At 41.8% G+C, this 57,671-nt stretch carries 54 protein-coding genes and 2 pseudogenes (1 of these 56 running past the window's edge); 25 read left to right on the forward strand and 31 right to left on the reverse strand.

Going from position 1 to position 57,671, the window contains the following annotated elements:
* Window positions 1-460: 460 nt before the first annotated feature.
* Entirely contained in the window at window positions 461-1,384 is a 924-nt protein-coding gene (locus tag ACWIUO_RS06510; RefSeq protein ID WP_454177187.1) for a class II fructose-bisphosphate aldolase, read from the reverse strand.
* A 296-nt stretch (window positions 1,385-1,680) separates the two neighbouring features.
* On the opposite strand from ACWIUO_RS06510, the gene ACWIUO_RS06515 reads away from it, so the two are divergent.
* The 4 genes from ACWIUO_RS06515 (at window position 1,681) to ACWIUO_RS06530 (ending at window position 5,465) form a co-directional block, all read left to right on the forward strand.
* Window positions 1,681-2,439: a hypothetical protein gene (locus ACWIUO_RS06515; RefSeq protein WP_454177102.1), complete on the forward strand. Its 759-nt coding sequence runs from the start codon at window positions 1,681-1,683 to the stop codon at window positions 2,437-2,439.
* Between the two features lie 358 nt (window positions 2,440-2,797).
* Window positions 2,798-3,403, forward strand: coding sequence for an FAD-dependent oxidoreductase (locus ACWIUO_RS06520; protein WP_454177103.1), 606 nt, complete (start codon window positions 2,798-2,800; stop codon window positions 3,401-3,403).
* Window positions 3,404-3,735: 332 nt separating this feature from the next.
* A complete protein-coding gene (gene dapA, locus ACWIUO_RS06525) occupies window positions 3,736-4,617 on the forward strand; it encodes a 4-hydroxy-tetrahydrodipicolinate synthase (protein ID WP_454177104.1) in 882 nt (293 codons plus the stop codon).
* A 77-nt stretch (window positions 4,618-4,694) separates the two neighbouring features.
* Entirely contained in the window at window positions 4,695-5,465 is a 771-nt protein-coding gene (locus ACWIUO_RS06530; protein WP_454177188.1) for an enoyl-ACP reductase, read from the forward strand.
* Window positions 5,466-5,730: 265 nt separating this feature from the next.
* Here ACWIUO_RS06530 and ACWIUO_RS06535 read toward each other — a convergent pair whose 3' ends face one another.
* The gene (locus ACWIUO_RS06535) at window positions 5,731-6,273 is read right to left on the reverse strand and encodes a hypothetical protein (RefSeq protein WP_454177105.1); all 543 of its coding nucleotides are present in this window, start codon (window positions 6,271-6,273) and stop codon (window positions 5,731-5,733) included.
* A 182-nt stretch (window positions 6,274-6,455) separates the two neighbouring features.
* Between ACWIUO_RS06535 and ACWIUO_RS06540 the strand changes: the two genes are divergently transcribed.
* Both ACWIUO_RS06540 and ACWIUO_RS06545 read left to right on the forward strand, forming a co-directional pair.
* Entirely contained in the window at window positions 6,456-7,661 is a 1,206-nt protein-coding gene (locus ACWIUO_RS06540; RefSeq protein WP_454177106.1) for a sugar transporter, read from the forward strand.
* Between the two features lie 412 nt (window positions 7,662-8,073).
* On the forward strand, window positions 8,074-8,220 hold the full coding sequence (locus ACWIUO_RS06545) for a hypothetical protein (RefSeq protein WP_454177107.1): 147 nt from the start codon (window positions 8,074-8,076) through the stop codon (window positions 8,218-8,220).
* 18 nt (window positions 8,221-8,238) lie between these two features.
* Here the strand turns inward: ACWIUO_RS06545 and ACWIUO_RS06550 are convergent, their stop codons facing one another.
* Window positions 8,239-8,460 carry a hypothetical protein gene (locus ACWIUO_RS06550; protein WP_454177108.1) on the reverse strand — a complete coding sequence of 74 codons (222 nt, stop codon included), beginning with the start codon at window positions 8,458-8,460 and terminating at the stop codon, window positions 8,239-8,241.
* Between the two features lie 49 nt (window positions 8,461-8,509).
* Between ACWIUO_RS06550 and ACWIUO_RS06555 the strand changes: the two genes are divergently transcribed.
* The 3 genes from ACWIUO_RS06555 (at window position 8,510) to ACWIUO_RS06565 (ending at window position 13,292) form a co-directional block, all read left to right on the forward strand.
* On the forward strand, window positions 8,510-10,546 hold the full coding sequence (locus ACWIUO_RS06555; RefSeq protein WP_454177109.1) for a TonB-dependent receptor domain-containing protein: 2,037 nt from the start codon (window positions 8,510-8,512) through the stop codon (window positions 10,544-10,546).
* Window positions 10,547-10,806: 260 nt separating this feature from the next.
* Window positions 10,807-12,186, forward strand: coding sequence for an SLC13 family permease (locus ACWIUO_RS06560; RefSeq protein WP_454177110.1), 1,380 nt, complete (start codon window positions 10,807-10,809; stop codon window positions 12,184-12,186).
* Window positions 12,144-13,292, forward strand: a complete 1,149-nt coding sequence (locus ACWIUO_RS06565) for an EamA family transporter (protein ID WP_454177111.1) — start codon at window positions 12,144-12,146, stop codon at window positions 13,290-13,292. Before ACWIUO_RS06560 ends, ACWIUO_RS06565 begins: the two co-directional genes overlap by 43 nt.
* Before the next feature lie 165 nt (window positions 13,293-13,457).
* On the opposite strand, the gene gpmI is transcribed toward ACWIUO_RS06565, so the two are convergent.
* Window positions 13,458-15,737, reverse strand: a complete 2,280-nt coding sequence (gpmI, locus tag ACWIUO_RS06570; protein WP_454177112.1) for a 2,3-bisphosphoglycerate-independent phosphoglycerate mutase — start codon at window positions 15,735-15,737, stop codon at window positions 13,458-13,460.
* A gap of 241 nt (window positions 15,738-15,978) precedes the next feature.
* Here gpmI and thiD point away from each other — a divergent pair, with 241 nt between their 5' ends.
* On the forward strand, window positions 15,979-16,782 hold the full coding sequence (thiD, locus tag ACWIUO_RS06575; protein WP_454177189.1) for a bifunctional hydroxymethylpyrimidine kinase/phosphomethylpyrimidine kinase: 804 nt from the start codon (window positions 15,979-15,981) through the stop codon (window positions 16,780-16,782).
* A 9-nt stretch (window positions 16,783-16,791) separates the two neighbouring features.
* Window positions 16,792-16,941 (forward strand): hypothetical protein, encoded by a 150-nt coding sequence (locus ACWIUO_RS06580; protein WP_454177113.1) that lies wholly within the window; start codon window positions 16,792-16,794, stop codon window positions 16,939-16,941.
* Here ACWIUO_RS06580 and ACWIUO_RS06585 read toward each other — a convergent pair.
* The 7 genes from ACWIUO_RS06585 to ACWIUO_RS06615 all read right to left on the reverse strand — a co-directional run bounded on the left by ACWIUO_RS06585 (window position 16,938) and on the right by ACWIUO_RS06615 (window position 25,538).
* Entirely contained in the window at window positions 16,938-17,624 is a 687-nt protein-coding gene (locus ACWIUO_RS06585) for a HyaD/HybD family hydrogenase maturation endopeptidase (protein WP_454177114.1), read from the reverse strand. The genes ACWIUO_RS06580 and ACWIUO_RS06585 overlap by 4 nt on opposite strands.
* A 204-nt stretch (window positions 17,625-17,828) precedes the next feature.
* Window positions 17,829-18,530 carry a Ni/Fe-hydrogenase, b-type cytochrome subunit gene (cybH, locus tag ACWIUO_RS06590; protein ID WP_454177115.1) on the reverse strand — a complete coding sequence of 234 codons (702 nt, stop codon included), beginning with the start codon at window positions 18,528-18,530 and terminating at the stop codon, window positions 17,829-17,831.
* 136 nt (window positions 18,531-18,666) lie between these two features.
* Complete coding sequence (locus ACWIUO_RS06595) at window positions 18,667-20,406, reverse strand: nickel-dependent hydrogenase large subunit (protein WP_454177116.1); 1,740 nt, start codon at window positions 20,404-20,406, stop codon at window positions 18,667-18,669.
* Window positions 20,407-20,444: 38 nt separating this feature from the next.
* Window positions 20,445-21,578 (reverse strand): hydrogenase small subunit, encoded by a 1,134-nt coding sequence (locus ACWIUO_RS06600; protein ID WP_454177190.1) that lies wholly within the window; start codon window positions 21,576-21,578, stop codon window positions 20,445-20,447.
* Between the two features lie 702 nt (window positions 21,579-22,280).
* On the reverse strand, window positions 22,281-23,945 hold the full coding sequence (locus ACWIUO_RS06605) for a hypothetical protein (protein WP_454177117.1): 1,665 nt from the start codon (window positions 23,943-23,945) through the stop codon (window positions 22,281-22,283).
* 105 nt (window positions 23,946-24,050) lie between these two features.
* Window positions 24,051-25,064 carry a hypothetical protein gene (locus ACWIUO_RS06610; protein ID WP_454177118.1) on the reverse strand — a complete coding sequence of 338 codons (1,014 nt, stop codon included), beginning with the start codon at window positions 25,062-25,064 and terminating at the stop codon, window positions 24,051-24,053.
* 12 nt (window positions 25,065-25,076) lie between these two features.
* Entirely contained in the window at window positions 25,077-25,538 is a 462-nt protein-coding gene (locus tag ACWIUO_RS06615) for a YkgJ family cysteine cluster protein (RefSeq protein ID WP_454177119.1), read from the reverse strand.
* 283 nt (window positions 25,539-25,821) lie between these two features.
* Here ACWIUO_RS06615 and ACWIUO_RS06620 point away from each other — a divergent pair, with 283 nt between their 5' ends.
* Window positions 25,822-27,708, forward strand: coding sequence for an ATP-binding cassette domain-containing protein (locus tag ACWIUO_RS06620; protein ID WP_454177120.1), 1,887 nt, complete (start codon window positions 25,822-25,824; stop codon window positions 27,706-27,708).
* Between the two features lie 43 nt (window positions 27,709-27,751).
* Here the strand turns inward: ACWIUO_RS06620 and ACWIUO_RS06625 are convergent, their stop codons facing one another.
* Window positions 27,752-27,883, reverse strand: a complete 132-nt coding sequence (locus tag ACWIUO_RS06625; RefSeq protein WP_454177121.1) for a hypothetical protein — start codon at window positions 27,881-27,883, stop codon at window positions 27,752-27,754.
* A 23-nt stretch (window positions 27,884-27,906) separates the two neighbouring features.
* On the opposite strand from ACWIUO_RS06625, the gene ACWIUO_RS06630 reads away from it, so the two are divergent.
* Window positions 27,907-28,053 (forward strand): hypothetical protein, encoded by a 147-nt coding sequence (locus ACWIUO_RS06630; RefSeq protein ID WP_454177122.1) that lies wholly within the window; start codon window positions 27,907-27,909, stop codon window positions 28,051-28,053.
* Here the strand turns inward: ACWIUO_RS06630 and ACWIUO_RS06635 are convergent.
* The 5 genes from ACWIUO_RS06635 to ACWIUO_RS06655 all read right to left on the reverse strand — a co-directional run bounded on the left by ACWIUO_RS06635 (window position 28,027) and on the right by ACWIUO_RS06655 (window position 33,429).
* Window positions 28,027-29,748, reverse strand: a complete 1,722-nt coding sequence (locus tag ACWIUO_RS06635) for a cytochrome-c peroxidase (protein ID WP_454177123.1) — start codon at window positions 29,746-29,748, stop codon at window positions 28,027-28,029. The two genes, ACWIUO_RS06630 and ACWIUO_RS06635, sit on opposite strands and share 27 nt — an antisense overlap.
* A 74-nt stretch (window positions 29,749-29,822) precedes the next feature.
* Window positions 29,823-30,056, reverse strand: a complete 234-nt coding sequence (locus ACWIUO_RS06640) for a hypothetical protein (RefSeq protein WP_454177124.1) — start codon at window positions 30,054-30,056, stop codon at window positions 29,823-29,825.
* 174 nt (window positions 30,057-30,230) lie between these two features.
* Window positions 30,231-30,398, reverse strand: a complete 168-nt coding sequence (locus ACWIUO_RS06645; protein WP_454177125.1) for a hypothetical protein — start codon at window positions 30,396-30,398, stop codon at window positions 30,231-30,233.
* Window positions 30,399-30,577: 179 nt separating this feature from the next.
* Window positions 30,578-33,145 (reverse strand): TonB-dependent receptor plug domain-containing protein, encoded by a 2,568-nt coding sequence (locus ACWIUO_RS06650; protein ID WP_454177126.1) that lies wholly within the window; start codon window positions 33,143-33,145, stop codon window positions 30,578-30,580.
* Window positions 33,146-33,204: 59 nt separating this feature from the next.
* The gene (locus ACWIUO_RS06655; protein WP_454177127.1) at window positions 33,205-33,429 is read right to left on the reverse strand and encodes a hypothetical protein; all 225 of its coding nucleotides are present in this window, start codon (window positions 33,427-33,429) and stop codon (window positions 33,205-33,207) included.
* Window positions 33,430-33,587: 158 nt separating this feature from the next.
* On the opposite strand from ACWIUO_RS06655, the gene ACWIUO_RS06660 reads away from it, so the two are divergent.
* Window positions 33,588-33,878 (forward strand): hypothetical protein, encoded by a 291-nt coding sequence (locus tag ACWIUO_RS06660; RefSeq protein ID WP_454177128.1) that lies wholly within the window; start codon window positions 33,588-33,590, stop codon window positions 33,876-33,878.
* Here ACWIUO_RS06660 and ACWIUO_RS06665 read toward each other — a convergent pair.
* From ACWIUO_RS06665 to ACWIUO_RS06680, 4 genes are all read right to left on the reverse strand, one after another.
* Window positions 33,854-34,063 (reverse strand): hypothetical protein, encoded by a 210-nt coding sequence (locus tag ACWIUO_RS06665; RefSeq protein ID WP_454177129.1) that lies wholly within the window; start codon window positions 34,061-34,063, stop codon window positions 33,854-33,856. The two genes, ACWIUO_RS06660 and ACWIUO_RS06665, sit on opposite strands and share 25 nt — an antisense overlap.
* A 123-nt stretch (window positions 34,064-34,186) precedes the next feature.
* A complete protein-coding gene (locus ACWIUO_RS06670; protein ID WP_454177130.1) occupies window positions 34,187-34,354 on the reverse strand; it encodes a hypothetical protein in 168 nt (55 codons plus the stop codon).
* A 131-nt stretch (window positions 34,355-34,485) separates the two neighbouring features.
* A complete protein-coding gene (locus ACWIUO_RS06675) occupies window positions 34,486-34,641 on the reverse strand; it encodes a hypothetical protein (protein ID WP_454177131.1) in 156 nt (51 codons plus the stop codon).
* Window positions 34,642-34,982: 341 nt separating this feature from the next.
* The gene (locus ACWIUO_RS06680) at window positions 34,983-37,589 is read right to left on the reverse strand and encodes a TonB-dependent receptor (RefSeq protein ID WP_454177132.1); all 2,607 of its coding nucleotides are present in this window, start codon (window positions 37,587-37,589) and stop codon (window positions 34,983-34,985) included.
* A gap of 595 nt (window positions 37,590-38,184) precedes the next feature.
* On the opposite strand from ACWIUO_RS06680, the gene ACWIUO_RS06685 reads away from it, so the two are divergent.
* The gene (locus ACWIUO_RS06685) at window positions 38,185-39,891 is read left to right on the forward strand and encodes an ABC transporter substrate-binding protein (protein WP_454177133.1); all 1,707 of its coding nucleotides are present in this window, start codon (window positions 38,185-38,187) and stop codon (window positions 39,889-39,891) included.
* A gap of 15 nt (window positions 39,892-39,906) precedes the next feature.
* Window positions 39,907-40,080 (forward strand): hypothetical protein, encoded by a 174-nt coding sequence (locus tag ACWIUO_RS06690; protein ID WP_454177134.1) that lies wholly within the window; start codon window positions 39,907-39,909, stop codon window positions 40,078-40,080.
* Window positions 40,081-40,114: 34 nt separating this feature from the next.
* Here ACWIUO_RS06690 and ACWIUO_RS06695 read toward each other — a convergent pair whose 3' ends face one another.
* The 3 genes from ACWIUO_RS06695 to ACWIUO_RS06705 are packed head-to-tail and all read right to left on the reverse strand — an operon-like array spanning window position 40,115 to window position 40,749.
* Complete coding sequence (locus ACWIUO_RS06695; RefSeq protein WP_454177135.1) at window positions 40,115-40,390, reverse strand: type II toxin-antitoxin system YafQ family toxin; 276 nt, start codon at window positions 40,388-40,390, stop codon at window positions 40,115-40,117.
* A complete protein-coding gene (locus ACWIUO_RS06700) occupies window positions 40,387-40,590 on the reverse strand; it encodes a hypothetical protein (protein WP_454177136.1) in 204 nt (67 codons plus the stop codon). The genes ACWIUO_RS06695 and ACWIUO_RS06700 overlap by 4 nt, the downstream gene beginning before the upstream one ends.
* Window positions 40,591-40,593: 3 nt before the next feature.
* On the reverse strand, window positions 40,594-40,749 hold the full coding sequence (locus ACWIUO_RS06705) for a hypothetical protein (protein ID WP_454177137.1): 156 nt from the start codon (window positions 40,747-40,749) through the stop codon (window positions 40,594-40,596).
* Window positions 40,750-40,989: 240 nt separating this feature from the next.
* On the opposite strand from ACWIUO_RS06705, the gene ACWIUO_RS06710 reads away from it, so the two are divergent.
* From ACWIUO_RS06710 to ACWIUO_RS06735, 6 genes are all read left to right on the forward strand, one after another.
* Window positions 40,990-41,577 carry a hypothetical protein gene (locus tag ACWIUO_RS06710; RefSeq protein ID WP_454177138.1) on the forward strand — a complete coding sequence of 196 codons (588 nt, stop codon included), beginning with the start codon at window positions 40,990-40,992 and terminating at the stop codon, window positions 41,575-41,577.
* Window positions 41,578-41,579: 2 nt separating this feature from the next.
* On the forward strand, window positions 41,580-41,996 hold the full coding sequence (locus tag ACWIUO_RS06715; RefSeq protein WP_454177139.1) for a hypothetical protein: 417 nt from the start codon (window positions 41,580-41,582) through the stop codon (window positions 41,994-41,996).
* Window positions 41,997-42,005: 9 nt separating this feature from the next.
* Complete coding sequence (locus tag ACWIUO_RS06720; protein ID WP_454177140.1) at window positions 42,006-42,815, forward strand: hypothetical protein; 810 nt, start codon at window positions 42,006-42,008, stop codon at window positions 42,813-42,815.
* Window positions 42,816-43,142: 327 nt separating this feature from the next.
* Window positions 43,143-43,529 carry a DUF4492 domain-containing protein gene (locus ACWIUO_RS06725; protein ID WP_454177141.1) on the forward strand — a complete coding sequence of 129 codons (387 nt, stop codon included), beginning with the start codon at window positions 43,143-43,145 and terminating at the stop codon, window positions 43,527-43,529.
* A gap of 2 nt (window positions 43,530-43,531) precedes the next feature.
* Window positions 43,532-45,043, forward strand: coding sequence for a cytochrome ubiquinol oxidase subunit I (locus ACWIUO_RS06730; RefSeq protein ID WP_454177142.1), 1,512 nt, complete (start codon window positions 43,532-43,534; stop codon window positions 45,041-45,043).
* A complete protein-coding gene (locus tag ACWIUO_RS06735; protein ID WP_454177143.1) occupies window positions 45,044-46,159 on the forward strand; it encodes a cytochrome d ubiquinol oxidase subunit II in 1,116 nt (371 codons plus the stop codon).
* 343 nt (window positions 46,160-46,502) lie between these two features.
* On the opposite strand, the gene ACWIUO_RS06740 is transcribed toward ACWIUO_RS06735, so the two are convergent.
* From ACWIUO_RS06740 to efp, 7 genes and pseudogenes are all read right to left on the reverse strand, one after another.
* Window positions 46,503-47,639, reverse strand: a complete 1,137-nt coding sequence (locus ACWIUO_RS06740) for an ABC transporter permease (RefSeq protein WP_454177144.1) — start codon at window positions 47,637-47,639, stop codon at window positions 46,503-46,505.
* 136 nt (window positions 47,640-47,775) lie between these two features.
* A pseudogene (locus tag ACWIUO_RS06745) lies at window positions 47,776-52,152 on the reverse strand (N-6 DNA methylase); the annotation flags it as partial.
* The gene (locus ACWIUO_RS06750; RefSeq protein ID WP_454177145.1) at window positions 52,139-52,273 is read right to left on the reverse strand and encodes a hypothetical protein; all 135 of its coding nucleotides are present in this window, start codon (window positions 52,271-52,273) and stop codon (window positions 52,139-52,141) included. The gene ACWIUO_RS06750 and the pseudogene ACWIUO_RS06745, both read right to left, overlap by 14 nt.
* A gap of 108 nt (window positions 52,274-52,381) precedes the next feature.
* Complete coding sequence (locus ACWIUO_RS06755; RefSeq protein WP_454177146.1) at window positions 52,382-53,221, reverse strand: hypothetical protein; 840 nt, start codon at window positions 53,219-53,221, stop codon at window positions 52,382-52,384.
* 45 nt (window positions 53,222-53,266) lie between these two features.
* Window positions 53,267-53,914, reverse strand: a complete 648-nt coding sequence (locus tag ACWIUO_RS06760; protein ID WP_454177191.1) for a DJ-1/PfpI family protein — start codon at window positions 53,912-53,914, stop codon at window positions 53,267-53,269.
* Between the two features lie 96 nt (window positions 53,915-54,010).
* Window positions 54,011-54,121 (reverse strand): annotated as a pseudogene (locus tag ACWIUO_RS06765) (DJ-1/PfpI family protein); the annotation flags it as partial.
* 18 nt (window positions 54,122-54,139) lie between these two features.
* Window positions 54,140-54,703, reverse strand: coding sequence for an elongation factor P (gene efp, locus ACWIUO_RS06770; RefSeq protein WP_454177147.1), 564 nt, complete (start codon window positions 54,701-54,703; stop codon window positions 54,140-54,142).
* A gap of 429 nt (window positions 54,704-55,132) precedes the next feature.
* Here efp and ACWIUO_RS06775 point away from each other — a divergent pair, with 429 nt between their 5' ends.
* From ACWIUO_RS06775 to ACWIUO_RS06785, 3 genes are all read left to right on the forward strand, one after another.
* Window positions 55,133-56,755 (forward strand): hypothetical protein, encoded by a 1,623-nt coding sequence (locus ACWIUO_RS06775; protein WP_454177148.1) that lies wholly within the window; start codon window positions 55,133-55,135, stop codon window positions 56,753-56,755.
* A 61-nt stretch (window positions 56,756-56,816) separates the two neighbouring features.
* The gene (locus ACWIUO_RS06780) at window positions 56,817-57,503 is read left to right on the forward strand and encodes a hypothetical protein (protein ID WP_454177149.1); all 687 of its coding nucleotides are present in this window, start codon (window positions 56,817-56,819) and stop codon (window positions 57,501-57,503) included.
* A protein-coding gene (locus ACWIUO_RS06785) for a hypothetical protein (protein WP_454177150.1) crosses the window boundary here: on the forward strand, window positions 57,496-57,671 show its 5' end (the start). 250 nt of this gene lie beyond the right edge of the window; the window shows 176 of its 426 coding nt (coding positions 1-176); it begins with the start codon at window positions 57,496-57,498; the stop codon falls past the right edge of the window. Before ACWIUO_RS06780 ends, ACWIUO_RS06785 begins: the two co-directional genes overlap by 8 nt.

Consider the following 57,671-nt stretch of genomic DNA (forward strand, 5'->3'; position numbering starts at 1 on the left):
TGCGTGATTATGAAGCGCAGAAAAAGGCGGGCAAAAATCCTGTATTTAGCGCACAAAGCGTGGGAATCAATAATACGGAATGCTGGAAATAAACGATGAAAAAAGCGCGTAAAAATGGCTAATGTGGTGCGTAGCGGGACATTTAACGCGTTTTTTAACGCGTCATATAATGTGCCACATAACGCGTTAATAATGTGTGGAGGGGATAGATTTTACAAAAAGATTTTTTAAGAAAGATTTTTAGGGGGATTTTGCTTCATATTGTTTCGTGGGTTTTTTAGGGGGGTTAAATTTATGTCTTGTCCCCCCCCCCTTTTTTACTCTTTTTTACTAACCTTGCTACCACATCGCCCCCCTGCATTTTAAGATTTTAAGATTCTTTATTTTTGTAAGTTTTTGGCTTTGCTTAAAATCTTTTTTGCTAGATTTGGGCTAGATTTTTATAGATTCTTAGATTTTGCTAAATCTTGCCTGCAGAACCTAGCACTTCCATTCGCTCGGCGATTACCGCGCTCATAGCCTCCATCGCAGGGGTGAAAAACTTGCGCAAATCAAACTGCGTAGGGTCGTCATTTGCCACCTTTCGCACTTGCGCCATAAAGGCTATGCGCAAATCCGTGTCGGTATTTACTTTGTTGATTCCGCCCTTTACCGCTTCTTGCAAGAAGTCAAATGGCACGCCTTTGCTGCCTTTTAAATCGCCGCCTGTGGAGAGGAAAGACTCGCGCACATATTGTGGTATCGCGCTTGCGCCGTGCAAGACTAGCGGGATATTGGTGCGTTTTTTGACTTCTTGGAGGCGGGCAAAATCTAGCTTGGGCTCGCCTTTGAATTTAAACGCGCCGTGGCTTGTGCCGATGGCTGGGGCTAGGAAATCTACCTTGCTTTTGGCGACAAATTCTTCTGCCTCTGCGGGATTGACTAGCACGGCGTCTGCTTCGCTAACTGAAATATTATCCTCGATACCTTGCAATCGCCCTAGCTCGGCTTCTACGCTCACACCTTTGGCGTGGGCATACTCGACAACCTGCGTGGTGAGGGCTAGATTTTCGCTAAACTCGTGATGAGAGGCGTCAATCATCACGGAGGTAAATCCCGCGTCAATGGCTTTTTTGCAGGATTCAAAGCTCGTGCCGTGGTCTAGGTGGAGTGCCACAGGGATATGGCTATATCGGCTTGCCATCGTGCGTGCGAGATTTACCACCATATCGATGCCCAGATATTTTATCGCGCCCTCGCTTGCTTGGATAATGAGCGGGGATTTTGCTTTATCAGCGGCAAGAAATATCGCATTAAGCATTTCAAAATTGACAAAATTAAACGCGCCCACGCCATAGCCTTCTTTGTGGGCTTTTTGGAGGATTTCATTTCCTGTAACTAGCATTAGATTCTCCTTTTTGGATTTTGTTTGGATTTTGTGTTTTTGATTATGGATTTGGGGCGTCTTAGGTGCTGTGATAGCCACTAAGCCCAAAGCCAAAATAAAACCTTAAGTGTAGCTAAAATCTTTTAATACGCAAAAATCCTTTTTTGTTTTTTTGTTTCGCGGATTTTTGTGGGGGGTTTGGCGGATTTTATACTAAGTGATTTTTAAGTAAATTTTAAGTTAGGGGGGGGGTAAAATGCAAATATATTTTTGCTTAAATAGACAAAAATTCAACACAAAAATAAGGGGCTAAAATGCAAAATCAACAAAATCAACAAAACAAATGGGGCAGAAATCAGGGCGATAATTTAACACACCAAGCAAGCCAAACAAGCCAAATGAAACAAACAAATCAAATAAGCCAAACGCACAAAACAAGCCAAATGGAAATCCCAATGCCAAGTCAAAAAGAGCTAGAATTTTATCTAAAAGCGTTTAAAACAGATTCTAAAATGGAGCGTTATCGCGAACAAGAATCCGCACTAAACAAGCTATTTAAGGTGTATCCACAAAATAACAATCTTAGCGAAGTTTTTATAAAGGTTTTTGCACTAAATACTTTTTATAGCACCAATATTTTTAATGTATTTGCTGTGGCAGAGCATATCATCGGTGTGGAAAATATCGATGAGAGGCTAAAAAGTGGTGATGAAAATCTAGTGGGGGAAATCGCCAAAAGTGGTTTAAAAAACAAAAAAGGCAAAGAAATCATTTTTTATTCCTTTGCTACCAAATTTTGCTCTTTTCACAATAGTGAAAAATACGCTATTTATGATAGTTATGTGGCAAAGGTTTTGACACATTTTAAGGAAGGTATCGAAAAAGGACTTAAGCACCAAAAGCAAGGTATTGGAAAAGAACTTAAGCAAACATTTAACCAAAATGATTTAAGAGATTATGCGGAGTTTATAAAGATTTTGCGTGTTTTTCAAAAACATTACAAACTAAGTGCGACTCTTAAAGATTTAGATTTGTATTTGTGGCAACTTGGCAAAAAGCATTTTGAAAAGTAATCAAAGCAACCAAACTAATATCACTAATGTGGCTTGAAAAATACGCATAGCGTAAAACATTAGCACAACGCAACTTTTCTCATTTTCAAATTTTGCGCCACATTATCATTTTTATACTACAATTTCCGCGCTAGAATCATAGCCAAAAAAGCTAGGAAAGATTTTAGGCTAGATTTTGTTTATAGGCTTTGTAGCAAGGTTGTAACAGGCTTGTGAGGGGCTTTGTGATTAAGGTTTGTTATGATTTTGATAGGCTTTGATTTGCCATTATTTGCTTTTTGGCTAGGCATTTACAAAATCTAAAATAGCCAAAATCTAAACGATTCTACGCAATATAAATCAAAACAAAGGACATAAAATGGCTAAGAAAACTTCTATTAGCATTATCGGTGGCTCTATCGCGGGGCTTACTTCCGCGCTGATTTTTGCGAGTGCAAAATCTGCGGATAAGGATTTTGAGATAACTATCATCGATGAGGGCAAGGGCGATTTAGCTGCTGCTGCGATTTATAACGCCCCTCTTTTTCCATTGGGAGCGAAAGCACCCGAGATTTACTCACAGCTAAAATCTCAAATCGCTTCAATGCTTGAAGTGCGCTATATCACGGGCAAAGCTACGGAGGTAAGCGGGCAAAAGGGTGAGTTTATCACAAGCGGAGAGGGGTTTAGCCCTATCAAAAGCGAATATGTGATTTTTGCCACAGGGGCTAGCGCGTTTGAAATTGCGGGATTTACAGAGTTTGTGCGCCCACATAGCCTTATCCCTCGCCCAAACAAAGTCCGCCTAGAGTGGAGCGGTAGGCAGGAGCTAAAAACGGGCGCGTATGTCGCTGGAATCGCCTCTGGGGTTACTTCTATGGTAACGACTGCTATGGGCTCTGCTAGCGAGGCGGCGTGTGCTATACTTAGCGATATAGCAGGAGAGGTAGCCTACCACCACGATACGCCTACTTCAAGGAAGTAGCAAGACGCAACCAAAATCCACAAGACGCGACAAAACACGCCACAAGACGCCACAAAAAAGCGGAGTGTCGTAAAAGCTAGATTTTGCTAGATTTCGTGCTTTTTGTGGTTTTTGTTTTGCTGGCTTTGGGTTTTGCGAAAAAATCTGTTAGCAGATTTTTCTCAACCATTTTCACATAGCCAACCCGACAAGCCAAATCTACACATAAATAGCCTGCACATAACTAATCTACTTATAAAACTACAAAATATGCTACAATATGCCTTTTGCAAAATCCATACTCTAAAATATCTAAATAAAAAACCCCAAACAAAGCATTTTAAGGAGCAATGATGATAAAAGGCGCGATGAGTGCGCTTATCACGCCGTTTAAAGACGGCAAGGTAGATGAAGCGACATTTATGAGCTTGCTAAGAAGGCAAATCCGCTGTGGAATGGACGCGTGCGTGCCTGTGGGGACTACGGGAGAATCTGCCACGCTAAGCCATAGCGAGCATAAGCAGTGCATAGAAATGGCGGTAAGTGTGTGCAAAGGAAGCAAGACAAAAGTCCTAGCGGGTGCGGGGAGCAATGCCACAAGCGAGGCTATCGAGCTAGCTAGGTTTGCTCAACAATGCGGGGCAGATGGGATTTTGTGCGTGTCGCCTTATTATAATAAACCAAGTCAAGAGGGGCTTTATCAGCATTACAAAGCCGTAGCAAAATCAGTGGAAATCCCGCTTGTGTTGTATAATGTCCCATCGCGCACGGGCGTAAATATCGAAGTAAGCACGGCTATAAGGCTATTTGATGAAGTGAAAAATATCGTAGCTATCAAAGAGGCAAGTGGGCAAATGGAGAGAATCATAAATCTAAACACCCACGCACAGGGGCTAGCGATTTTTAGCGGTGAAGATGCGATAAACTACCCCATACTAGCAAATGGCGGGCAGGGCGTGATAAGCGTAACGGGGAATCTACTACCCGATAAAATCGCTAGCCTTACGCACTGCGCACTAGAGGGCAAAATATTGGAATCTAAAGCGATAAATAATGAACTTTATGATATAAATTCGGTATTATTTTGTGAAAGCAATCCTATACCTATCAAAGCGGCAATGTTTTTGAGCGGGCTTATCCCGACACTAGAGTATCGACTGCCTTTGGTCGCTCCTAGCGTGGAAAATATGCGTTTGATTGAGCAAGTTTTACAACAATACGAGGTGTGCAAATGAGTGTGGATTCTAATAAAAATAATGCTTGCTGTGGGGGAGAGTCTATGGCAAGCCAAAATGACAAAACAGGTGGCGAAATGAAAGGCAAGACGCTTGTGATAAGCGGAGCGACAAGAGGCATAGGCAAGGCGATTTTGTATAAATTTGCTCAAAATGGCGTAAATGTGGCTTTCACTTACAATAAAAACGAAGAAGAAGCGAGCAAAATCGCCCAAGATGTAGAATCTAAATACGGGATAAAAGCGCGATTTTACCCGCTAAATGTGCTAGAGCCTGAGCAATATGTCGAGCTTTTTAGCAAGATTGATGCAGATTTTGCACGCGTGGATTTTTTTGTCTCCAATGCGATTATCTATGGCAAAAGCGTGGCTGGGGGATTTGGTCCGTTTATGCGACTTCGCCCACGAGGGCTAAATAATATCTACACCGCCACCGTGCTAGCGTTTGTCGTGGGCGCGCAAGAAGCAGCAAAGCGAATGAAAGAAGTCGGCGGCGGGGCTATCGTATCGCTAAGCTCCACAGGGAATCTAGTCTATATGCCAAACTACGCAGGGCACGGCAACTCTAAAAACGCCGTAGAAACAATGGTGAAATACGCCGCAGCTGAACTAGGCGAATGGGGAATCCGCGTAAATGCCGTAAGTGGCGGTCCTATCGATACTGATGCGTTGCGGGCATTCCCAGACTATGCGGAAGTTAGGGCAAAAGTGGAGGAGCAATCCCCGCTAAACCGAATGGGCACGCCACAGGATTTGGCAGGGGCGGCGTATTTCCTCTGTGATAATGCACAAAGCGCGTGGCTTACAGGGCAGACAATCGTCATTGATGGTGGGACGACATTTAAGTAAAATCTAGTAAGTAAAATCTTGTTTGGATTTTGGTTGCAAAGTGAGTGAGGGGGAAAAAGAGGCGCAAAAGAGTCGGAATGGAGTAGGCAAAAACACCTTCGTTTTTGCTTTGGCAACGCTACAAACGCAAGCAAAAAGCGTTACGCTAGACATAGATTAGCTAAAAGATTAGCTAAAATCAAAGGAATCAAAAAAGAGATTTTATGCTTTATCTAAAATCAATTTCAAAAGCATTTGATTTTAGCTATGATTAAACCCCCGCTAACTACCCAAAATAATACGCCCCAAACCAAAAGTTTCTACACTCGGTAGCTTTGGAGTTTTTAGTTACTTTTGGCTCATCTAAATGTGCGTATTTTTTGCGCACCTCATTGCCTATCGCACTATTTTCACTAAAATCAAAATCTAAATTTTTAGCGTTTTTGATGATGATAGTCTGCCCCATAAAATCCCCCCTAACCTCGCTACCTTGCTCATAAATAAACCCTATGTGCAAATAGTCTTTGCCACTTGAATCTATGCAAAGATAATGCAAAACTTCGCCATTGTGCCCTTTGATTTTAGGATTTATGGGGATTTTGGTGGAATCAACTTTTTCAAATGGATAATCAACGCCAATTTTTACTTTTTTGTGAAATTCGCTAAATTCACGCTCCCCTTTTAAGTATTTTTGATGTTTGCATTTTTGTATCTCATTAGGGCAATTAAACCCCCTTACGCTATGTATCCACGCCCATTGTGCGCCCTCTAAATACTCGCCCTCCCCTTCTATCCTCAAAACAAAAGCAGGTGTTAAATCTTTTTCCATACTAGATTCTCCATTTATGATATGTTTGGCATTGCAAGATTTGCAAATAGCACCAAAACAATATTATCGCCCCCCCCCCAATCAATAGTAAATGACTCTAAAAACTCCACAAAAATCAATAAAATCCAACAAAAACATTCAATATAATTGCGATTATCCAATATCAAAAAAAGGCTTCCCAAATGACGCCGATGCAAAAAAAACGCGCATATATTAGTTTTGTTTCGTGGCTTCCTGTGCTTAGTTTGGCGTGCGCTGCATTTGTGTTTAACACAAGCGAGTTTATCCCCATAGGGCTTTTAAGCGCGATAGCTAGCGATTTTGGTATGAGCGAGGCTGGGGCGGGGTGGATTATCACTATTTATGCGTGGGTGGTGGCACTAGCTTCACTCCCGCTTATGCTTAGCTTTTCTCACACAGAGCTTCGCAGGCTTATGCTATGCGTGATGATAGTTTTTGTGCTTAGCCACGCGCTATCAGCGATTTCTATGAGCTTTGCTATGCTTATGATTTCGCGCATAGGGGTTGCGCTATCTCACGCGCTTTTTTGGTCGATAGCCTCACCTATGGCGATAAAAGCCGCCCCTAGAGGCAAGCACGGTATGGCGTTAGGATTTATCGTGGCGGGTAGCTCTCTAGCCCTTACCGCAGGGCTTCCTATCGGACGCGTTATCGGGCTTTATGTTGCGTGGCGTAGCACATTTGCGTGTATAGGGGTGGTGGCGTTTTTGATTTTGGTGCTTTTTTGGCGAGTGTTTCCTGCTATGCCATCTAGCCAAAATATTTCTTTCAAAACACTCCCCACGCTCTTTGCAAACACACCATTTCGCAAAATCTGTATCCTAACGCTTGTCTTTATCACGGGGGAATTTTGCGCGTATAGCTATATCGAGCCATTTTTGGCAAAAGAAATCAAAGACAGCGCGGTTACTTACGCGCTTATCGTGTTTGGAGGGAGTGGGATTTTGGCTAGCATAGCTTTTTCAAAATATTATGACAAGCACCATTTAGCTTTTGTAAATCTATGTCTTTTTGGAGTGGTGGGGAGTTTGCTATCGCTGTATTTTATCGCGCATTCGTTGTGGCTAGTGATATTGCTATGTGGATTTTGGGGGTTTGCCATCGCGTGCTTTAATATCGTCTTTCAATCCCAAACCATAGCCTCCGTCCCAGAGGCAAGTGCTGTGGCAATGTCGATTTTTTCGGGGATTTATAATGTAGGCATTGGCAGTGGAGCGTTTATCGGTGGGGTGGTGTGTGAGAGGGTGGGCGTGGAGTTTGTGGGGTTTGTAGGCGGGGGAGTGGCGTTTGTGGCGTGTATGTATTATGTGCGGAAAATGCCTTTTGCAAGGGCGTTTCGATATTTTCGACTTAAAAAGATGCGCTAGATTTTGTGCCTTATTGCTTTTGATTACTTTTAAAACATTTTTGTAGCGTTTTCAAACATTACATTTTGTATCATTATCCCCAATATTTTTCACATTTATTTCACAAACCATTTAATATACATTTACGAAACGCCTTTTATGGATATATTAAATCTATTTGCATAAAAATATATAAATATTATACGCCAATGCCGCACAAAATCCAAAATCCAAAAATCTACTTGCAAAATTTAAACCCTTTCAAAATCCCAAATAAGCGAATCTCTCTCATTATCACGCATATTTTGATAAGTTTTAAGAATCACGCGCAATTTTATTTTTATTGATTATAATGCACCCCGTCTTGTTTAGAAAATGATTTCAAAAAATAAAATCTAGCAAGAACAACATATTTCTAATAAAAGGAGCATTTATGAATCTCTCACGAATCGCATTTAATGCACTAGATTCTAAAACAGAATCTATTTTTGGTAAAAATCCTAGTAAGTTTATGGCAACTTGTGCTTTGGGGCTTAGCCTAGCTAGCTCGCTTTCTTTCGCCGACAACGAGAGAGAGTAACTCCGCAAACTCTCAAAGCTATGTAGATTCTACCCAGCCTAAAACTCCCTCTGCAAGAGAAGAGGGACTAAAAGAATCGTCCTCTGCAACGGAGGGGGGAGAAGAATCCCTCCAAAGCATAGATTCTACAAATCCTACTAATGCCACAGATGTTGGTGCGCAAGATTCTGCCTCGCAGTATCCATCTACAAGCAAAAAAGGCAAAAAAGCCCAGCGATACAACAAACTAAAACACGACAAAAAATACGACAACTTAGAAGCAAAAGAACTTCAAAAAGTATCAGTAACCGTGCAATCTGCTTCAGGTGGTGAGAAAAATGTCGTAACTGCGCCAGCTAGCGTAACGGTCATCACCAAAGAGGAGCTAGAGCAAAAGCCCTACCGCGATTTGGGCGAGGCGTTAAAAGAAGTGCCGGGGGTTAGCTTGGAGGGCACAAGCAATAAACTCGGCGCAAACGCCATTAGCATTCGCGGTATGCCAGCAGGCTACACGCTTTACTTGCTCGATGGCTTGCGACAAAATCCAAGCGGTGATGTCGCCACAGCAAATCTAGGCGTAGGCGTGTATAATACCTTTATGCCCCCTACAAGCGCGATAGAGCGCATAGAGGTAATCCGCGGTCCTATGAGCACGCTCTATGGCTCAGACGCGCTAGGCGGCGTGATAAATGTCATCACAAAGCCCATAAGCGATAAATGGGGTGGCTCACTGCAAAACACCGCGATAGTCCCAGAATCTGCAACCTTTGGCGACACCTATCAGCATTCTCTCTACCTCTCAGGTCCCCTAAATAAAGCAAAATCTCTAGGATTGACACTGCGTGCTAGACATATCAAACGAGAAGCGAGCGAAAAACCCACCGATAATAAAGGCAATGTAGTAAATAGTTTCTTTGGCACGCAATTTTTAATGCTTAATATCGGTGGGCGTCTTACCTATAAACCAAGCGAGCAAAACACCTATTTTGCGGATATTGACTACTCTAACTCCACTTATGATAATCGAGAAGGGCAAATCGGCACACTCGGCGCAAACTTAAGCGGGCAAAACTACACAGGTGGCTATGAAAAATGGGTGGGGGTAAATAAACTCGCCACTGCCCTAGCACACAGAGGCGACTACTCTTATGGCTCGTGGAAAAACACGATTCAATTTATGCACACAGAAAACACAGGGCGACTTGTCGTAGGTCCTAGTGCCAACCCAAATGCTACCAAAAATCGCGGAATCGCTAGCAATGATGTGATTGTAGATTCTAGGCTATTAGCACCGCTTTTTGAAAATACGATTGTAGGCTCAAACTTCCTTAATGTCGGCGCGGAATACCGCTTTGAAAACTACCACGACTTAGCCGCTACGCCTGCAAGCCATAACCGCAACACTTTGGCACTATTTGCCGAAGATGAGTGGAATATATGGGGCGGGATAACCCTCACACTTGGCGCAAGGTATAACTACAACGATAAATTCGGGCATAATGTAAGCCCACGCGCCTACCTCGTCTATGAGATTCTCAAAGGTTGGGCGATAAAAGGCGGGGTCGCCACAGGATATAAAGCCCCTTATGCAAACCAAACCATTGACGCAGTCTATGGCTATGGTAGGCAGGGCGCGTTGCCATTTATCGGCAATCCTAACTTAAAGGCTGAAAGCTCCATAAGCTATGAAATAGGCACGGTGCTAGATATGAAATATGTGGATTTCTCGCTCACACTCTTTCGCTCAAACTTCCGCGACAAAATCGAATCTCAAAGCGTAACGAGCGCAAATAATGACGCGTGTAGCACTAGCGGAGCGACTACTTGTAGTAGGGCGTATAACGCCAATAGCGCGTATTCGCAAGGCATAGAGGCGAGCTTTGGGTTAAAACCGCTGTATGGATTTAGCTTTGATGTGAGCTATACTTTTATTGATTCACAAATCACTTCAGGGAACAATCAAGGCAACCCGCTAAGCACCACTGCGCGAAACAATCTCTTTGGCAAAATCGCCTATCAATACTCGCGCTTTAATGTGTTTTTGCAAGCGCACTTTAGAGAGGGTATCGTAAATACCACTGCGCTAGGCAATAGCGCGCAAGCAGTCGCGCTAAAAGAGCTACTCGGCGGAATCTACTACAAACCCTCCACCGTGCTAAATCTAGGAGCAGGGGTGAAAATCACGGATAATGTGAGGGTAAATGCGGGGATTTACAACCTGCTAGATACCAACCTCGCGGATTTTAGAAACTACACTTATGGTAGCTCAAATGCAAATGTAAGCTACTATGGTCCCGTAATCCAAGAGGGCAGGCGATATTTTGTAACTTTGGTAGTTGATTTTTAAAGCCTAGTTTTTGAATGACTAGATTTTTTAATGTTTAGATTTTGTTGAAACTAGATTTTGATACAGCGCGCGCAAGTGTGGCAGTAGGCTTTGATAGCGCGACTAAGTGTTTTTATAAATGTTTCTAAAAGTAATTTTTTGGAAATATTGCAAGGTATTTGTTGATTTGTTTTTAGATTTTGGCTTTTTTGGATTAAAATCTCATAGCTAATAATTTTTAGCAATTAGATGTTCAACAGATAAATGCAAAGGGACAATAAATGGAAACACTATTAGCCATTATCGGTTTTGTGGCACTGATTGCGATGGTTTTGCTACTGATATTAGACAAAGCAACGCCTGCGATGACTTTTATCATCATTTCAAGTATTGTGGGATTTGGGCTTGTTGGGCTAGAGGCGTTAAATATTGGTGCGGGTATCGGCAAGGCACTTGGGATAAAAAGTGGAATCTTTGGGCTAAAAGAGCTAGGGGATTTTGTAAAAAGTGGCATTGGGAGTGTATCTGCGACAGCGGCGTTATTTATATTTTCTATTTTATTTTTTACCCTGCTTAGTTCAGCAGGCGTTTTTAATCGTATCATAAACGCGCTTTTGCGCTCTATCCCTGCAAACCCCTATGGCGTTTGCGTGCTAACTGTCATCATAGCAATCATCGCGCATTTGGACGGCTCTGGGGCTTCGAGCTTTCTCATCGCTATCCCTGCGCTTTTGCCCATCTATGTCAAAATGCAGATGCGCACAAGCACTTTAATGCTAATCTTAACCGCGAGTATGGGCGTTATGAATCTTTTGCCGTGGGGTGGTCCTACACTGCGCGTGGCAAGTATCATTAGTCAAGATGCCACAAAACTATGGCTAGAGCTTATGCCTATGCAAATAGTGGGGCTTATCTTGGCGTTATGCCTAGCCATTTATATGGGATTTGTAGAATCCAAACGAATCGCGCTAGGGCTAAACCCTAAGAGCGAAAATGATTTTATCGATAGCGCGTTTGAGGATAGTAAAAAGTCGCATTTAACGCGTGATGATAGATTTTGGGCAAATGTAGCGTTGCTAATCTTTGTGCTAGTCTTGCTCGTGTTTTCTGGCTTGCCTAGCTATTTTCCCTTTATGATAGGCGTAAGTCTTGGCTTTATCCTAAACTACCCAAATCTAAAACACCAACAATCCATACTCAAAGAAGCCTCTAGCGCGGCTATGATGATGGCGACCGTCCTGCTTGCCGCAGGCGTGCTTATCGGCGTGTTTGATAAATCTGGGATAATGAAACTTATGGCACAGCTAATCTTAGAAATAATGCCACAATTTATGGGAGGGCATTTGGTGCTTTTGGTGGGGCTAAGTGCTGTGCCTATGGCGTTGATTTTTTGCACGGATTCGTATTTTTATGGATTGCTCCCTATCGTAATCGCTGTGGGAGAGGCATTTGGCATTAGCTCTAGTGCGCTTGGGATAGCTATGGTAGTGGGGAGAAACTGCGCGACATTTATAAGCCCTGTCGTGCCTGCGACACTGCTAGGGTGTGGCTTATCAGGGGTAAGCATAAAAGAGCATATCAAAACTTCGTTTTTTTGGGTGTGGGGGATTAGCGTTATGTGCCTTGTGAGTGGGGCTATGCTAGGCGTCATCAGCTTTTAGATTTTGGTGATAAACCTACGATGAAATCTAAAACAAAAACCCTCATAAAATCAGCGACAAAATCCGCCAAAAAATCTATCATAAGACTTCCCACGAAATCTACCATAAAATCCCCCACAAAAGCCGACACAAAATCTGCGACAAAATCTACCATAAAACCCCGCACAAAATCCCCAAAAACGCTTTTTTGGGGTATTGTGCTAATGCTCCTCTCTACGATTTTCTTAGCCCTTATGAACGCGCTTTTAAAATACCTCACTATGCTTGGCTACTCATCGATGGAAAATGTCTTTTTCCGCGCGTTTTTTATGGTGCTTACGCTTTATAGCATAATCCTCTTTTTCCCCGCACTCTCACGCATTTCCCCGCGCATAAAAAAGCCCAAACTGCAAGCAAAGCAAAAAGGCGGATTTTCCTCACTGCTTATGCGCGGGCTTTTTGGCGGGGTGGCGGTAAGCATTGCGTATTACAATTTCGCGACTATCCCGCTCGGTATCGCTACGGCATTTTTACAATCCACGCCCATTTTTGTGGTGTTTCTCTCATTTTTCACGCGCAGTAAGCCTAGTGTGTTTGCGTTTATAGCGACTATCGTAGGATTTGTAGGCGTGCTTTTGGTGGCAAACCCTGAAGCAAGCGAGATTCCGCTCTTTAATGCGGTGATTGGAATCATCGGGGCGATTTTTGCCGCTATCGCGTTTCTTACCATTCCCACGCTCAAAGCATTTTACACAAGCGAAGCAGTCGTGCTGTGGTATGGCGTAATGATGTGTATCGTGGGAATCATAGGAATGTGTGTCAGCATTGATAAAATGGGGGGTTTTATTTTCCCCTCGTCTTTTGCGTGGATTCTCTTTATTTTGACAGGCGTGGTGGGGACAATCGGGCAATGGCTAATGACAAAATCCTATATGTTTGCCTCGCCAAATGTAGTCGCCCCTATCACTTATATGCGCATTGTGTGGAGCGTGTTTTTGGGCGTGTTGCTAGGCGATAGCTTCCCAAATCTCTTGCCTAGCATTGGAATCACCCTTATCTTGCTCTCTGGCACGCTCATAGGGCTAAATGCAATCAAAAAAGATTCTGCGCAAAATTCTACAAAGTAGGCAAAATCTAGCCAAAATATTCTCATAGCGCAAACTTAGACAAAATCTAAGAAATACTTGCCAAAAATCTACAAAATCTTTGCCATAAAATCTAAGCAACTTTTGCCAAAATCTAACCAAAATCATAGAATCTAGCAAAAAATCTACCCCAAAATCTAGCCAAATCTATATCAGCGGTTTATCCATTTCTTTTGGGATTTTTAAGTCCATTATTTTTAGCACGGTTGGTGCGATATTATTTAGCCCGCCTTCACTCACGCTTTTTACCCCCTCTGCTAGCACGAAGCAATACACATCGCCTACCGTGTGATTTGTCTTTATCTCGCCTTTGTCATTTTGCATTTCTTCGCAATTCCCGTGGTCGCTTGTAAGCACCACAGCATAGCCACAAGATTTTGCCACTTCATAGATTTTGCCTAGCTCTTTATCGACTGCTTCTACCGCACGCACAGCGGCTTCGTATTTGCCCGTATGCCCCACCATATCGCCATTTGCAAAATTTACCACCACAAAATCTTTGCCCTCTTTTATCGCTTCACACACCGCATCTCCCACTTCTGGCGCGCTCATCTCTGGCTGCAAATCATAAGTCGCCACCTTTGGCGATGGGATAAGCACGCGAGATTCGCCACTAAAAGGCTCTTCTACGCCACCATTAAAAAAGAAAGTTACATGGGCGTATTTTTCGGTCTCTGCGATATGGGCTTGGGTTTTGCCCTCCCTGCTTAGCACTTCGGCTAGGGTGTTTTGGGGCGTGATTTTGGGAAACAAAATAGGATATGGGAAGCTCTCATCATATTGCGTCATTGTGAGGGTTTGCTCCGCATTTTGCGGGGTTTTTAGCCCCTGCCCAAACCATTTTGGACGATGAAATTCGCAAAACGATTCATCGCTTAATGCTTGGATTATCTCTCTTGCTCTATCGGAGCGAAAATTTATCATCATTAGCCCATCTTTAGGCTCAAATCCACAAAATCCATTAAACGCCATTGGCTTGATAAACTCATCTGTAATGCCCTGTGCGTAGGATTGCTCTATGTATCGGTATGGGGTTAGATTTGGGGCAGAATCTAGTCTTGGATTTTGCAAATTTGCTTGCAATGATGATTTGACATTAGAATCTAGGCTAGATTTTGGGCTAGATTCTAATGTGGATTTTACCCTCCCCCTAACCCCCTCCGCAAGGGAGGGGGAATCTATTTTGTCATTTGTAGCCCCCTCCGCCACATTTTGATGGCTTGGGGAGGTGGAATCTATTTTGTCATTGCGAGCAAAATCGCTAGATTTTGCGTGGCAATCTATTGTTTTGTCAATGATTTTTTTGTCATATTGAGGCTTTGAAAAAGCCGAAATATCTCTATTTTTAAGCTGTGATTGAGATACTTCGGTCGCTTGCACTCCCTCAGTATGACAAATTGTTGTTTGTGGATTTTGCTCGCAAAACTGCGCCCACTCGCTATCGCCCACTCGCAATGACGAACTATCGCTAGATTTTACCCTCCCCCTAACCCCCTCCGCAAGGGAGGGGGGATTTTTTTTATCATTTGTAGTCCCCTCTGCCATATTTTGATAGTTTGGTGAGGGGGGATTTGGATTGCCACGCGGATTTTTTAAATCCGCTCGCAATGACGATTTTGCCATACTAGAATCTTTGCCACCATTTTTCCCCACAATTCTAGTTTGTGAGGTGGTGCTTGTGGAGTTTTTTGTAGATTTTAGGGGTGAGCTAGGCTCTCTTGCCTGCGAACTCTCAACATCTGCAAAATCTATGCAATGATTATCCGCAGACAAATTGTCATTACCCAAAGACGAATCGCTCTCACCAAAAGCGATGACTTTATACGCCTCTTCTATCCTCTCCCACCGCCTATCCCTATCCATAGCATAGTATCGCCCGCTCATACTTGCGATTTTGATACCCTCTACCTCATCGCATAGATTTTGCACCCGCTCTAAATACCCTAGTGCCGAAGTCGGCAATACATCTCGCCCATCAGTGATAAGATGAAGCCATACGCGCTTGCCAAATCCTGCGTAGATTTTTGCCACTGCCAATAAATGCTCCAAATGGCTATGCACCCCGCCATCACTCATAAGCCCTAGCAAATGCACTTGTTTGGAGTTTTTGGCGTGGTTTTGCAGTAGCGGATTTTGTGCCAAAGAGCCATCTTGCAAAGATTTTTGTATCCGCACTAAATCTTGATAGAGAATCCGCCCAGAGCCTATACTTGTATGCCCTACTTCAGAGTTTCCCATCTGTCCTTTTGGTAGCCCCACAGAGTCGCCATAAGTGTGAATGAGGCTATAAGGCACATTTGCAAAAAGCCAATCATAAGTGGGTTTTTTAGCATTTGCGAAAGCATTGTAAGGGGAGGGGGGCTTATGCCCTATGCCATCGGTGATGATAAGCACGCATTTTTGTGGTTTTGTGAGGTTATTTTTCATCGCTATCCTTTATAATCGTTGTAATCAATCGTTGCAAAATCATAAAATCGATTATGTTATTTAAGCACAAAAGGGCTAATTTTTTTTAACGCTTTAAATACATTTGCATAATTTAGAATCTAAGAATGCCTTTTGGGGTATAATCCGTTTTTTAAGCGCAATATTAAAGCACAAAATGCTACAAATAAGGAAAAAAATGGAATCAAAATCAAACACAAAATCTAGTGAAAATATGGACTTAATCCCCCCAAAAAGCACGACTTTGCCCCCTGTGCTTAGTATCGCGGGGAGTGATTGTAGTGGGGGGGCTGGCTTGCAAGCGGATTTAAAAACATTTAGCGCGCACAAACTCTATGGAATGAGTATCGTGCTAAGCGTGGTAGCAGAAAACACACAGCGCGTAATCTCTAGCTATGATATGCCTGCCAAATCCATAGATGAGCAGTTTGAAGCGGTGTTTAGCGACATCGTGCCACGCGCTAGCAAAATCGGTATGCTAGGAAGCGAAGAAATCCTAGAATGCGTGAGGGCAAATCTAGTGAAATACAGACCCAAAAATATCGTGCTAGACCCTGTGATGTTTGCCAAAAATGGTTACCCGCTTATGCCAAAATCTGTGCGGACAAAGCTAGAGGGGATTTTGCCTCTATGTGATGTGCTAACGCCAAATATCCCAGAGGCTAGCGAGCTAGTGGGATTTGAGATAAAAAATATGGAATCTATGAAAGAGGGGGCGAAAATCCTCTATGAAAAAGGCGCAAAATCCGTGCTAATCAAAGGCGGGCATAGCATAAATCTTAGCGATTCAAATGATATTTTTTATGATGGGCGTGAAATCATAATCCTAGAATCTAAACGCGTAGCCACCAAAAACACGCACGGCACAGGCTGCACGCTAAGTAGCGCAATCGCTTGCAATCTAGCTATGGGAAAAGATGCGCTTCAATCCGTGAGAGAGGCAAAAGAATATGTATTTGGTGCGATTTTGCATAGTCTAAATCTAGGCGGGGGCAATGGTCCTACAAATCATTTTTTTAGATTTTAGGGGTGGATTTTGGATTTTAGGGAGCAGATTTTGGGGGGTGGTTTTTGTGGAGCAGATTTTAGGTGGTGGATTTTGGGACTTCTTTTGGGGCAGATTTTGGGATTGCTTTTTGGGGTGGGGGCATTAGATTTTAGAGAAATTGGGGCTTTATTAGCCTAATCAAAGCCCTTGTATGATTTATCTGCGATGTCTTGCAAAGAGAGGGGAGAATCTATCTTTGTAGCGACAAATCCCAAAGATTCTAGCTGTTTTATCGCTTCTTTTTCCATAGTATGCACTTTTGATAATAGCTCGCTTGATAGCGCGAAAGTCGTGTCCTCGCCGATGATTTCAGGGATAATCCCTACGATATGGATTTTGGGCAAATCACCCATAATCTGCGTTAGTCGAAGGGTTTGTAGCATTTCGACTTCGTGCGCACTCCCTGCCCAAGAGACTTGCTTAGGAAGCGCATCAAAAGGGAAGCTATACACATCGCCTATTTTGCCACCTCTGACATCTACGGTGTCTAGTATCAGCACAAAATCATACTCTACGATAAGCGGGATAAGGGCTTGGGCTAGCGTGCCACCATCGATAAACTCTAAACTATATTTTTCTAAACTATGTTTTGGATTTTCGCTAGAATCTAGCTCGTTAGATTTTGGCAAGCTAGTTTTGGGCAGATTAGATTTTGGCAAGCTAGTTTTTTGTGTGCTAGATTTTGTCGGAGCAGAATCTAGCGGGCTAGAATTTAGTGGATGGGTAAATTTGTAGTTTAGTTTTAGGTAGTTCATCAAATGCACGCCTATGCCCTCATCGCCAAACAAAATATTGCCAATGCCAAGCACAAGGACTCTCATAAACCCACCAAACTGCATAAAGTCAAACAATCACGCAAAACTAATAATCTATAAAATTAAGCCTACAAAAAATGCAAAAACAAAAAAACAAAGACGCAAGAATCAAACAAGATTCTTGCGTTTAGAAAAAATTTTAGAGACGCTTGCAAGTCTAAGGCGACTCAAGTCTAAGGCGATTTGAGATAGTTTCTAAAATCCCAAAAACTAGACTTTTAGCTTACCTTGATAGCGCACACCGCTTACGATACTATCTACGCCACCATTTGGATATTTCACAGAATTCCAAACCGCTAGATAAATATGCACAGGGATAAACACAATAAACGCCCAAGTAAGTATATGGTGTATCACGCGCACATTTGCTATCCCACCACACACGACTTCTACCCATTTAAAGCAAGCCCCTAGCACGCCACCTAGCCCGCTATGATAGACATTGCCATACAGCGCAACGCCTGTAAGGCTTATGAGTAGCACTAGCACGCCTAAGAAAAAGTATGTAGCAAATTGCAATGGATTATACGCGCCATCGATATGTGGGTGCTTGCCAATCCAAATATAAGTCTTAATTTGCGCTATCCACACTTGCGGTTGCAAAAACTGCCTAAAAGAGCGCCTCTCTTCACTGCACCCGTCTTTGTCAAAGAAAAACAAATACACGCGAAAAATCGAAATCCCAATCAGCACAAACCCACATATAAGGTGCAAGCTTCTCACATAGCCTTGCGTAAATCCTGTGGGCTCGCCACTAGGCGTGGTCTGCAAAAATGGCATAGCAATGTAAAATCCCGTGATAATAAGCGCGAAAATGCTAAACGCCCTAAGCCAATGAAAAATCCTCGTAAGCAATGAGAATTCTTCGTGTGCCATAAACTCTTTTTCACCCGAACCAATCGCTTCTCTCATTGTTATCTCCTTATCTTAGAATCTAAAAAGATTCCCTCCAAACTGCCCAACTATAATTCAAACAAATGCAACTCAAATAACGCCAAATATACCAAAATCTAGCCCAAAATCTAGCTAGATTTTAGCAAAACACTCACTAGATTCTAGCAAACGCAGGCTCAACTTTATATTGCGCAAGCTCATTGCCCTTAGTATCCATTAGATGCACCGCGCACGCGATACAGGGGTCAAAGGAATGAATATGTCGTATGATTTCTAGTGGCTGGGTTAGGTTTGCTACTTTTGTGCCTATTAGGCTCATTTCATAAGGTCCTTTTTTGCCTTGAGAATCCCTAGGTCCGCCATTCCAAGTGCTAGGGACGATGGCTTGATAGTTTTGGACTTTGCCATCTTTGATTCTTACCCAATGGCTTAGCATACCGCGTGGGACATTGCCGATAAATCGCCCTTTGTAGTCTTTTTTCTCATCGATTGTATAAGTCGCGCAAGTGCGAGTATCGACTTTTAGATTTTGTATTAGCGCGTTAAATGCTTTTAGCCCATTATCCACGATGACTTTTGCTTCTATGCAGCGCGCAGCCGTGCGCCCTAGCGTGCTAAATAACGCCCCCACAGGCAATCCTGTCTGTGCTAAAAACTTCTGTGCCACAGGCGTGATGTATGGGTTTTTGGCAGCTAGTCCTACTACTACTGTGGCTAGAGGTCCTACTTCCATAGGCTCTCCATCGTAGCGAGGGGATTTTATCCACGAGTATTTGCCATCTAGTTTTAGATTTTTGCTCTTTGTCTCTTTGCCATCTGCGCCGATACTTGTGCCATCTTCAAATCCTGTGTAGTTTGGCGTAGTCTGCCCATCATAGGGGTGCAAGCCTACTTTATCGGTATTTTCATATTTATACCACGAATGCGTAACTTCCTCTGCGATTAGGCTTTCATCGACTTCGTGCAAGGTGTTTAAATCGCCATTTTTTACCACACCCGTGCTGTATAGATACTCATCTTCTCCCACTTGGATTTCTCTAAATGACAAGAAGTTTTTCACTCCACAGCCCACTTGCGTTACAGATGGTTCATTTGCATAGACTTTGCCAGCCATTACCAAATCCGCCCAATAAGCGCGATTTACAAAATCAGCCACCGCGTCAAATTTGCCTTTCCATTCGCCTAGCCTGCTAGGGTCTAAAATATCCATTACAGAGGTTATGCCACCTACCGTTAGGCTTTGTGGGTGAGGCTGCTTACCGCCAAATACCGCCATCATCTTTGCCGCTTCTCTTTGGACTTCAAGTAGTTTTAGGTAGTGAGAGAGGACGATTAGATTTTGTTCAGGCGAAAATCTATAAGTCTTATGCCCCCAATACGCGTTTTGGAATGGTCCTAGCGCACCTTGTTTTACAAAATCCCCCACTCGTTTTTGCACCGCTTTTAGCTCGCTCTCCCCTGCAGCTAAAGGCAAATCTGTGTATAAATACGCCTCTTTTGCTGCTTTTGCAGGGTCGGCTTTTAGCGCGGAGGTAATATCACACCAATCAAGCCCGTGCAAAGTATAAAAATGCACAACATGGTCGTGCAAAAACAACGCCATATTCATTAGGCTTCGTGTTAGCTGTGCATTTAGCGGGGCTTTTATACCAAGTGCGTCTTCTACCGCCATAATCCCTGCTTTATAATGGCTATAAGTGCAAACGCCACAGATTCTTTGCGCGATAAATCCCGCATCTCTAGGATCGCGCCCTACGATGATTTTTTCTAGCCCTCGCCATAGCGTAGATGACGAAAACGCATCTTGAATCACATTATTATCATCTACAATCACTTCAATCCGCAAATGCCCCTCAATCCGCGTAATCGGATCTACTATTACTCGCTTTGACATATTCGCTCCTTTGATTAGATTTTGCGCTGAGTTTGTCGCTATTTAGCTTTTTGCGTGGTAGAGACTATGGCGTGTGCTGCGATACCCACAGCCGTAGCCGCCAAAATCACCGTGCCTATCGTATCAGCAGTTTTATCCGCACCATATCCACCAAACGCCGTATGGAAAGGCGTATTGCCAAGTGGTCGCTCAAATGGACTCATCGTATCCCAAAAATTTGGCTCTGAGCAACCGATACAGCCGTGTCCTGCTTGTATAGGCCAGCTTGTGTGTGAGTTAAATCGTAATTTTGAGCAGTTGTTGAAAGTATATGGTCCTTTGCACCCGACTTTATAGAGGCAGTAGCCATTTTTTGCGCCCTCATCGCCAAACTTTTCCACAAACTCACCCGCATCAAAATGCCCTCTGCGTTCGCACAAATCGTGGATTCTGTGCTGATAAGCCCAAGTAGGACGGCAAAAAGCATCAGTAGGGGGTAGCTTGCCAAATAATGCGAAATAAAGCACATTTCCTACGATATTTTTTTCGCTAGGCGGACAGCCGGGGACTTTTATCATCGGTTTTGAGATGATAGCATCTAGTGGCTGGGCATTCGTTGGGTTTGGATATGCTGCTTGCACGCCACCATAGCTTGAGCAAGTGCCGATAGTAAAGATTGCCGCTGCGCCTGCCGCTGCTTCTCTGCATTCTTGTGCGCCTGTGCGTCCGTGCGCTCCGATGGTTAGGAAATATTCGCTACTTCCTTTTGGGATTCCACCCTCTACCATTAGTATGTAGTTGCCTTTGTGCTTTTGGATAGCATTTTCTAGATTTTGCTCGGCTTGGTAGCCTGAAGCTGCCATTATGGTTTCGTGGTATTCTAGGTTGATAATATCAAACAAAATGCTATCAATGCTCGGGTCTTCGCTACGCAACAAACTCTCAGAACAGCCCGTGCATTCTGCCATATGAAGCCAAATCACAGGCAGGCGATTTGCCACCTCTGCTGCGCGCGCTGTAAGCGGGACAAAAGACGCAGGAAGCGACAAAGCAGCCGTCATCGCCGTAGCCCATTTCATAAAATCCCGCCTACTAATGCCCTTTGATTCTAGCTCGTTATGCAGATTTTTATCTGCGTTGTGAGCGGGCAAATGACTCAATCTATCTAGCCTCTCTTTTGCTTGCTGATACATCGTATCTGTGGCATTTGTGCTAGAATCCACAGAATCCACTATGCCTATGGAATCCACTAAATGCTTGCTTTCTACGCTACTTTGCATAATGACACTCCTTGACTTAAGATATTGAAAAACAAATCTTAAAATACTAAGATTTGTGAGAAAATATAGTAATACTATTTTTATTAAATCTACCTTAAAGCAATATCATTATTACAGCAATTTTGATAAAAGGTAAAAATTCTGCTTATCTTTTGAGGGATTTTACGCAAAAATATGTATAAAGCGTGAATATTTCTAGCAAAAAGTCAAGTATTTGTTAAGTTTATCGTTCTTAAAATCTTGCTGTGATACAGCTATGATATAAACCAAAATCTAAAATTTTTTATTTAAATCCTCTGCTTAATCTACTTAAAATCCCCCTAATGTTAGTCAAATGTAGATTTTGTATTGTGTAGCAATTATGGTGGTGTCGCAATTTATGGCAATGGGGATTTGCAAAAAGAAGGCAAAAATGCTATTTTTGCCTTCTTAGATTTTTGCTAGATTTTGGATTTTGCTAGATTTTAGTGTGCAAAATCTAGCGTGCGATTTTAGATTTTCTCTTTTTGCCATTTATGCAAATCATATAAGCACCATAAAAAATGCACCACAAAAAATCGCGCTAAATTTTATAAAATCCCATAAATAAGCTACTTGCTACTATTGCTACCATTGCTACCATTTTAGTTTGCCCGTGCGATTTTCGTTTTTTAGGATTTTGACCATATCATCGTGGGTTTTGCATTCTAGCTCGCTTCCATAGAGTTTGCAGATTTCATTTAGATAGTGCGTGCTTTGCTCGCTATCTTTGCTTAAAATAGCTTTTTTATACCCCTCAAATGACATATCAAGTTTTAGCTTTCTCTCATAGTTTGTTTGCTTGATTAGTTGTTCTAGCCGTTTTGTATCCGCGATAATTTGGGGGAGCATTTTTTCACAAAGCGCGGAGATTTCCTCATAGCGTTTTTTAGAGATTTCAGCTTGTGCAAACGCCCCAAAAAGCGTGTCAATCCCAAAATCTACCGCCTTACAAAACCCTACCACAGCGATAGAACCCACAATGATACATAGCGTAGGTGCGACAAACGCCGCTAAAAATGGCGTGATAATCGCACCTAATGCAGTCTCAATATTTTCCTCAAGCCCTGTGATAGCCACGACTATCGTGGCAGAAAATAGCCCCTTTATGATAGTTTTTAGGCATTCTTTAAAGCTAGAAACTTTGCCCGTGATATAGTCGGTTATGGCGTTGTATATGGATTTTGCGGCACTTCGCAATTCTTTCCAAATCACTTCTAGCTTCCCTGCGATAGATTGGAAAATCTGCCTCAAAAGCCCCATAATCGTATCGATTGCGCCAAATCCGCTTCCGCGCACAAACGCACCTTTTAGCTTACTTATCACATTATTTATTAGCCTTTTGATTCGCGTGGTTATGCTGACATTGTTATTGCCATTAAATGCGTCTTTGATTTCATAGATTGCACCATTTGCTAGTGTGGCTAATGCCACCACAACTGCGTCTGACAATCCTGCTTGGGCGATATGTGCGCTAGTAGCTACGCTTTGCGTGATGACTGCGGTGGTGCGCGGATTTTCACACATTATGCGATTGCAAAAGTTATTTGCCTCTAGCAAATCTAGTGCCTTTTGTGCTTTTGCCCTCTGTGCTTCATCTTTTGGATTTGCCACCATTTTTTCTAGCTCGGCTTTGTGCTTTTTGTAGTCATCAAGTGGCATTTTTAGAGAATCGTTATTGTCTAAATACCTATCGTGCAATAAATCATCCGTTTTTTGAATCACTTTTAATTGCTCTTGTTTGATGATTTTGCCATTTTTATCAATGGTTACGGTATCGGTATTTGTATGATTTTTGAGCGATTTGCCATTGCCCTCACGCATATCGCTATTTATGAGATTTTGCATACTAGGCGAGCTAAAATCCATATTTTTGACTTCATCGGCATAATTTGCCATTATAAAGTCATATTTTGCTTTTTGTTCGCCTTTTAGCTTTTTGCCGTCTTTGATTTGCTGTTGCGCCTTTTGAATCTCAAAAAGCGTATCGGTAGTATAGGTTTTTTCTCCCTTATTAAAAAGTGCGCTTGAAATATTTTGCATTCCACTATCTAGCTCCTCAAAATACTGCCCAAAGGCTTGTGGATTCTTTTTGTGTTGATTATACGCTCGACTAGATTCATTAGTCATTCCCACACTTGCGCCATAAGCCTCATAAGTATTTAGACTAAATATATTTAGCCCAAATCTTGCCAAAGTTTGATTCCCTATCTCATCAGTGATTTCTTTGATGATTCCTTCATATTGCATTGTAGCTGACATTTTCTTACTCCTTAGATTTTGTTAGATTTTGTAGCAGAATCAAAAGCGATTATGTCCCTTGATTCTGCCCACTATTTTGTAGATTTGCATAGCCAAAAAGCCAAACTAGCCAAATTTCTTTTGCAACTCGTCCATTAGCTTTTTTGTCTCTTTTTGAGCGGCGATGATTTTTTTGGTAGTAGGGTCATTATCAAACAAAATGGGTGCGTTTATGATAGCTTGCGTTGTCCCTGCAAGCTGAATCATATCTGTAACGCTTTTTTGCTCATCTTTGTCCCATTGATGCACTTCATCGCCTTTTTTATCGATGAGATTTTCTACCAGATACATTGCCTCGCCAAATGCCTGCTCGATTTTCACCAAAGAAGCTTTTGTCTCTTGCGCCCTATCATATATTTGCACCCAAAGTAGCTTTTCTACCTCTAGACTCGCACAAACAGCCTCAACCGCAGTATGATAGCTCATCGCGTCATATTTTTTGCTCTCCGCAGATTTTGCCCACACTAGCGCAGCTACGGCGATGACAGGTGCGGCTACGATACCACCTAGCACAGCAGTCCCACCAGCCACACCTAGCCCACCAATAGCAGTAGCACCACCGCCTAGCCACGCCAAAGTCGCATTTGTAGCAGCTATGCCACTAAGAGAGCTTATCGCTGTGCCTGTGGAGGCTGTGGCTAGAAGCCCTACTGCACCATACGCACCAAACCCAGCCACAGCCCCAGCTAATCCACCACCGACAAGTCCGCCAAGTGCTTTTTGCAAATCAATAAGATTTTGCTTAGCTTCTTTAAATTTTGTCAAATCAAAATCTTTAAGAAACTCGCCTAAATCCTTTTGCTTTTCAATCTTTAATTTGTCGATAAGATTCAAATATCTAGGGAAAGTTTCCTCAATCACAAGTTTTTTATACTCTCCAAGTTCGGCGAATTTTTGCTCTGCTTCATTTTTGTGCTTTTTTAACTCTTTTTCGCTTGATTCATACTCCTCTTTTGCTTGCTCGTGCCAATATTCCGCCCTTTCTGAATCTTGATATGCGTCATAGGCTTTTTTTGCTCCAAAAATCGCAGACGCCCCAGCTACTAGTCCTATCCCAATCGGTATCAATGGTAATGCCATTTTAAACTCCTTTTATGTGTTTGTAATTTTCATTCTAAAATTTTCGCTAATGCCCTGTTGCTCTTGCAAAGCATTGCAACACTTCGCATTTAGCTTATAAAACTCCGCCTTTGATAAAATGCTAGAGAAATACTTCTCAAACATTTCATCTACCCTGCAAACTAATGGGCGCGTTTCATAGATTTTGCATTCATTTGTAGCCAAATCTAAATGCTTGCACACCCCATCTCCGCTGTGATACTCGCTTAGCTCCGCAATGTGTGCGATACTTTTGCAGCACGCCCCACATTTTGTGCATTCAAACGATTCTAGTTTGCCCTGTGCATTGTCTAACGCCTCTACTTTTTGCGCTTTTTTCAACGCCTGTGTTTCCCGTGCGTTTTGCAACGCTCTTGTTTTGTTTGCGTTGCTTAACGCTTTTGTTTCTTGTGCGTTGTCTAACGCTTGTTTGTTTCGTGTCTTTTCTAACTCCATTTTCCTCTTTATCCACACCCCCTAAATCTAAAATAAATATGCAAGTTTTTTTGCATTTGATATTAGACAAAAAAAAAAAAACGGATTTTAAATATAGGGGGGTTTAGCGTGGAGGTTTATGGATTTTGGTAAAACCATTTTGCATTGCGTGATAAGTTACGCAGTAGTTGGGTGATAGTTGCGCGGTAGTTGCGTGATAGTTGGTAGTCGTGTGCTAAGATTTTGGATTTATGCCACATTGAGAAAAAAATATTGAGCAAAAAATGACAACAAAAGGCAATAAATGCTACAAGTCAAAAATCTAAATGCTTCTTTTGGGGATTTTGCCCTGCAAAATATCAGCTTTAGCCTCGCAAAAAATGAGCGACTAGGCATACTAGGGGAGAGTGGCAGTGGCAAAAGCCTACTATCCCAAATCCTGCTAGGGCTAGCTAGCCCAGAGCGACTAAGCGGGGAAATCCTCTTTGAAAACAAAGCGATTTTAAGCAATGCTAATAACGCAAAATCTAGCGATTCTCTCTATGCCAAGGATTTGCAACTCATTCGTGGCGCACAAATCGCCTATATCCCCCAATCCCCCCTAAGCGCGCTAAATCCGCTCCACACCATACAAAAGCAAATAAGCGAAATGTTTATCCTGCATAAAGACAAAGTAGAAAATCTATCCAAAAAAGACATATCAAATCTAGTCGATAAAGCCCTGCATAGCGTGGGGCTAAAAAGTGAGCTAAAGATGCGCTTCCCTCATCAGCTAAGCGGGGGGCAAAGACAGAGGGCAATCATAGCTATGATGAGTGTGCTTAGCCCAAAGGTGCTTATCTGTGATGAGCCTACGACTGCGCTAGATGCGAGCATTCAAAAGCAGATTTTGGATTTGCTTTTGGGGCTTAAAAATGTCGCGCTGATAATGATTAGCCACGATTTGGGCGTGATAAGGTATTGCACGCAAAATCTAATCATCATAAAAGATGGACAGATACTACAACAGGGCAAAACAAACAAAATCATCTCTAGCGCGACAAATCCCCCGCAAACGATTTTAGCTACACAGTTAGCCACGCAGAGCCAAAACTCACAAGACAAAATCTCACAAAGCCAAAATTCACAAAGCAACACCACAAAATCTAGCCAAAATCACGCCTACACGCAAATGCTACTAAACGCCCTAAAACTTGATAAAAACACATCTATCCCGCAAAAAAAAGAAATCCTGCGACTAAGCAAGGTGGGAATCTGCTATGAAAAAAGGGCGTTTTTTTTGCGTAAAGATATTTTGGTTTTAAGCGGGGTGGATTTGGTGCTGTATCGTGGGGAGTGTCTAGGGATTATAGGGGAGAGTGGCAGTGGCAAATCTAGTCTAGCACTAGGCATACTAGGGCTTATCGCACATAGCGGGCAAATCGCTATAAAATCAAATCTTATGTCAAGCCTAGATTTAGGTGCTTTTTCAAACGATTTAGATTCTAGGCTAAAATCTAACGGGGAATCTAGCCTAGAATCTAGCCTAGTTTTGCCTCCCAAAAAGCGTGATAAATCCTTTTGCAATGCCGTGCAAATCGTCTTTCAAGACCCGCTAAATTCGCTAAATCCTAGATTTTGTGTGTTTGAGATTTTGCTAGAGGCATTGGGAGATGAAAACGCTTTGTGGGACAAAAACGGCGGCAAAAAGGACAAAAAAAACGCACAATCACAAAAAATAGCGCGTATCTTAGAGCTACTAAAAAGCGTGGGGCTTAATGAGGGGTTTTTGTATCGCTATCCAGAGAGCCTTAGCGGTGGGCAAGCCCAGCGTGTATCTATCGCCCGCGCCCTAGCCAAAAATCCTAAGATTTTGCTACTAGATGAGCCCACAAGCGCGCTAGATAAAAGCACGCAAAAAGAGATTTTGGGGCTACTTTTGGATTTGCAAAAAAAATATGGGCTAAGCTATGTGTTTATCAGCCACGATTTGGGTGTGATAGAGGCGATGTGCCATCGTGTGATAGTGCTAGCAAATAGCGCGAAGCTAGAGGATTTGCGTAGGTGTGAGGGCGGGGGAGAAGGCGAGATAGATGGCGTGAGTGGAGGGGGAAATATCGGTGGCGTGGTGGTGGAGAGTGGCAGTGTCGATGAGGTGTTTGCCTCGCCCAAAAGCGCATATACCAAATCCCTTTTGGAAGCGTATATTTAGTGTATATTTGAGGTTTGGACTGCATTAAGTGGATTTTCTTGTGTCAATGTGTGTCAATCCAAACACTCATCGTCATTGCGAGAAAATCCGCTAGGATTTTCTCGCAATGACGATGAGTGTTATGTCTGTCATTGAAAGCGGATTTGTCAAAATCCGCGTGGCAATATACAATCAAAAATTACAAAAAAAAAGCGTTATTTGACAATTTGCGCTTATAGATTGCCACGCGCAACAAGTTGCGCTCGCAATGACGGCGTGGCAATCTATCATCAAAAAATCACAAATATTTTGCAAAACCTAAGCCCGATAAAACCCACACTAAAGCGTAAGCAAAAACGCCTCTAGGGCTTCTATTTCCTCCACACTTAGTTTTAGCTCGCGTATCAGCGGGTCAAGTTTGGGGGCTAGATTGTCCCCACTTGCATCATAGCCGATAGAAAATCGCTTCGTATCCGCAAAAGGAAATGCCGCATCATAAAGATGAATAAGCCCGACTAAATTTGGCGAGATTCCATTATGCAGATATGGCGCGCTTTTGCCGACATTTACTAGGCTAGGCGTCCTAAAAGCCCCGCTATCAAGGGGATTTTGGCTTACCTCATATCGCCCCAAATCCTCTAGCCCCCTCCCATAAAACGCCACACCGATATTGTGAAACTTTTTATCACTCAAAATCGCTCCATAATGGCAATTCATACACTCACCCTTGTTGCGAAAAATATCTAGCCCAAAAAGCTCTTTATCGCTTAGCGCGCTATATTCGCCTTTTAAAAAGCGATTAAAGCGCGTATTTTGCGGGACTAGCGTGCGCTCATAAGTAGCGATTGCCTTTGTGATATTTTCGATAGTGATTAGGGATTTTGCGCGGGCGATATTTGCCCTGCTTAGAGGCTTTGCAGGGGTTTTTGTGGCAGATTTTGTGATGGTTTTTAGGGCGGATTTTGGGTTAGATTTTGTGCTAAAATCCCCTATCGCATTGTTGCTAGTGTCTTGACTAAAATCGATTTTGCTAGAATCCACCCTAGTGAGCTTATGAAACGCCTTGTTGCCAAATACCGCTTGGGCTTGGGCTTTGACTTCATCGCGCTTTAGCGGTGGGAGGTGGGATAGCTTTGAGTGGCTATCATCGGCGCTTTGTGGCATTATCTTGCCATCTCTTGTGGTTTTTGGCAGAGGGGTTTTGGATTCTTGTTTGATTTCATTGGCTAGATTTTTGACTTTAGAATCTAAGCTAGATTTTTGGCTAGATTTCCCGCTATCCAAATCCTGCGCGTTATCTCCAAAATCCTCTTGCAAATGCTCTTGCACAAATCTTTCATAATCCTCCCCCTTTGCTTCTTTGAAAGCATTAGGCTCGCTTAAAGCCCACGCCTTTTGTAGCTCACTATCCCCAAAGCTAGCGACAAATAGCGCGTAGTATTCGCTCGCTTCTTTGATAGATTTTTCGGCATTTTTTAGCGTGTTTGCCATTTCTACGGGGTCTATCATCGGTCCTAGTGCCTGCGCTTCTAGCCCCTGTGCTCTGCCGTCCCAAAAAAGCAATGGAAAAAACCCGCTCATCTCGATATTTGGCGCGTTTCTGCGCCCTTTTTGTCCATTATGCCCCATAGAGTTTGGCATTCCATCGCTATATCCTAGCTCTTTGTGATGACAGCTAGCACACGCAAATTGCCCGCTTTTAGACAATCTCGTGTCGTTAAATAGCTTTTCGCCTAGTGTTTTTTTGGGATAAGAGTATGGATTTTCGTTTGGAAATGGCGCGGTTTTTGGCAGGGGGGCAAACTCCTCCCATTCGCTCTCTACGCTTTTATCTAGCGTAGGTTTTGCCCACTGCTCCACAGGCTTGGCATACATAGCGCGGTATTTGGCATAGTCTATGCTAGGGCTTTGGGTGGTGCTTTTGGCATTTGCCTTTGCTAGCGCGACAAAGGCTACACACAGCACGATAACAACGGCGATTATGGATTCCATAGTGTGGTGCGTGAGGATTTCTCTAAGGCGTTTAAATGTGGTGTTTAGCATTTTTGTTGTTTGTTGCATTTTCTATCCTTTTGTGTGATTTGGTGTTGGGATTTGGTGTGATTGGCGTTGTTTTGTCATTGCAAGATTTTTTGCTAAATTTTGGCTAGATTTTCAAAAATCGCAAAAACTTGGTAATGCAAACTCTCATCGTCATTGCGAGAATCTGCGTTAGCAGATTCGTGGCAATCCACAAGCATAAATTTTTCAAAATAACGCTTTTTTTGTAATTTTTGGTTACAAATTGTCAAGCAATGTTTTTGTGGTTTTTGGTTGTAGATTGCCACGCGTTGCGTTGCAACGGTCGCAATGACGATAAATCTTGTCATACTGAGGGAGCGTAGCGACCGAAGTATCTCAAACGCAAAATCACAAGAGATATTTCGCTAACGCTCAATATGACAAACTATCCTATCATTGCGACCATTGCAATGAAATGTGTGTCAATGCGTTGTAGATTGCCACGCGTTGCGTTGCAACGCTCGCAATGACAACTGCGGAATCTAAAAAACCCACCCCCTTAATCCCCCTCCGCAAAGGGAGGGGGAATCTTTTCCGTCATTGCGAAAATTTGTGCAATATTTAGCCCAATAAGGAATGCCGTCATTGCGAGAAAATCCGCTAGGATTTTCGTGGCAATCTATGTCCACAAAATCACAAAAAAGCGTCATTTGGCGATTCTGTGTTTATAGCTTGCCACGATTCCGCTACGCGCAAAATCTCACAATGACGGCGTAGTATGGAGGGCGTGGTATGACAATATTAAACCAACTATGCTTTTTTGTCTATGCTTCCTTTTGTGCCTCCTTATTGATAGTTTGTTACAAGGTGTCAAAACTATGCAAAATCCCTAAAATTTATACCCCACTTGTGCCCAAAACTGCCTCCCTAGCGAATATCCTAGCACATAAGCATTGCTAGGCACGCCATAGAGTAGGACGCCATCTTCCCCGCTTAGAGTTACTAGATTTTTGCTCCCTAGCACATTATAAATATCAAAATTTGCATACAAAGTCTGCCCCTTATACAAATCTATCTCAAATCCCAAACGCATATCCCAATTAAAAACATTGCCAAGTGTCGCTGTGCTGTATTCATTGCATACATTTCTATTATTCGCATTGCACGATGGTGCGGGCAGTGAGTTTATATCCTGCCCAAGTTTGCTTAGCACCACTCTTTCATACTTGCCACGCCAGCTAAAAAAGTTATTCCACAGCCATTTTGTGCGCCATAGATTAAATGTATGCGTGGTGTTTAGCTTTAGCGTTAGAGGTTGGTTGTATTTTTGGGCGGGCATATTGCCATAAGTGGTAAGAGTGCCATTCCACACCACATTATCTTTTAGATTATAATCCGCGCTATGAGTGTTAAAATTGCGCGAAGTGTTGTTCCAATCTAGCGCAAAAAGATAAAAATGCTTTACCCCATAAGTGTCTAGCGGAATGCTATTTTGCAGTATAAAACTAACAATATCACTTTTGCTTTTTCCATCGTTGCTAAACTCATAATTAGCCGTGTTTGCATCGATAGCTTTTTGGATAATTTGTTTTTTGCCATCTCTGCGAATGTATTTGATAGTCGCGCTAAAACTCCCTAGATTTTGGGTAATGCTTCCCATTAGCTCATCATCATAAGGCACTTCTAAATCTTGCAATTTTGTCCTACCAGCTCCCACCGTTCCGTTGCTAAAATTGCCAGCAGTATAGTTAATGCCATTGTTACAAGCTATGCTAGAAGCGGGTCCCACTAGCTCATTCCACGCGTCATTGATATTGCACCTCCACAATGCGACACGATTATTCACCGTATCTGCATAAAATCGATATGTAAGCAAGTTGCGCGAATAGTAGCGATTTACCCCAAAAGTAAATGTGGATTGATAGTCTTTGGGTGCGGGGGTAATGTAGCTTAGCGAAAATCTAGGGGCGATTTTGTGCTTACCCATATAGTCATCGCCATCTAGCCTTAGCCCAAATCTAGCTTTTAGCTCTCCCCCCTGTCTATCTCTACCTATATCTAGGCTAGCACTATCCTCTGCATATAGCGCGTAAGTTAGCGTGCTAAACGCCGTTTTTCCCGCTTTTATCATTCCCATTGTGTAGTATCCCGCTGTTTCGGTAGCGGAGATGACACCAAAGCTATCGGGCAAACCATTCCATACATCGCCATTTACAAGTGTATGGGGTCCCCCTTGAATACCATTTTGAATAACGCCCGGAGGATAAACATACATAAGCGAATTTTCAGGGCGATTTCTCGTAGCGTCCTGCCATATAAACTCACCCCCTACACGAAAGATTTGACTAAACATATCAGTCCTCAAAGTATCAAAACTAAAATCACTTTTTAGGGTTATGTTGTTTTGAGTTTGATTGACAGAGCCTACTTGCCCTTCATATTGTGAGGTTAAGCGCGTGTAATAATTCACATCGCTTTTGCGAGAATTTTCTAAGCGCGAGTAGCTTAAAGTGTTGCTCCATAGCCCCATAGGAGTTTGCCATAACGCTTTTGCGCCCGTTTGGATTCCTCCTCCTTTCATCGTATAGCCTGAATTTTTATAGTTTGGCATAAAGTAGCGATTATTTTGAGGCATATACGCAAAGCTGTATTCTAAAGTAAGATTTTCTAGCGGATTATAAAAAAGTTTGGCATAGTAGTTGTCGCTTATGCGATATTGCGGAGTTTTTTCATCGACTTGTTGTGGGGAATTTTCGCCATAAGTGTTTGTTGTGTCTATGTATGAGCGCACGGTGGAATAGCTTGCGATTAGCCCTAGATTTTTGGTTATCCACCCTTCCAAACTTGCCCGCACAATGTGTTTGTAAAAGTCTTTTTGATAGTTTTCATTGCTTTGTCCGCCATTGGTGCTGATGATAGAATCTGCGGGCAAATCATAAACCTTAGTCATTCCCCCCTGTGTGTGCTGATAGCTGATATTTGCGTGCCAACCATTTGTGATTCCTTTGTCAAGTCGTGGCTTGCGGATATTTGCCTCCACCACTCCCCCGCTAAACCTCCCATACGCAGCACTTACATTGCTATCTAGCACGGTGATAGAATCTAGCAGGCTTGTATCGACATTTAGCCCTTGAGATTGTGAGCCTCTAAGCCTAGAATTGCTATTTGCCGAGCTGCCTGCGGGGTCGATTTCATTGCTCATCTCAAAACCATCTAGCAAAAAACTATTTTGATAGGGAAGCCCCCCGCTTATGCTTACATTTGCAGGATTTACCTCGCCTGCTTTGTTTGAAGTGTTAGAGGGATTATTGCTTACCACATTTGGTAGGACTTTGAGTGCGGAGATTATATCGCCATTGCCCGCAGGGAGCGAGTCTAGAAGCTTTCTATCCACACTACCTGCTTGAGAGGCAAAATCCTGCTCCTTATACCCTGTGGCTACGACTCTCTCTAGCATTTTTTCTTGGATATTTTTGTCATTTTGGGTGGAATCTACACTATGGTTTTGACTAGAATCTATTGGGGGGGGGGTGATATAATGCTAGGTTTTTCATCGCCAAAAGCGTTGTTTAGCATAAATAAGGTAGTTAGTGTAAAAAACGAATATAAGTGGGATTTTGCGGATAGATTTTGTGGTAGTTTTTGTGCTAGATTTTGTGGTAAATTTTGGGGGGCATTTAGGCAAGTTTTTGCGTAAGATTTTTGTGCATAAGATTTTGGGCAGAATTTTGTGTGTAGCATAGAAAAACTCCTAGTTTTTAAGTTTTTATATATGAGAAGCAAAATCGAAATAATACATTATTTTTGCAAAAATATCGCCAAAAAATTAAGAATGTTATCATTCTCAAAATCTACGCATAATGAGAATCACTCAAAAGAGCATAAACAAGGGATTTTCAATGGGATTTATAAAGATTGTAGAATATTTAGAGATGGATTTTGGTAGGTTTTGGCAAGGGGGTTTTATGACTTTTAAAAAGCATTTTTGCATAAAGCCATTTACTTTTTGCTACATTTTTTCTATCTTGTGGGGATTATTTTGTTGTGGAGATTATTTTGTGGGGGGATTATGTATTGGGGTTGTTTTATGTGGGTTATTTTTTTGGGTTATTTCTTGTGGGTTATTTTGTGATTGCCACGCGGATTTTGACAAATCCGCTTTCAATTACAATGAATACTTGTCATATTGAGCGAAGCGAAATATCTCTACTTGTTGTTTTTTGCGTTTGAGATACTTCGGTCGCTCCGCTCCCTCAGTATGACAAGATTTGCCGTCATCGCGAGAATCTGCGTTAGCAGATTCGTGGCAATCCACAATCTCAAATTGCCACGCAATGTTTTTGTGGTTTTTTATTGTAGATTGCCACGCCGTCATTGCGAGCGTTAGATTTTTGTAAAATCTAACGCGTGGCAATCTATAAGTATCAATTTTTCAAAATAACGCTTTTTTTGTAATTTTTGACTATAAATTGCTAAGTAATGTTTTTGTATTGTCTGGTTATAGATTGCCACGCGTTGCGTTGCAACGCTCGCAATGACGCCCACCCCCTAGCCCCCTCGTGCTAAGGGAGGGGGGATTTTTGGATTGCCACGATTTTTGCGATTTTTTGACAAAGCCACAAAATCTTGCAATGACAGAGATTCCCCCTCCCCTGTGGAGTTGCAATTTTTTCTTTTTCCCTCCACAAATTATCAAAATGCGGCGGAGGGGGCTAGTGGGTGGTTTTTTTGTCATATTGAGCGAAGCGAAATATCTCTCTTGTTTTCTTGCGTTTGAGATACTTCAGTGTGCCAAACCTAAGTATGACAAGATTTGCCGTCATTGCGAGAATCTGCGTTAGCAGATTCGTGGCAATCTATAAGTATCACTTTTTCAAAATAACGCTTTTTTGGTAATTTTTGGTTGTATATTGCCACGCGGATTTTGACAAATCCGCTTTCAATGACAGACATACCACGCCGTCATTGCGAGCGCAACTTGTTGCGCGTGGCAATCTATAAGTATAAAATTTTCAAAATAACGCTTTTTTTGTAGTTTTTGATTATAAATTGCTAAGTAATGTTTTTGTATTGTCTGGTTATAGATTGCCACGCGTTGCGTTGCAACGCTCGCAATGACGCCCACCCCCTAGCCCCCTCGTGCTAAGGGAGGGGAATTTTTGGCTTGCCACGATTTAGATTTTATCAACACAAAAACTAATAGACAAAAAAACGCAAAATCTAAAACAAAATCCACACAAAATCTAACCAAAAACGAAGCAAAATCCAAAATCTAACGATGACAAAATGGCAAATCACAGCTTATACCCGATTTGGAGGTAAAAGCTAGCTCCGGGGACTATGTAGTTGTCGTAGTAGCGGTTGTTTGTCATATTTAGAAATTGCGCGGACAAATCGATGCCATTTCTAAAAGCATAGCCTAGTTTGGCATTGAGTGTGAATTGTTCATCGTAGCTACCAAATACCCCCCAAATGCGAGAATTTATATCATCATAAAAAAACGCGCTTGTATAGTGAGCCCACAAAGAGCCATAGATTCCGTAGTTTGGCGCGTAGTTTAGAGAGAAATTTGCGCTGTGCTTGGGGATAGCGGGGAATTGATTACCTTTGGTGCTAGGTTTTGCGCTATTGCCTTGCGTGTTGGTTAGAAACTCGGTGTTTGTGAGCGTGTAGTTTGCGCCGAAGTTTAGTGCGCTATATATGGGTAGCTCTAGGGCGTATTCTATGCCGTTGATTCTAGCTCTGCCCGCGTTTTCGCGCTTGTATGGAGCAGCACTAGAGCCATCGCCTGCTTGGTATATCATATCAAACATTTCTATGTTGTAAAAATATAGGCTTGTATTTATCCACTTGCTTTTGTATTCTGCGCCGATTTCAAAGCTGATTGCCTGCTCGTGTTTTAGATTTGGGTTGTGCGCTCGCTGCTCGCCATTTGCGCTGAAGTTGAAAAAATATTTTTCTCTCATCGTAGCCATTCTAAACCCATATCCCACGCTTGTTTTTAGCATAAGGCTTTGAGGGTATTTGGTATCATAAGCAAAAGTGTCTAGTGGCGTGTAGTGCAGGGCTAGATTTGGGCTAAATACAGGCAAGTAAGTGGGGCTAAAATCTCTGTTAAATTCTTTTTGATTAGGATTTTCTTTGTCCTCTATGTAGTTATTGAAATTTACCCAATTATCAAACCTACCCGCAAGGCTAGAGCCAAATGTCCCATATTTGCTAGAATCTACCCAAGTAGAATTTAGCGCGCCATAGATAGACGCCACAAAGGCTTCTCCGCCGTATTTGTTGAAATAATCATAGCGCGTGGTAGAATCGCGCCAATTTGTGAGCTTTGGCGTGGTCTGGGCTATGCGGTGGTAGCGTAGCTGTGCGCCTAGTGTAAATTTTTGCGTGTCATAGTGAAAATCCTCATAGATAATGTCTAAATAATTGTTGCTTGTGTCGATGTCCTGCCCCCTGCCTTGCCCGCTATAAAAGTCTGGTTTTGGCGTAGCTTTGGAGTCCGCATCTTGCCATTTGCTAAGTAAATTTAGACTAGAAGCCTGCACGCGTAGCACGCCATCATCAAAGCTATGGAGGTAGTTTAGACTGCCTAATATATGCGAATAAGTCCCTAGCCCTGTCTGCCCCGCACCGATAAATTTATTTTCACCATTTACCAAAAAAGTAGGATTCCCGCTAGAATCTTTTAAGTAGGTTTTGTAGTTTTTGGTGTCGTAGTTGTGGTTTGAAAACCTAAATGTCGCGCTTATCTCATCTCGCTCCCCTAGCTCATAGCTAGCCTTTACCCCTATGTCATAGATATTTACATCTCTCTCGCCATTTGTGCCTAGTATATATCGCCCTCTTTTGTCTGGCTCTGCTCCGCTAACGCCGTTATTTGGTGCGCTATTTAGATACGCAGGGGAGTTGGCGTAGGACTCCATCCGTCTAAATCCGCCGTGTATTTTTACCTTTAGTCTTTTGTCCAAAAACGCATTTCCTACGCTTAAATATGCGCTTGCCGCGTGTCTATCCGCCTCCCCATCGACAAACGCGCTTCCATAGCCTGCATTTGCTTTGATTTCTAGCTTTTTTGGCATAGAGGTGATGAAATTTATCGCGCCACCTATCGCACCCGTGCCATATACCGCAGAGGACGCCCCTCTAGCGATTTCTACGCGCTCCACTTCGTTTAGAAAGATTTGGTTTAGGATTCTAGCTTCGCCCTCCAAATCGCTTAAAATCACGCCATCTAGCAGCACTAGCGTGCCGTAGTTGATACCACGGATTTTCACTTTTGGGCGGGGATTGAAGCTGGTGTTGTTGTCGATATGCACGCCTGCTTGGGTGGAGATGATGTCTGTGATTTTGGTATTTGGCGCGGAGGCTATGGATTTTGCCGTGATGATGGAGACATTGCCCGGGATAGTGGCTATATCGCTTTGGAGTGCCGTGCCTGTGGTAACGACTCTATCTAGCTCTTTTGTCTCAAATGGCTTTTGCTGTGTGGTTTGGGTGTGGGTTTTTGTCGTTGGCGTGGTTTGTGTGGGCGTTGTTTGCGTGGTGGTGGGGTTTTGTGTTGTCATCTCGGGGGGATTTTGCGGGGTGAATTCTTGTGGATTTGGTTCTTGTTGATTTTGTTCTTGTGAGACATTTTGCAAAGATTTTTCCAAAGATTCTTGCAAAGATTCGTGTGGCAAATCCTGCGCTTGCGGTGCGGAGTCTTGTAGATTTTGCAGATGTTTGGTGTCGTTTTCCTGTGCTAGATTTTGTGGATTGTTTGGCTCGCCGTAGAGATAGCTAGCGGTCAAAACGCTTAAAATTATGGGGATTTTTGGCATTTTTGTCTTGCTAGAATTTGGGGGGAGGGTTTTAGATAAAAATAGCGTGGAATGTCTAGTTTGTCTATGGTTCATTTGGATTCCTTTGTGTAGATTTTGTGTATATTTTGATTAGATTGCGCTTTGTCGCAAATGCTTGCAAATATCGCAAAAATGCTTTGTCTTGCTTTTGTAAAAACAAGAAACTTTATCAGTGTAGCCAATGATTTTACATTTTGATAGAAATTTGCAAAATCAAAACTAACTTTTTGCAAAAATTTACGAAATTACACAATTTTTGTTGCTTGATTTTGGGTTTAGTGATTTTCGCTGTTATTTTTGCGTGGCATTGTATGTTATTTTTTCTTAAAAGCAACTTAGTTGCAAATAAAAAATAAAGTTGCTTAAAATCGTGCAAAAATTGCAAAAATCTAAAAAACGCAACTCATTGTAGCAAGTTTTTATTTGTTTTAGTATTACCATATAATTTTTGTTAATATTTGTGTTAAGATTTTGTGGCTAGAATAAACGCATTTTTAGCGAGATTTTAGGGGATTTTTAGATTTTGCGCTGATTTTTGCGCGTGTTTTGTGTATTTTGCATTTTATAAAAATAGCCTAAAATCTAAAAACAAAAACATTATCAAACCATTATAAAAACGAATATGCAAACGAAGCAAAAAAGGGGCAAAATGAGCAGATTTAGCGAGCTGTGGAAAAGGGCTTTTAAAATCATCGTCATATTTGTAGTCGCACTTTTGGCATTGTCTTTGGGACTGCTTGTTTGCACTTATTTTGCTTGCAAGGATTTGGATACAAATGCAAACAAAGATTTTGCTAATAATCAAAACACTACCCCCCAAAAAACCCTCAATATCGCATACCGCGAAAATGTCGGTGCGCTAAACCCGCAAGGCTACAACAAAAACGCGATGTTTGCGCAAAATCTGCTCTATGAGGGCTTGGTGCGCGTGGGTAAAAATGGCGAGATTATCCCATCTCTTGCGACTTCGTGGAGCGTGGATAAAGATGGGCAAATCTACACTTTTAGCTTGCGTGAGGGCGTGCGGTTTTCAAATGGTGAGGCGTTTAACGCCGATGCGGTGGTGCTAAATTTCACTTCAATCCTAAAAAACCGCGCACGGCATTCGTGGAGTGGGCTAGCCCGCCACATAGAGCGCGTAGAAAAGATTGATGACTACGGCGTGCGCCTAATTTTAGATACCCCATACACGCCCACGCTAAATGAGCTAGCGTTGGTGCGCCCCTTTCGCTTCCTTGCCCCTAGCGCGTTCCCGCCTGATTTGGATTTGGTAGCGCATAATCCACAGCCCATCGGCACGGGCGCGTATATGCTTATAGAATCAAAGCTCGGGGCGTTTGATGTGTTTGCCAAAAATCCGCATTATTGGGACGCGCAAAGGTTGCAAGAAAGGGGCGGATTTTATTATGATTTTGTGCGTATCAAGGTGATTTTTGAGCCCACTTCTAAGCTCACGGCGTTGCGCGCGGGGCAGGTGGATATGCTCTATGGGTATGATGAGATTCCCACGCGCATTTTCCAAGAGGCGATGGGGGAATCTATGGCGGAGGCAGACAATGCGAAAAATGCGCAAAACACGCCCGCAATCAAGGCGTATTTGGGTGGGGAGGCATTTGCCCTAAGCCTAATGCTAAACTCTACGCGTCTAGATTCTAAAATCCGCGAAGCAATCGCGCTCTCAATCGATAAGCAAAAAGCCATAAACGCCGTGTATGGCGAGCTAGCAAGCCCTGCAAAATCGATTTTCCTCTACACAGATTTTGTGCCATTGCCAAAATCCACCAATCTAACCCCCGACCAATACACCCAAAACCTGCAAAAAGCCCGTGAGATTCTCGCAACTCTTGGCTATACAGAGGCAAATCCGCTACGATTAGAGCTGCTTTTTGCAGGGGATAAACCTAGCCAAAAAATGCTCTCCCAAATCCTCCAATCCCAGCTAAAGCAGGCAAATATCGCGCTCTCTTTGCGTGCGCTAGAGCCTAGTATGCTCCAAAATCGCAAGAAAAATGGCGAGTTTGATATAGTCTTTAGCGAGTCGTGGGGCGCGCCCTATGAGCCGCTTTCAATGCTCTTTTCCTACACCACGCCCACAGGGCACGGGGATTTTATCGCTCAAAGTGGTTTGAAAAACAAGCGTGAGATAGACGCGCTTATCTTGCAGATTGTAGCCCAGCCAAACGCGCAAAAAGCGCAGATTTTGGCACATAGGGCGTTAGATTTGCTTTTGCAAAGTGGCGTGTATATCCCGCTTGTTATCGAGCGCAACAAAGCGATTGCGCGCCCACAGATTAAGGGCGTGGAGGGCATTAGCGGGCTAAGCTATGAGATTCCAATATGGGAGTTTTGGGAGTAGTTTTGTGCTTGTGGATTGCCACGCTCTGCAAGCACGGCTCGCAATGACAAAAATCCATACTTAAACATAAGCAAAATATCTTTATCACTGCTTCTTGCATTTGAGGTATTTCGCGCGATTTTTAGTATGATGATAAAAGGGGCGGGGCGACAAGGTAGCGCGCGAGAATCTATAAATGAGAATCTATAAATCTATCAAAAAGCTATACTAGCCTAGTGTATATTCAAAATAGCTCACTATGCGAGCCAATCGCAAGGCAAGTAAGAATCAACACCTGCTCTTCTTTTTTGTAAATAAGCAAAAGATTTGGCTTTATGTGGCACTCTCTATATCCCTCATATTGCCCGCTTAGCTTATGGTCTTTGTGTCTTGGCTCTAGCATTTCGTCATTTGCAAGTTTTGTGATGATAGATTTTGCCAATGCCAAACTATCCGCGTCATTTTTTAGCTTTTTTAGCCCTTTTTTGAAATCTTTAGAATATTTCACTTCATAAATCATTTCAAAATATCCTCAAACATTTCATCTACGCTTTTGTAGGATTTGTATTTATGCGGATTTTTTTGCATATCTTGTGCCTCTTTTAGCCAAGATGGCACTTTCTCTCTATCGCTAATGCGGACTTTTGCCTTTGTGAGTTTGGCTATGCTTTTGATGATTTTTGCTAGCTCTTTGTCGGCGTTTTCTATGGTAAGCGTCATTTGCTATCCTTTAGGTTTGAAAGATTGATGCGCGATTATAGCAGATTCTAGCGATTTTGTCATTGTTAGTAGATTTGCCAAATCTGCGTGGCAATCTAAGCGGCAATCTAATGTGATTTTGCCATTTTTGTCATTGCAAGCGGTTTTACCAAAATCCATAAACCTTCGCGCTAAACCCCCCTATATTTAAAATCCGTTTTTTTTTTGTCTAATATCAAATGCAAAAAAACTTGCATATTTTATTTTTAGATTTAGGGGGTGTGGATAAAGAGGAAATACAAGCAATAAAAAGCGGAGTTTTATAAGCTAAATGCGAAATGTTGCAATGCTTTGCAAGAGCAACAGGGCATTAGCGAAAATTTTAGAATGAAAATTACATAAAAAAGGAGTTTAAACAAAATGGAATTACCATCATTAGTGAGAATATTAAAGCTTTTCTACGCGCTTTTCAAAAAAAAGCCAAAAATCATATTTTTGACAGGCGAAACGGGCGTGGGCAAAGATACGGTAAAAGAGATTTTGCAAAATGCGGATTTTATAGAAAAACACATAGCAACACCTAAAGTGGATAAAGGCAAAAAAGACATTTGGTGCGGATATTATGTCCAAATCCAAAACACAGGTGGAGCAGATATGCAATCAAGCCACAACAATGATGCACGCAGAGAGTTGAGAGAATTGAAAAAATTGGGGAGTGAAATATATTATGTCTATGTTTTTGATGCTAATCAATATTTTAGCGTATCCAAAGAGACTATCCACCGTGGACTACAAACTGCCAAAAAGTTTGCAACAAGCGAGGGCTTTGAGCTTAGAATCATCGGCACACATAGAGATAAGGCACAAAAATATGAAAGCAAGATGAATGACTTAAGCAATGAATTGCGTGGCAAATATGGTAAATGTGAAATCTATGATTTAACCCAAGCAAAAATGCAGGGCAAACAAATGCAACAAAAACTTTCTAATTTTATCATAAAGGAGTAGTGATGATAACAGCGACCGTGCAAGGCAAAAGCCAAGAAAACAACCGCAAACATATCAGCGCGCAAGATGGGCAAATCATCACGGGCAAAAAGGAGGAGGAGCAAGTAACACAGCTTTATAGGGATTGTGATAGTGTGAATTTGGAATCTGATGAGTTATATTGCAAACTTAAAAACGGCAAGTTTTTTTGTGCTTTGTATCACCCCGAAAATGATGATATAGGGCGGAGGCGAATCGCGCTAATCGTGTGGGACAAGGACACTTCAGACGAAATGATACAACATACGCTTGAAGTGATGGGGCTTGAATATGAACGATTTAAGAAACTAGAGCAAGAATATAAGCAAAAAAAAGCACTTGTCGCAATAGGTATCATAGCTTTGGTAGGGTTTGGTATCTATCTGTTAGCTAAAAACTAAGGAGTTAAAATGACAACATTACCAAACGAAATATTTATCGTTGATAGTCAGCTAAGAAGCGACATAAGGGACAATCCGCACTATGAGGATTTGGCAAGTGGATTTGAGCTAGTGGAGATTGGCGAGATACAAAAATCAAATGGCTTGAAGGTAAAAGATGGTGGTAGGCAAGTGGATTTGAGTGAATATAACAAAAAAGGGCATTTGGTGCAAAGTGAGTTTTATCTAAATAGGTATTATCCGCTTTTTGATTATGTAAAAAATGCGCACCACGAGCTTGCCGCACTTATGAATCATCTTTGTAATTTTATGAGCGATAATGTCAAATTTGAATGCCAAATCTGTGAGGAGAGTTTAGCTATCGCCCAAAGTAGCAATACACTAAATGTAAGTGGGGGCGGTAAGTCTAAGGCTTTGGAAAGTAATGCTAAATACACCTCAAAAGAGTCTCAACATACAAGTAGTGAAAATTGGCAATCGATTACATTTGGTGCAGAAGTCAGTAACGCCAAAAAAACACCAAAAGAGCTTAATGATTATATCGAGCAAAATCATATCAATCTAGACGCCCTACCTGCTTCGTTTAGGATTTTGGTTGAGACTTATTTGGATAGCCCAAATGCTAAACTTAAAGGCTATGAAAGCCAAATAGACACGCTAGCGCAAGCAAGCAAATATGTGCAAAAATGTAAAAATTTTTGTGGTAAGGCAAGCTATTTGGGTATATTTAAGGCAGATTTTGGTGTGGATTTTAGCGGTGAAGAAAATGATTCTCTCAAGGTAAAAACCAAAATCAGACATAGTGTGAAATTTGAATAAATAGCAATATTTAAGGGCTAAAATCTATAATTAGATTTTAGCGCAAAATCTAGCTTACTAATCCTGCGATTATGCAATCTAAATATGCGGTTTAATGCCTTGTTTAGATTTTGTATCGCTAGATTTTGCAAAATCTATATGAAAACTATCTGCTTGCATTTGATTTAAATTCTATTTACTACACAAAAACTACATATTTACTCGATTTTTTACACATTTTTGTAACAAAGTCTTAATACAAATTAACAAACTATGTCTATAATTTTGCCTCTTTTAATAGCTTTTTTTTGATTTTTGCAAAATCAAATGCTTAAAAAACGGGGCGCGATGACAAAATTCCTAAAAAATATCACTTCTTTGTATGTCGATGGGTTTAGAAATATGACGCTAGGTAGAGTGCTGTGGGCGGTGATAGCTATAAAGCTCATCATAATGTTTGGTGTGCTTAAAGTCTTTGTCTATGACACTTCGCTATCTCATCTAGGCACAAGCGAGGCAAAATCACAATTTGTGCTAGGAAATCTCACGCGCCCTGCCTTAGATTTTAAAGCAGATTTTAAAGCAGATTTTAAACCCACCGCAGAGAATCTCACTCACAATGCTAGCGATGCTAGTCAAAGTCCTTTGCAAAGCGAAGCAAAATCTAGCACCACCGCGCACGAATACACCGCGCACAAATACACAAATCCCGCAAATCCCACACATAAGGAGTAAATATGGAATTAAGTATTGATTGGAGTAGGGCGCAGTTTGGACTAACAGCGATTTATCACTTTTTGTTTGTCCCGCTGACTTTGGGGCTTAGCTTCATCGTGGCGATTATGGAGAGTATCTATGTCAAAAGTGGCGATGAAAAATGGCTAAAAATCACCAAATTTTGGCTCACCCTTTTTGGGGTAAATTTCGCTATCGGTGTCGCCACAGGCATTATAATGGAATTTGAGTTTGGCACAAATTGGGCAAATTATAGTTGGTTTGTGGGCGATATTTTTGGCGCACCGCTTGCCATTGAGGGCATCATCGCGTTTTTCTTAGAAGCGACATTTTTTGCGGTGATGTTTTTTGGGTGGAATCGCGTCTCAAAGCGATTTCACCTGCTCTCATCGTGGCTTGTTGCGATTGGGAGCAATCTCTCTGCGTTTTGGATACTCGTGGCAAATGGCTGGATGCAATACCCTATCGGCACGATATTTAACCCCGATAGCGCGCGAAATGAAATGAGTAGCGTGCTAGAGGTGATTCTCTCCCCTGTGGCTGTGGCGAAATTCCTCCACACTATCGCAAGCGGCTATGTGATTTCCGCGCTCTTTGTGATGGGGATAAGCGCGTGGTTTTTACTGCGTGGGAGGCATATTTGGGAGGCGAAGCGTTCGCTCATAGTTGGGGCTAGCTTTGGGCTTCTCACTTCGATTTTTCTCTTTTTTAGTGGCGATGAGAGTGCCTATCAGGTTACCCAAAAGCAACCGATGAAACTCGCTGCAATGGAGGGAATCTATGATGGAGAGCATAGAGCGGGGCTTGTGGCATTTGGCATACTCAACCCAAATAAAAAGCTAGGCGATGATGAGCCGACATTTTTGTTTGATTTTACTATCCCCTACGCGCTCTCTATTCTTGGCACGAGGGATAGTGGAGGGTTTATCCCGGGGATAAATGATTTAGTCTTTGGCAATGAGGAAAAAAATATCCCATCTCTAGATTCTAAAATCGCCTCTGGCAAGCTAGCCGTGCAAGCCCTAAAATCCTACAAAGAAGCAAAAGAGCAAAATAACGCACAAGCTATGGAGGAGCAAAAATCTATCCTGCAAGCAAATATGAGCAACTTTGGCTATGGCTATTTAGAATCAAAAGAGAAGGCTGTGCCACCTGTGGCGATAACTTTTTATAGCTTTCATTTGATGGTGGCGTTAGGGAGCGCGTTTTTTGTGCTTTTTATCGTGGTGCTTTATCTTTCTATGGCAAATGATGTGCAGAAGTTTAGGAAGATTTTGTGGTGTTGCGTGGTGGCGATACCATTTGGCTATATCGCAGCAGAGGCAGGCTGGATAGTCGCAGAGGTGGGCAGACAGCCGTGGGCGATACAGGATTTGATGCCTGTGCATATCGCTGCGACAAACCTCTCGCACACCAACATTCAAATTTCGTTTTTCTTATTTTTGTTTTTATTTACCGCGCTCTTGCTTGCGGAGCTTGGCATTATGAAAAAAACCATAAGCAAAGGATTTTAGATGTTTTTTGGATTAGAATTAGCGCATTTGCAGGTGTATTGGTGGGTGTTGGAGAGTTTGCTAGGCGGGCTTTTGGTGTTTATGTTTTTTGTGCAAGGCGGGCAGGGGCTTATCGATAGGCTTTCAAGCGATGAGAGCGAAAAATCCCTGCTTATCAACACTTTGGGCAAAAAATGGGAGCTAGGATTTACCACTTTGGTGCTTTTTGGCGGGGCGGCGTTTGCGGCGTTTCCGCTCTTTTATGCTACGAGCTTTGGTGGGGCGTATTGGGTGTGGCTTGCGATTTTATTTTGCTTTATTTTGCAAGCGGTGAGCTATGAATACCGCAAAAAAGAGGGGAATCTACTTGGGGCGAAAACCTATGAAGTGTTTTTGAAAATCAACGGGATTTTGGGCGTGTTTCTTATCGGAGTGGCGGTTAGCACATTTTTTAGCGGTTCGTATTTTACGCTAGATTCTAGAAATTTTGTAGAGTGGCAGAGTGAGTGGCGCGGGCTAGAGGCGTTGGCAAATCCGTTTAATTATTTGCTAGGATTTGCGCTTGTTTTTTTAAGCAGGATTTTAGCGGATAGCTATTTCATAAACGCCATCGCAAATGACAATATCGTGCGTAAATCACGCAAAGATATAGTAGTAAATACGGCGTTATTTTTGCCATTTTTTCTTGGATTTTTAGCGTGGATTTGCGTGAAAGAGGGCTTTGGCGTGGGGGAGAGTGGCGAAGTGGCAATGGTAGAAAACCTCTACTTGCAGAGCTTTTTGCAAAATCCATTGATTTTAGCGTTGCTTCTTATAGGCGTTGTGTGCGTGCTGGTGGGAATCTTTTTTAGCATTAAAGGCACAAGGGGGATTTTTGCTTTGGGGGTTGGCGTGGTGTGCGCGGTGATGGCGGTGTTTTTAAATGTAGGCTTGGGGGAGAGTGCGTTTTATCCTAGTTTAAGCGATTTGCAAAGCTCGCTTACTATCGCAAACGCAAGCTCAAGCTACTACACGCTAAGCGTGATGAGCTATGTAAGCCTCACAATCCCCTTTGTGCTAGGCTATATCGTGCTTGTGTGGCGCAAAATGGATAGCAAAAAAATGGAGTTAAGCGATTTAGATTCGCATTCGTATTAGGTTTTATGGTGCAATCTTGTAAATCGCGCGCGCTAGTTTGCGGGAATCTTGTGCGAAATTGTTTTTAATCTTGTCTATGATTTTGCATATTAGATTTTGCTAGTTTGTTTGAAATTTTATAAAAAGGAGCGTGAAATGCTATGGTCGTTATTTTTGATATGTTTTTGGCCCCTAGTCATCTTTTTGGCGTATAAATTTATCGGGCTAAATGTCAATGAGCTAGATAGACGCGGGGAATAGTCGCTAAAATCCCATTTTTGCGTCATTTTTCGCGCTTTTTCGCCCCATTTTTTGCGATATTTTTTTTGCATTATGTGAGTTTTGCATTATTGTGGTTTGCGATTTAGCGCGTCTTTTTATGTTTGATTCTAGGGTCAAAGGCATCGCGCACGCCCTCGCCTATAAACACAAGCACGCAGAGCAAAATCCCCACCCCCAAAAATCCGCTTATGGCTAAATGTGGCGAAGTGAGGTTGTTTTTTGCCTGCTCTAAGATTTCACCTAGAGATGGACTCCCCACAGGCATACCAAACCCCAAAAAATCAAGCGTAACAAGCGTGCTAATGCTCCCAGCCATAATAAAAGGGATATAAGTTATCGTAGCGACCATCGCATTTGGCAACAAATGCCTAAAAATAATCCGCGCATTGCTAAGCCCTAATGCCTTTGCCGCTTTGACATACTCCATATTTCGCGCTTTTAAAAACTCCGCTCTCACCACCCCCACAAGGCTTATCCAGCTAAACGCAAGCACGATACCTAAAATCCACCAAAAACTAGGCACGATAAAGCTAGACAAAATGATTAACAAAAACAAAATCGGCACGCTAGCATATATCTCTATGCCCCTTTGCCCTAGCAAATCCACAAGCCCACCATAATACCCGCAAACCCCGCCCACACTCACGCCGATAATCACGCAAAACACGCTAAGCACTAGCCCAAACGCAATCGAAATCGCAAGCCCATAAAGCAGTCTAGCAGCGACATCTCGCGCTTGGTCATCGCTACCTAAAATATGCCTAAAATCAGGTGGCGTGGGGGAGTTGGTATCCAAATCCAAAATAATCGTATCGTAAGAATAAGGAATCAAAGGCTTTATCACCACGCTATCTTTTAGTAGCTCATTTTTGACAAAGGGGTCATTATAGTCTGGCTCACTCTCAAAATCCCCTCCAAACGCACTCTCGGGGTAGAATTTTAACAACGGAAAATAAAAACTATGGTTGTGGTAAATCAGCAATGGCTTGTGATTTGCGATTAGCGGGGCAAAAAGTGAGACAAAGCACAAAAATCCAAACACATATAGCGAAAAAAACGCTCTTTTATTGCGCTTAAAAACTTGCCATTTTTGGCTAGCTATGGCGCGCTTGGTGGAGGATAGAGATGGCTTTGTGATAGTTTTGGTTGGCACAGGGGTTGTGGGCATTAGCAGGGGATTTGAAGCATTTTGATTTTGGGTTTTTGGGTTATGTGGCATATTTATCCTTGAGAGTGCAGATTGCGTTTTGTGGCATTTTGGCAAAGATTATGGATTTGGTAGATTTTGTTTTTGCGATATTGCTTTGGTGGATTTAGGGGATTTTGTGAAATGCTTATTTTATCAAAAACAATGTTTATGCTAAAAGATATTTTTGCAGGATTTGGGATTTGGTGGATTCTAGTGCGGGGAGGGTGGAGTCTAGGGCTGTGATTTTGGATTCTATCGCCTCAATGCAAGAGATGATTTTTTCTTGCTCACTCAAAGGTGGCAAGGGGATTTGCATTGTCTCAATATCAGCAATATTTATGCTAGGATAAGAAGCTTTTGGCATTTTTGCCTCCATTTGTGCCATTAAATCGTTTGAATATAAAAAACACAAATATAAAAATTTTGATTTACAAATTCCGCTTTTGCCAGACAAAACAGCAAAACCTGTCGAAAATATAGAATTTGGAATGGCGTTTTTGATATAAGCAAACCCTTTTAAATAAGGGCGAACTGTGGATATTATAACGCTATCATTACCTACAATTCGCCTTGCGCGAGAAGGTAATTCTCCGCAGGGTATAGCTTCGTTTAATGTGATTTTGCCTGTGCCTTTTTCAACACTATCAATATCAATGTAAATCATACTATTTTCTAAATCATTACTTGGATTGTAGGTTTTTTCATTGATAGCGCAAACCTTACTATCAAGTTTTGCCTTATCCCAGCCGTTTTTTGGTGGCGTGGGGAGGGAGGTTAGCAAATCCGTCATTGCGAGATTTGACGAAGTCAAATCGTGGCAATCTATTTTAGATTCGTGGATTGCGACACTCGCTTCACTCACTCGCAATGACAAATCGTGCGTGGATTGCTTCGATTCACTGCGTGAATCTCGCAATGACGATTCGGGGGATTCTACCCACCCCCTAACCCCCTCCGCAAGGGAGGGGGGATTTTTGGATTCAACCTCTGCAAGGGCAAAAGAATCTCCCCTTGCGGGAGCATTCGAATCATAAGCCCCTCCCCTTGCGGGAGGGGTTTGGGGTGGGGTATCATTTGAAATTGATGGCGAATCAAAAGAATCACCACTTACAGATTGGGTATTTTTCGCAAAAGGCAAATCAAGTCCCCTCCCTTGCGGAGGGGATTTAGGGGTGGGTAAAACTTTAAGTTTAGATTCTAGCGTGTTTATCAAATCTAACAATGCGGTGATGATTTGCTCTGGGTTCATAGATTGCCACGAATCCGCTAACGCGGATTCTCGCAATGACAGATTAGATTCCCCTTCCGTTGTGGAGGTTAAATCAGCTTGTCCCCTCTCCATCGCGCTAGTGTAGCGCAAATGGTGGGTAATCTCGCTTATGCCGCATTTGGCTAAAATCGCGCTAACTAAATCCCTATACAGCGCGATTAAGTCCTTTATAAGTTGGCTTTGGGATTCTACACTCTCGCATTCGCTTATGATTTGGCGTTGGATTTCTAGCGGTGGTTTGGGGATTTTTATGTTTTTTAAAAATGTTGTATTAACACTTGCTTGATTGGCGGCTTTTATAGCATTAGATTGGACAAATGCCTGAAATTCGTTAGTTTTCATAATGTATAGCAAAAATTTAGGAACAACTATTTTTTTATTCTTTGCTCGAAATCTAAGCAAATTGATGCCGTGAATTATTTTTTCATTGCTATCAAAATATGCTGTTTTTGCTAAATGTGGCACACTATTTATATGGCTAAATAAAATATCACCTTTTTGTAAAAAATTTTCTTTTTCTACCTCATTATCAGTGTATCTTGTAGCTTTTATATTAAAGTCCGCCCTTGCTATTGTTTCAATGCGTGATACTCTATATTTGCCTTTTTCTTTGTTTTGCGTTACATTTGCTCCATTTTTAATTTCTATCTCAAGTTCGCTAAAAGTTTTCAGCTCAAATTTACAATTTGCAAATGGATTCTGTGTTGTTGCATTTTTTGGATTTAGGCTAATTGCTTTGCTAAATTCTGCGCGGGTAAAATCAAGCATATCTACTAATCTAGCTTTGAGTGCGTAGGCTTGGAGCTCGGGCGGGATTTGGTTATGTAGATTTATATCTTTACATTCTTTAGTTTCTTTAAAATGTGCATAGAAATTTTGGAGTATGTAGTAGTTTAGCTTATTTGTGTCGTGCTGATTTTTGGGGTTATATAGCGGTGTTTGAATCTCTGCTATGTTAGTCGTGTTAAGATAATGGATTCCCTCTTGTCCTTTTGTGGTGCTCCAATAATAGCCTAAAAATTTCTTTTGCTCATTATTTTCATTTGGGGATTTTATGATGATAGGATTAGAATCTATGCAGTAGCAAAAATACAAAAATTTTTCACATTCTTTTTGTCGTATAAATTCTATTTCGCTTTGGGTGGGGATAAATGGGGATTTTTCTTTGTATTTTGCTGATTTTTTGTTATATTCAGTTTTTTGTTTTTCTAGGATTTGCTTATATGCTGTTTTATATTCTATAAAACTTTCGCTTGTATAGATTTGTGCATCTTTGACAAGGGTCAGTGCAAATAACGCCTTTAGCTCATCTTTGTCAAATCCCCTAAATGTCGCGTATCGCTCTAAAAGTGGCAAAAAATTATCATAAATACTTGGTAATTGCTCTATTTTGCCCTGCAAAATATGCTCTATAAAATCCTCATAGATTTCATCATTTGTCATTTTTGTGTTTTGTCTTTGTGGTTTTCGTATGGCATAGAGGATTATAGGCTGTGTGCCTGTTTTGAAAAATGTTTGATTGCCAAATGCGCAAATGCTTATGATATAAAAATCACGCAACAAAATCTGCAAAGTTTTAATATCAAGTTCTTGTCCTTTATTAAGCAATGAGCTTGGCAATACAAGGGATAGGACACCGCCACTTTTTAGTGCATTGCTTGCTTTTTCTATCAAAAAGCATTGTATTTTGTCGTTTGCTTCTGTATCAATATTTTTGCTAAAAAGCTCGTATTGCTCTGTGTCGCTTTGTGTGAGATTGGCTAAAAACTCATCAACAGAATAAGGTGGGTTTGAAATAAGGACATTGCAAGATTGCTTTTCAATAACGCCAAGTTTAAGCGAATCATCGGCTTTGATATGAGAATCTATGCCGTGCATAAAAGAAGCGATTTTAGCGATTTTGGCAAGTCTAGAATCTTTATCAATGCCTAAAAAAGTAATATCTTTGCCTTTGTGAAATTCTGCGTATTGCGTGAGAAAATGCCCCGCCCCGCACGCAAAATCTAGCACTTGTGTTTGCGTAAAAATAGGCAAAGAGTTGATGATAAAATTTACCAACGGCACAGGAGTGAAATACTGCCCCTCTTGCTGGGGCATATCGTGTATATAAGTCTCAAAATAATCGCCCAAAATATTGCTATCTTTGGTATCTGTAAAGCGGATATTTTGCAGGCTTTGCACCACAGGCAAAAGAATTTCAAAGTTTTTGTCAAATTGTTCTTTGTTATAAACTTCGATAAAATTAAAATCTCCATTAGAAAAGTATTTGAGTTCGTTAAAAATATTTTGGATTTTCTTGCGCACAGCCGTGTCGCTAAAATGTTTGCTAAAAGCTTCATCAATGCTATCTATGGAATGGTAGGTAATGCTTTGATTGAGGTATTTTTGCATTCCTATTTTGTAGAGATTTTGGAGTCTATCGACTAGCTCAAAACGCGTATCGGCATTATATCCTTTCCAAAAAAATGCTAAATCATCTTTGTTTTCTAGCTCATCGGTAATCTTACACAGCAAAAGATTCATCAATTTATTTAACGCCAATCCCCTATCGCCCACAGCGTTTGCTCGCAAAATAGTCGCCCATTCGTGGCGTTTCTTTTGCATAGAGCTAGAATCTATATGAGAGAGAGTTTCTAAAGTAGGTTTTAGGATTGATATATCATAGCACTCAATCTGTGGCTCAAAAATGCCATTTTCACTACTTTCACCTGAATAAGTATGCTTCCATACTTCAAACAACTCTTTTACGCTATGCGCGTCTTTGTAGCCTTGCTTTTTTTCCTCTTTGAGACTGCTTGGGTTATCTTGCATATTGATAATGTAGTTTTCATATTTTAGCGCGCAATCCACACTAAAATCACTCGTATAAAGGCAAAGAAACTTCACGCCTCTCTCTTGCTGAAAATAGCTAAAAAGCTGTCCGCCGTCTTGTTGCATTCTGCGCCACTCTTTGATAAACTCGCTATTTTTAGAATCTGTCGTCTTGCACTCGATTAGCAAGTATGGGTTGCGCTCATTATCACGCACCAAAATATCTGCCTTGCCACCTTTTGCTTCGCGCCCCAAAGTCCAGCGTGGTTCTAGCTCGATGTGCTCGGGCTTGTAGCCTTTATCTAGTAGTCTATGCACGCACTCAAAGACGACAAAATTTTCAGGGTGAGAGAAGTTGCTAGTCGTGTCATCGTGGATAATAATGCCATTTGGCTCGCTTAGATTTGGGCTTGTATTTGCGGGGTAGATGAGCTTTTTTGCTTTAAAATCAGCTTTTAGAGTAATATTCCCCCCCCCCCGCTAGGGAATTACGCGCTTTGAAAGTCTTGGTTAGAATCTGCGCGCTAGATTCTACAAAACCAAGTGAGAGAAGCAAATCTTTAAAGTTGTCTTTGGTTATCATAATATGCCTTTTGATGAGAGGTTTTTACACAAAAATAACGGCTAAGCTAAATAAAACAGCTATGTTACCTAATAATCGTAATATTTTTAGCACATTTTGCTTGTGGCATTATTTCGCGTTTATGATTTCATCTATGATAGGTTTTAGGGCATCTTTGTGCGCAAAATCTAGCTTTTGATTTTTTAGCAATGCCTCTTGCTCTGGGCTTTTATCCGCCCTAGCTCTTAGCATAGCCCGATATGCCTCCATACGCGCTCTATCGTCACTATCTAGGCTATCAAAGTCAATCCCACCCTGCAAAAAGTAAAATCTAATGCCTTGTTGCTCATCTTTGGTTAGATTTTTATCTAGGGCTTTTTGGTAGTTTGGCGCGTTTTTGGGACTGCTAAGCCCGATGATAAGGCAGTATATTTGCGGGAAATGTGGGGAGATTTTGGGCGTTTGGGAGGTGTTTTTGGATTTTTGCATAGATTTTGTGGTTGTTTGGGTTTTTGTAGTTATGTTTGTTGTGGTTTTTTGGCTTGCCAAAAAACCTTTTAGAGTTGCCCCTATGCTTAGCTCCCCGCTATACAAAGCACCTGCAAAAATGATGATTTGGTATGGATTTAGCGTCTGCGCTGAAAAGTCCTCCGCCTCGTATATGTCGCAGTTTATGCAGTTTGTGAAGTGTATTGGGCTATTTTTTGTATTTTTTATGTTTTTTTGCATTTCGTGCTTTTTGGCACTCTCGTTTTTTGCGTTTGCTTTTTCTGTGTTTTCTTTTTGGGCACTTGTTTGCGGATTTTCTATATTTTCCACATTTGCCACATTTCCCATATTTCCTATATTTTCTATGGCTTGTTTTAGCCATTTAGCATATTTTTTTGTCGCGCCATACTTGCTTTTATAGACGATTGCTAGGGCTTTTTGTGGGTTGTTGGTTTTTTTAGATTTTGCTTGGGGTTGCATTTTGGGCTTATAGATTTTTAGATTATTTTTTAGCTTATTTTTGGCTTAGATTTTATCGCGCAAAATCTCGGCGTTTGATTTTAGATATGGCACAAGCATTTGCTCGGCTATCTTGCTAGATTCTGCTTCGCCCAAAAGATAGCTTATGATTTCTAGTGCAAATAAAATCCCTGTGGCAGGACCTGCTGCGGTGATGAGGTTGGCATTTCTAACGACACTTGCATTTGGCTGATACTCGCCATTTAGGGGCTTTGGCTGTGGCGTTTGTCTTGCTTTGTCATCGCTAGAGTTTGCGCCGCTTGCGCTAGCGTCATTTGCGCTAGATTGTTCGCTAGATTCTGCGAATTTTTCACAAGAGGGGTAGCACGCAAACTTCCCACTTAGCACGCCCGCGCTATCTAGCACGATAGGCGAGGCACATATCGCGCTTACTAGCTTGCCCTGTGCTTTGAAATCTTGCAAAATCTCGCGCAGTTTTTGACTAGATTTTAGGTTTAGCATTCCTTGCCAGCCCCCTGCCAAAGCCGCTCCATCAAAGCTAGCCAACGCACTAGAATCTAGCTCCCCCAAAGATACTTCTGCGCATATCTCTACGCCGTGCGCCCCTGTGTAGATTCCCACCTCTGCGATTTTCGCTCCGCTTAGATTTTGGTTTGCACCATTTCCCCCCGCGCCGCTTATATTTTCCCCCATATTGCTTGTGTTATGGCTTATGTTATGTGTCTTGCCAACGCCTGCGCTAGATTTTTTCTCGATATGAGATTTGCTATGAGATTTGCTAGGATTGCCAACGCCTGCGATGACTACCTCCACGCCCGCCCTGCGCAAAGTATCCACAATGCTTATAAACTCGATTTCTTCAAACCCATTTGCCAACGGCACTAGCATTTTTTTTGCCATTTTTGCCCCTTTTATTCCCTACTTCACTTTCTCCACATATTCGCCTGTTTCGGTATTTACGCGGATAGTCTCGCCCTCTAGTATGTGAAATGGTATCTGCACCACCGCTCCAGATTCTAAAGTGGCGGGCTTTTTGCCAGCAGATGAGGTGTCGCCTTTGAAGTTTGGCGGGGTTTCTATGATTTTTAGCTCGACTATTTGAGGCACGCTCACGCTTATCGCCTTGTCATTATGCAGCAGCACCGATACGCCCATACCATCTAGTAGCCATTTGGCTGCATCGCCCACCTGCTCGGCATTCATCGCGGTTTGCTCATAAGATTCTGTATCCATAAACTGATAGCTATCCCCATCGTGGTAGAGGTATTGCATAGGCTTTTCTACGATGTTTGGCTCTTCGCATTTATCGCCCGCGTGGAAAGTCTTTTCGATGACTTTGCCGTCCAAAAACGACTTGATTTTGGCGCGCACAAACGCCGCTCCCTTGCCCGGCTTTACATGCTGATACTCCACGATACGATAGGGAATCCCATCTATTTCGATTTTTAAGCCCTTTTTAAGCTCGCCCATTCCTATTGCCATTGTTGCTCCTTTGATTATAGATTTTGGGGGCTTTTGCCACATTTGTTGCATTGTGATTGCCCCGCTTTTGATTTTGCATTTTAAGTTTAAATTTTAAAACGCAAGGGGCAGAATTGTAACAAAGATTTTGCAACAAGGCAAGTTTTGGGGGGATTGGGCTTTTATCATAGATTCAAATCGATTCAAATCGCATTGATTTTGTCCATATTTTATTTATCGCAATATTTTGCGTTTTCATAGTGTGTCTAAGTGGCTAAAACACCAAAATAAAGTTACTAATCTACACAAAAACATAAAAAATAGCGAAAATTTTTCAAAAAAGATAAAAATTATTTGACAATGCGTAGATATTTTTGTATGATTTGCGTTTTTTTTTGATTCCACGAAATCTACAAAAAAGCTATAAAATTACAATATTTAGGGATATAAATGTCTCATATTTCCATAAAACGACTTGCCTATTATCGTCATTTCGCACACAAATCCACGCCTAACAATCAACATAAAAACCAAACCCAAAATGGCGTTGAAAATGATAAAAATATTGATGAAAACAGCGATGAAAATCCTAAAATCTTGCTAAATTATGCCCTAGCACCTATTAAGCCCAAAGCCTCTCTTACAAAGATTTCTTGCGCGAAATTTAGCGAGCTAATAATGTGCAATATCCAAGAAAAAGAGCTAGAGCAAGAATCTAATAAATGGCAGATAAATAGCGATGATTACGCGCCAAAAAGCGATATTTATGCCACTTTGTATCAGCATTGCATTAAAAAAGGCATTTTTGAAAAAGACATAAACTATATATTATCTTTTGTGAAGTCAAAAAATGGGAATTTGCGAGTGTTTGCGATGAGGGAGGAAGAGGCGTATTGTGATATTTTAGTCCCATTTTTGCTTTTGCCTTTTGCGCTTGAGAAAAATCCTAATGGCGTGTTTTTGCTAGATAGTTGGCTTATGCTGTATGAAAATGGCGAATTGCTCTATGATAGCTATTGTCCTAGTGTGGCGGAGCTAAAATCAGGGCTAGCCTTTCTAAACGCTGCTTATGGCAAGCAAAATCCACAAATTTTTTATTTAGATGGATTTATCCAAAAGATGCTAGATTGCCCCAAAAAGCGCGAGCCTAAAGACACAACAGATTTTCAAAACGCCATAGATTTTAATGATTTTAATGATTCTAACGATTTAGAAGCGATTGTGTCTCTAGCGAGTTTTAAAAAGATAGAATCTACCAAAGAAAAACTATGTTTTGATTTTGTGCTACAAAGCCAATCTACAAAGCCATTTGCAAGCCCACATAGTCTAGATTTTGCCCACACGCAAAATGATTTAGACGCACACTTTCATAACCAAAATACCCCCCACATACCAAAGCCACTTTACAATACCTCAAAAAAGCATTTTTTGCAAACCCATAGTTTTTGGGCTAGTATAAAAGCACTTGCTTGTTGCGCGCTTGTGTTTGCCCTGCCTTGCTGCAAGCTAGGCTATGCCTCATACCTCCAATCACAAGCGACCAAACTAAAAGAGGCAAACACCATAACCAACCAAAATCTACAAGCAACAAATAATAAAAACACTTTGCAAAATATCGAGCATCTAAACGCCACTTTGCGCTCTCTAGCACAAGTGCGCAAGCCATATATGCCTAGACTTGAGATTATTTCAAATATCTCTACCATAGCGAGCAAAAACGCCGTGTGGATAGGAAATCTAGCCATTTATTCTAATGAAAATAGCACTATGCAATCTACCATAGATTTTCACCTAAACTCTAACGGCAACTTCCAAAAAGATTTTCAAGCAAATCTTAATGAAAATCCGCAAAAAGATTTTGTAGAACATATAAAAAATCCCACCATAACGCTAGGAATCTATGCAAACGAGCCAACGCATATACAAAATTTTATCAAAGAGATTCAAAGCAGCGCGTATTTTGCCTTTGTGGATTATCAAACAGATGGCAGTGATTTGGCAGATGACTCATCGCAAGAATCTAAAGATATTTTTAGCGCAAATATTTTCGCACAAATCGCTACGACATTGTAGCTTTTTAGCCTCATAAGCAAAGTTTTAAAAAAGATTTTTAAAAACAGGATAAACAACCAAAATGCCAAATAAACATTTTTTACAACGAGCCACAAAAAAAGCTTCAAAAAACGCCACACATATTTTTATCGCCCTAGATACGCATTTTGCGCATAAACATAAAGAAGCGATTTTGGCATTTTGCCTGCCTATTTTACTCTGTGTGTTTGTTTGCTTTATGTGGATTTTCCCTCTAGCTGATAGCAGGCTAGAGATGGCGAGCTTTGCGCTAAACCAGCAGGAAAATCTAGCAAACGAGCTAGCAAAAATATCAACCCAAAACATAGACATAACGACAAGCAAAAAAATGCTAGATTCTTTGAAAGAAAAATCCCTAAACAACGAGGCGTTAAGCTATCTTTTAAAGCCATTTAGATTTGAAAATCTATCTAGCCAAAATCATAAAAACACCCCCAAAAACACCTCACAAAACCCACTCCAAAATCCACCCCAAACACAGCCACAAACCCCAGCCCAAAGCACAAAAAGCCAAAATCTACCCCCGCAAAATTTTGCACAAAACAATCTATTTTTTAGCACCGCAGGCGATAGCGAGGCATTAGAAGATGTGCTAGAGATTTTAGAGACAAATCCTTTTATTTTTATCCAAAATCTATCCATAAACGCGCCTTTTGCAAGCGGTTTGGAAATGAGGGTAGAAGCAATCAATTTTGGCGAGATTTTTGATAGGATTGCGCTAAATGAATAAGGTGGCAGATTTTTTTAAAAGCATTTTTTCTAGCATCGCAATTTCTAGCGCGATTGTGGCGTTCTTAGGGCATTTGCAAGCAAAAGAAGCGATAAATCCACAAGAATTTGAGACACTGCTAACGCCAAAACTGCAAAAAGAATATCGCATTTTAAGTGTGTTTGGCGA

It is taken from the genome of Helicobacter sp. T3_23-1056 (assembly GCF_053654535.1).

Coding starts and splice junctions, on each gene's coding strand:
- ACWIUO_RS06510 (WP_454177187.1), bottom strand. CDS start 1,384: ATGCTAGTTACAGGAAATGAAATCCTCCAAAAAGCCCACAAAGAAGGC.
- ACWIUO_RS06515 (WP_454177102.1), top strand. CDS start 1,681: ATGCAAAATCAACAAAATCAACAAAACAAATGGGGCAGAAATCAGGGC.
- ACWIUO_RS06520 (WP_454177103.1), top strand. CDS start 2,798: ATGGCTAAGAAAACTTCTATTAGCATTATCGGTGGCTCTATCGCGGGG.
- dapA (WP_454177104.1), top strand. CDS start 3,736: ATGATAAAAGGCGCGATGAGTGCGCTTATCACGCCGTTTAAAGACGGC.
- ACWIUO_RS06530 (WP_454177188.1), top strand. CDS start 4,695: ATGAAAGGCAAGACGCTTGTGATAAGCGGAGCGACAAGAGGCATAGGC.
- ACWIUO_RS06535 (WP_454177105.1), bottom strand. CDS start 6,273: ATGGAAAAAGATTTAACACCTGCTTTTGTTTTGAGGATAGAAGGGGAG.
- ACWIUO_RS06540 (WP_454177106.1), top strand. CDS start 6,456: ATGACGCCGATGCAAAAAAAACGCGCATATATTAGTTTTGTTTCGTGG.
- ACWIUO_RS06545 (WP_454177107.1), top strand. CDS start 8,074: ATGAATCTCTCACGAATCGCATTTAATGCACTAGATTCTAAAACAGAA.
- ACWIUO_RS06560 (WP_454177110.1), top strand. CDS start 10,807: ATGGAAACACTATTAGCCATTATCGGTTTTGTGGCACTGATTGCGATG.
- gpmI (WP_454177112.1), bottom strand. CDS start 15,737: ATGAAAAATAACCTCACAAAACCACAAAAATGCGTGCTTATCATCACC.
- ACWIUO_RS06585 (WP_454177114.1), bottom strand. CDS start 17,624: ATGAGAGTCCTTGTGCTTGGCATTGGCAATATTTTGTTTGGCGATGAG.
- cybH (WP_454177115.1), bottom strand. CDS start 18,530: ATGAGAGAAGCGATTGGTTCGGGTGAAAAAGAGTTTATGGCACACGAA.
- ACWIUO_RS06595 (WP_454177116.1), bottom strand. CDS start 20,406: ATGTCAAAGCGAGTAATAGTAGATCCGATTACGCGGATTGAGGGGCAT.
- ACWIUO_RS06600 (WP_454177190.1), bottom strand. CDS start 21,578: ATGTATCAGCAAGCAAAAGAGAGGCTAGATAGATTGAGTCATTTGCCC.
- ACWIUO_RS06605 (WP_454177117.1), bottom strand. CDS start 23,945: ATGTCAGCTACAATGCAATATGAAGGAATCATCAAAGAAATCACTGAT.
- ACWIUO_RS06610 (WP_454177118.1), bottom strand. CDS start 25,064: ATGGCATTACCATTGATACCGATTGGGATAGGACTAGTAGCTGGGGCG.
- ACWIUO_RS06615 (WP_454177119.1), bottom strand. CDS start 25,538: ATGGAGTTAGAAAAGACACGAAACAAACAAGCGTTAGACAACGCACAA.
- ACWIUO_RS06620 (WP_454177120.1), top strand. CDS start 25,822: ATGCTACAAGTCAAAAATCTAAATGCTTCTTTTGGGGATTTTGCCCTG.
- ACWIUO_RS06635 (WP_454177123.1), bottom strand. CDS start 29,748: ATGCAACAAACAACAAAAATGCTAAACACCACATTTAAACGCCTTAGA.
- ACWIUO_RS06640 (WP_454177124.1), bottom strand. CDS start 30,056: ATGACAAGATTTATCGTCATTGCGACCGTTGCAACGCAACGCGTGGCA.
- ACWIUO_RS06645 (WP_454177125.1), bottom strand. CDS start 30,398: ATGACGCTTTTTTGTGATTTTGTGGACATAGATTGCCACGAAAATCCT.
- ACWIUO_RS06650 (WP_454177126.1), bottom strand. CDS start 33,145: ATGCTAGAGAGAGTCGTAGCCACAGGGTATAAGGAGCAGGATTTTGCC.
- ACWIUO_RS06655 (WP_454177127.1), bottom strand. CDS start 33,429: ATGCTACACACAAAATTCTGCCCAAAATCTTATGCACAAAAATCTTAC.
- ACWIUO_RS06660 (WP_454177128.1), top strand. CDS start 33,588: ATGGGATTTATAAAGATTGTAGAATATTTAGAGATGGATTTTGGTAGG.
- ACWIUO_RS06665 (WP_454177129.1), bottom strand. CDS start 34,063: ATGACGGCGTGGCAATCTACAATAAAAAACCACAAAAACATTGCGTGG.
- ACWIUO_RS06675 (WP_454177131.1), bottom strand. CDS start 34,641: ATGTCTGTCATTGAAAGCGGATTTGTCAAAATCCGCGTGGCAATATAC.
- ACWIUO_RS06680 (WP_454177132.1), bottom strand. CDS start 37,589: ATGAACCATAGACAAACTAGACATTCCACGCTATTTTTATCTAAAACC.
- ACWIUO_RS06685 (WP_454177133.1), top strand. CDS start 38,185: ATGAGCAGATTTAGCGAGCTGTGGAAAAGGGCTTTTAAAATCATCGTC.
- ACWIUO_RS06695 (WP_454177135.1), bottom strand. CDS start 40,390: ATGATTTATGAAGTGAAATATTCTAAAGATTTCAAAAAAGGGCTAAAA.
- ACWIUO_RS06700 (WP_454177136.1), bottom strand. CDS start 40,590: ATGACGCTTACCATAGAAAACGCCGACAAAGAGCTAGCAAAAATCATC.
- ACWIUO_RS06705 (WP_454177137.1), bottom strand. CDS start 40,749: ATGGATTTTGGTAAAACCGCTTGCAATGACAAAAATGGCAAAATCACA.
- ACWIUO_RS06710 (WP_454177138.1), top strand. CDS start 40,990: ATGGAATTACCATCATTAGTGAGAATATTAAAGCTTTTCTACGCGCTT.
- ACWIUO_RS06715 (WP_454177139.1), top strand. CDS start 41,580: ATGATAACAGCGACCGTGCAAGGCAAAAGCCAAGAAAACAACCGCAAA.
- ACWIUO_RS06720 (WP_454177140.1), top strand. CDS start 42,006: ATGACAACATTACCAAACGAAATATTTATCGTTGATAGTCAGCTAAGA.
- ACWIUO_RS06725 (WP_454177141.1), top strand. CDS start 43,143: ATGACAAAATTCCTAAAAAATATCACTTCTTTGTATGTCGATGGGTTT.
- ACWIUO_RS06730 (WP_454177142.1), top strand. CDS start 43,532: ATGGAATTAAGTATTGATTGGAGTAGGGCGCAGTTTGGACTAACAGCG.
- ACWIUO_RS06735 (WP_454177143.1), top strand. CDS start 45,044: ATGTTTTTTGGATTAGAATTAGCGCATTTGCAGGTGTATTGGTGGGTG.
- ACWIUO_RS06740 (WP_454177144.1), bottom strand. CDS start 47,639: ATGCCACATAACCCAAAAACCCAAAATCAAAATGCTTCAAATCCCCTG.
- ACWIUO_RS06750 (WP_454177145.1), bottom strand. CDS start 52,273: ATGATAACCAAAGACAACTTTAAAGATTTGCTTCTCTCACTTGGTTTT.
- ACWIUO_RS06755 (WP_454177146.1), bottom strand. CDS start 53,221: ATGCAACCCCAAGCAAAATCTAAAAAAACCAACAACCCACAAAAAGCC.
- ACWIUO_RS06760 (WP_454177191.1), bottom strand. CDS start 53,914: ATGGGGGAAAATATAAGCGGCGCGGGGGGAAATGGTGCAAACCAAAAT.
- efp (WP_454177147.1), bottom strand. CDS start 54,703: ATGGCAATAGGAATGGGCGAGCTTAAAAAGGGCTTAAAAATCGAAATA.
- ACWIUO_RS06775 (WP_454177148.1), top strand. CDS start 55,133: ATGTCTCATATTTCCATAAAACGACTTGCCTATTATCGTCATTTCGCA.
- ACWIUO_RS06780 (WP_454177149.1), top strand. CDS start 56,817: ATGCCAAATAAACATTTTTTACAACGAGCCACAAAAAAAGCTTCAAAA.